This is a genomic window from Luteimonas qiangzhengi, assembly GCF_039548515.1.
Taxonomy (GTDB): Bacteria; Pseudomonadota; Gammaproteobacteria; order Xanthomonadales; family Xanthomonadaceae; genus Luteimonas.
Genome location: NZ_JBCLVE010000002.1, coordinates 1 through 56570, shown reverse-complemented (window position 1 = coordinate 56570; position 56570 = coordinate 1). Strand labels below are relative to the sequence as shown.

Below are 56570 nucleotides of genomic sequence, written 5' to 3'. Positions count from 1 at the left end.
CACCGGTGAAGCTTTCCAGCACCACCTGCTGGCGCAGCATGAGGATCAGCACCGGCGGCACGCACAGCACCAGTGCGGCGATTGCCAGCACCAGACGATGGCGCCGCATCACCCCGGCCATGCCGGAGCCGCCGGACCGCACGGCATGCCCTGACTTTTCCGCTCGACGCGCGATCCGCCCGCCGCCAGCGGCGGCCTTGCCGGCGAGCGTCCGCCAGGCAGCAGCAGCGATGGAGACCAGCCGCTCCCGTGCTTCCGGAAACACCAGCAGCCAGATGGCCGTGCACGCGGCAACGAACCCCAGCACGATCCAGAACACGATCATCCGCCCCACCCCGATCCGACCGCCGGCGTTGACGCGCACCGGGCCACGGCTAGAATGCGCGAAAGGACTTTCTCCGGCGCATGCCGGTCAAGAGCGGGATTGCACTTGAATATCGAAGGATCGAACCGTCCAAGCCTGGTCGCAGGAAGCGGCGCCAGCACATCGAACCAGGGATCCGCCAGCCGGATCCTTGCCGACATGGAAAATCGAAGCCCGGGCACCGGCGACGCCACCCCCCGGAGCGGCGCGCACCGTCTGCGATGGCTGCTGTTTGCTGCTGTCCTTGTCATCGTTCTCGTCCTTGTTGCCGCCATGCGCCTGTCCGGCACTGCCCGCGTGGATTCCTGGCCCGACCACGGGGCGGGAACTGTCGGTCAAGCGACCCCTGCTGCGCAAGCGCCGGTTGCCGGGGCGGCCGCCGATATTGCCCGGGAACCTGCCCGGATCGTGGATGAGTCCGCTGAAGGCACCGACCCGGGCCTGCGCCGCAATCCGTTGAGCCGCCTGCAGACGGCGGCCTCCGATGGCGCCTCCGCAGAACCACACGATGCGTCCGCACCAGCCGGGGCTTCCGTCGATGCCGCTGCCGTTGCTTCCCGCACCAGCGCTGCCGCCGGCCGGCCCACCGCCGCTGCCCGCTCCTCTGCCCGCCCTTCACCCGCTGCGGACACCGGGTCCGGCAACGACCTGCTCTCGACCCTGCTTGGAATCATCAGGCAGGACGACTCCGCGGCTGCCGCGACAAGTCCGATGGATGCATTGATCACCCAGGTGCTGGCCGAAAACGAACGCACCTACAGCGAGACCAGCGCAGCGCTGGCGTCACTGGGCCAGCCGCAGGCCGAACAATCCGGACAGTCCGGAACCAGAGCTGCCCGCCCAAGTCGCGCCCAGCGTGCGCTGCAGTCCTGCCCGGCGGCCAACACCGTGCAGGGAATCAACTGCCGCGACCGGGTGTGCGCCCGCTGGGCCGGCCGCGACCCCGCCTGCCCGGCGCGCTGACCCGCTACTGATCCAGATGACGTTCCAGCGCCTGCTCCAGGCGCGCGAAGGCCGGGCCGAGCTGTCGCCGGGCCGCGTCCGGCAACCCCCTCAGTGCTGCACCGGCTTCCAGCTGCCCAGGCAACAGGTCATCCAGCCAAGCGAAAGCAACCCGGTTGCTCATCCTCGGCTCTTCCAGCATCACAACCCGGTCGCCGAAGCATTCCTCCAGCAATTCCGCATGACGCTGCGCATCGGTACTGAACAGGTTCACCGACATCACCCCGCCGGGTGCCAACGCGGCCCGACAGTCCTCATAGAACGCCAGCGTGGATAGCGCCTGCGGAATCCCCTGCTCGTCATATCCATCCACCAGCAGCACGTCATAGCGGCCGCGACGGGTGCGCAGGAACTCGGCGCCATCGCCCAGATGCACCTGCAGGCGCGGATCATCGTCGGGAATCGAAAACTTCCGGCGCAGGGCAATCACCGCCGGGTTGTTCTCCACCACCTCGATCCGGGACTGCGGCAGGTGGCGATGACAGAATTTTGCCTGGGAGCCCCCACCCAGCCCCACCATCCCGATGCAGGCCGGCTCCGGCTGCAGCAACAGGGCCGCCATCATGGTCCGGGTGTAGTCGATCAGCAGCGCATCAGGATCGGCGCTGAGCATCCGGCTCTGGGTCTGGGAACGGCTGAACTTCAGCGAGGTATAGCGGCCGTGCTTACGCACGAACGGACGCGGCAGGTCGCCGGGTTTGCGGCCACCAAACAGGAGCGCCAGGCGCGCGGCCAGGCCAACGCCGGCCTTCTTCCCGTCCTCTGAATCCATTGTAGATATGCACCACGCCGCTGACAGCAGAACAGCGTAACGCACCCGTCCGCGCTAAGCTGCCTGATGACCCGAACCACAGTGGAACCCACATGCGTCTTCAGCTTTGCACCTGGCCGGAAGTCGAGGCCCGCCTGGCCCGCTCGACCGGCATCATCGTCCCGATCGGCTCCACCGAGCAGCACGGCCCCAACGGCCTGATCGGCACCGATGCGATCTGTCCGGAAGTGGTGGCCGAGGCCGCAGCCGAACGCATCGATGCGCTGGTGGCACCGACCATTTCCATCGGCATGGCCCAGCATCACCTGGCCTTCCCCGGCACGATTTCCCTGCGCCCGGACACGCTGATCGCGGTGGTGCGCGACGTGGTGCAGTCACTGGCCCGGCATGGTTTTCGCGAGATCTACTTTCTCAACGGTCACGGCGGCAACGTCGCCACGGTGCAGGCGGCGTTCGCCCAGTTCCATGCCGAAGCCAGCTTCGCAGGCATTGACGGCCCTGCGCCACGGCTGAAGATCGCCAACTGGTTTGCCGGCCGGCGCGTGGCTGCGCTGTCGGAGGAGCTGTACGGCGAGGCCGAAGGCAGCCATGCCACCCCGTCGGAAATCTCACTGACCTGGCACGCCTACCCCGATCGCGCCCGCCCCATGCAGATGGAGCCCAAGCTCGCGCCCAAGGGGGCATTTGGCGACGCCTTCGATTATCGCCGCCGGTTCCCGGATGGGCGCATTGGTTCGGACCCGTCGCTGTCCAGCGTGGAAGCCGGCACCCGTCTGTTCGAAGCCAGCGTCGACGACACGATCGAGGATTACGGCGCTTTCGCCGCCGGCCACTGAGCCACATCCGTGACATCCCCCCGTCCGTGCCATTGGGGGGATGTCACCCCGGCAACGACATTGCTAAGGTGCAGGCCGTCGTCGCGGTCCCGCGGCAACCAGTCCAACTTGGGGAATCGCGTCGATGGAGCAACTGCAAACCGCGCTCGACCAGATCAGTTCGTTTATCTGGGGGCCGTTCCTCCTCATTCCGCTGCTGCTGCTGACCGGTCTGTACCTGACCATCCGCCTGCGCGGCCTGCAGTTCCGCGTGCTGGGTCACGCCCTGTGGCTGGCGCTGGTACGACGCAAGGAATCCGCGGCCTGCGCCGGTGACGTTTCCCATTACCAGGCGCTGGCCACCGCCATGGCGGCCACCATCGGCGTGGGCAATATCGCCGGCGTGGCCACCGCCATTGGAATCGGTGGTCCGGGCGCGCTGTTCTGGATGTGGATGACCGGACTGGTTGGCATGGCCACCAAATACGCCGAGGGCCTGCTGGGCGTGAAGTACCGGCAGCTGGACGCCAAGGGCGAACAGAGCGGCGGCCCGATGTACTACCTGACCAACGGCATCGGCGGCTTCTGGGGCAAGGCCCTGGGCATCTCGTTCGCGGTGTTCGGCGCCATCGCCGCGTTCGGCATCGGCAACATGGTCCAGGCCAACACCGCAGCCGCCCAGCTGCAGACCACCTGGGATATCCCGCCGGCCTGGAGCGGCCTGGCCATGGCGATCTGCGCCGCTGCTGTGATCCTGGGCGGCATCAAGAGCATCGCCCGGTTCGCGGCCGGCGTGGTGCCGCTGATGTGCGTGCTGTTCATCGGCGCCAACCTGCTGGTGCTGGTGATGTTCGCCGACCAGCTGCCCGCCGCCATCGCGCTGGTCTTCAGCGATGCGTTCAGCGGCAGCGCGGCAGCGGGCGGCTTCGCCGGATCTGCAGTGATCCTGGCGATCCAAATGGGCGTGGCGCGCGGCATCTTTTCCAATGAATCGGGCCTGGGCACCGGCGCCATCGCCGCGGCCTCGGCCATCACTGATCAACCGGTGCGACAGGCCATGGTGTCCATGACCCAGACCTTCATCGACACCCTGATCATGGTCACCCTGACCGCGCTGGCAATCATCGTCACCGGCGCCTGGACCCAGGAGGGTCTGGAGGGCGCGCCGATGACCGCCTGGGCGCTGGAGCAGGCCATGGGCGGCGGCTGGGGCAACGTCACCATTGCGCTCGGAGTGCTGGTGTTTTCCTTCACCACCATCCTGGGCTGGTGCTACTACGGCGAACGCTGCATCGAGCGCCTGGTCGGCCGCCGCGGGGTGATCCCCTACCGGCTGATGTTCTCGGTGGTGGTGTATTTCGGCGCGGTGCTGTCGCTGGAGCTGGTGTGGACCTTCTCCGATATCGCCAACGGCCTGATGGCCCTGCCCAACCTCGTCGGGCTGCTGCTGCTGTCCGGTGTGGTGGCGAACGAGACCCGCAAGTACTTCGCCAATCCGGATTGGCGCAACGCGGACTGATGTTGGCGTACATGCAGGTCGGCCCTACGCGGCCGACGCGAGGGGTCCGTGGTCTGCGGTGAACGTCGGGTGGCGTGATTCGCGGGGCGTCGGGGGCGTAGCCCCGACCTACCTCAGCTGGCTGTCTTTGCTGCCGCGGCGGTTGTAGCCGCCGTCCTGGGCTTCGCGTGTGTCTTCCTGCTCCTGGCAGGCCACGCACAGGCGCACGCCGGGCACCGCCTGACGGCGCGCTTCCGGGATCGAAGCATCGCAGTCTTCACAGTGGGTCAGCCCCGGACCCTGCCGAAGCCGGGCGCGGGCGCGATCGATGCCATCCTTCACCGTGGCGTCGATCTGATCCTGGACGGCACCATCGCCTGCCCAACCGGTTGCCATTGCGCTACCTCCACAAAAATTGCCACCGCAGCACAGTGCCACGGTCTGACTGAATATCGGGTCGATGGGGCCGGCGGACAAGTGCCCGCAATCGGGATGGGTTAGGCTTGCAGCCGGCCCGCGCTGATGCCCGCGCGACTCCTGCCCATAGCGCTGTCGGACACCATCATGCTGAGACTGTTTGTTACCTGCACCCTGCTTGCCCTTGCCACTGCTCCGGCCATGGCCAGCAGCTTTGCCGGCACCACCGCGGGTTCCGCCGCCGGCGGCGCTTCCGCGTCGAGCGGAGCGACCTCGGGCTCCACGTCAGGCAATGACAAGGTCGTGCTGCAGGCGCGTGAAGATGCAGCCGGGTTCGTGGCCAGCGAAGGCCGCATTCGCGGTGTGTACCTGGAGGCCGCCCTGCGCCACCTGCGTGAGCGCAGCGACGACCCGCAGGTGCTGCAGGCCAGCGACATGGCCCTGGCAAAGGCCATCCTGGCTCTGTGAGCCTGCCGTTGTGAACCAGCGGCGCCGCTGGCGCCCGCTGCGCTGGCTTGCCGCCTGCCTGCTTGCCTGCGCGGCCGGCGCTGCATCGGCCAGCCCTGCTCCATTCGAGCTGGACACTTCCAGCCTCGGCGCCGAAGAAATCCAGGCCACCCGCCGCCTGCTCGATGACGCCTGGTCGCGGCTGCCTGCCGTCTGGACCCACTCGCTGGATCCGTCCATCCGGGTGCAGTGGCGCAGCGATCTGCCCAGCCACGTGCACGGGCGCGTCCGCGGCCAATCCATGCGCCTGCAGCGCACGCTGCTTGACGACTGGATGCGCGATGACGATCCCGCCGCGCTTTCGGCCGTCATCCATGAATTGGCACACCTGCATGACCGCTCCGCCGCAGGCGGCCTGTCACGCGACTCCCGTCTGCTGGACCTGGCCGGCTGGCAGGTGCGCCCGTTCCGGCTGCTGCCCCGGCTGGGCCGGAATGACTTCGGCGACCGCAGCCCCGATTCCTACGAACTGGAGAGCCCGGCCGAGTTCATCGCGGTGAACCTGGAACATTTCGTGCTCGACCCCAGCTACGCCTGCCGAAGGCCGGCGCTGGCCGATCATTTCGCCCACCACTTTGAAGTCACGCTTGATACGGCGCACTGTGCACCCGGCCTGCCTTTCCTCGCGCCCGACGAAGCCGGCGCCGCCCAGTCCCTGCTGCAGCTGGATCCGGACCGCGTATACCAGGTCGACACCCTGGTGGCCGAGGGCAACGAGCGTCTGATGAGCCGCTGGGGGCACAGCATGCTGCGGCTGGTGGTGTGCGCACCCGACCGCCCGCCGGGGCCTGATTGCCGGCTGGACCTGGACCAGCACCTGGTGCTGTCGTTCCGCGCCTTCGTCGGCGACGTGCAGATTTCCAACTGGCGCGGGCTCACCGGCTCGTATCCATCGCGGCTGTTCGTGCTGCCGCTTGACCAGGTGGTGGAGGAGTACGCCCGGACCGAACTGCGCGGCCTGATCTCCTTGCCGCTGAAGCTCGAACAGTCGGAGGTCTCCTCGCTGTTGCAACGCGCCGCACAGCTGCACTGGAGCTATGACGGCCGCTACCGTTTCATCGGCAACAACTGTGCTGTCGAAACCTTCAAGCTGCTCCATGACGGCGTGCCGCGGCTGGCCACGGCAGGGCTGGCCAGCATTACCCCGACCGGTCTGCAACGACGGCTGGAGCGGGCCGGCACGATCGATGTTTCCCTGCTGGAAAATACCGATGAAGCGGTCCGTCTGGGCTACTACTTCCCGCCGCTGAGTGCGCACTACGCAGAGTTGTTCGACACCGCGCGCGACGCGCTTGGCCTGCCCTACCAGCACCTTGACCAGTGGCTGGACCTTGCTCCAGACCGGCGCGCAGGCTGGTTCAGCCAGGCCAGCCTGCGCGCCGGCGCGGCCCTGCTGCTGCTGGAACAGGCCGCCCTGCGCCGCGAAGAGCTGATGGCCCGCGATGAGCTCAAGCGCCGCTTCCTCAATCCATCCAGCGCCGATGGGACAGAAGCAATGCAAGCGCGCGAGGCACTGGATCAACTGTTGCAGCTGGAAGACTTCCTGACCCGCCCGGCGTCACTGCTGCCCGATTCCGGCTACGGACTGCCGCAGCTGGCGGAACGGACTGCACTGGAGCGCGCGGCACAAGCGCACACGGAGCAACTGGGCAGTCATGGCCTGGCGCTGCGGGACCAGGCCCGGCGCTGGCTGCCGCCACAGCGGCGCGCCACGCTGGAAGACATCGAAGCCAATCTCAACCAGCTCGGCGAGCATCTGCGCAGCCTGCACCGGGAGCAGGACGGCCTGCGCCTGTAACGGCGCATCGCCGCCCTGCGCGCCGTCCTGTGTAAGATTCCCACCTCAATCGACAACCCGAGTGCCTGCCATGCTGGAACTGGATGACCTGCTGGCCCCGATCTCCAAAGATCACCCCGCAGGCGAAGACCTTTCGTTCTCCGCCGAATTCGACGCGATCCAGGAAGCCCGTCGCGCCGACGATCCCACCCTCGACCAGGGGGAGTGGGTCACCGATATCAAGTACGCCGACTGGCCGACCGTCGACCGGATCTGCGACGAGCTGCTGCGCACCCGCACCAAGGATCTGCGCGTGGCGGCCTGGCACACCGAGGCCAGCGCCCAGCTGCGCGGCTTCTCCGGGCTGGCTGCGGGCCTGCGCGCGGTGGCCGGTCTGTGCGAACACTACTGGGACCAGGTGCATCCGCAGGACCACGACGCCGGCCACGAAGAGCGCATCGGCAATCTCGGCTGGCTGCTGGCCAATGCCGGGCAGTGGGTGCGCACGCTGCCGATCACCCAGGCACCGCAGGGCAGCTTCGGCCTGGGTGATTTCGAGGCCGCACACGCCCGTGGCGGCAGCGGAGACAACGCCGAGGGCCAGCCTGGCCTGGACGTGCTGGAAGCCGCCCGACGCGGGACTTCGCACGGCTTCTACACCCAGCTGCTGGCCGATCTGCCTGATTGCAGAGCGGCGCTGGAACAGCTGCGCGACGCCGTGGATACACGCCTGGGCGCCGACGGCCCCAGCTTTTCCGCGCTGTTCGATCAGCTCGAGCACCTGCAGCACACCGTGGCCCGCTCGGCCCGCGAAGCAGGATTGCTGGTTGACGGTACCCAGGCCGCTGACGACTCATCGGCAACCGCCAGCGCAGGCGAAAACGGCGCCCCTGCTCCCGGAAATGGCGGCCCCATCGCCTCGCGCCGGCAGGCGCTTGCCCAACTGCGCGAAGTGGCCGAATTCTTCCGCCGCACCGAGCCGCACAGCCCGGTCGCCTACCTCGCCGACAAGGCCGCCAGCTGGGGAGAAATGCCCCTGCACGTATGGCTCAAGCGCGTGATCAAGGACGACAGCGCCCTGGCCCAGGTGGAGGAATTGCTGGACGTGGCCGAAAACCAGGAGTCGTTTGGCGGCTGAGGACACCGGGCTAATGGCAGCCGCAGCTGGCACCACCGCTGCGGCGATGCAACATCGCCCTCCTGCGGGGCGACGTAGAATGCCGCCATGAGCACTCCCAACCTGCCGGACATCCCTTTCCCGGGCCGCGACAAGCTGGTCGCCGCGGTGGACGAAGCCGTTACCGGTGACGATGTGCACACCATTACCGCGGCGCTGCGCGGTGCCATGTGCGCGCTGATCCGCGACCCCGCCGTACAGCTGCCCGACTGTGTGCACCAGCCCATCCAGGGCCACTACGCCCGCCGCGAGCTGTACCGCAGCCCGGAGCATGGCTACAGCATCGTCGCGATGACCTGGGGGCCCGGACAGGGCACGCCGATCCACGATCATTGCGGCCTGTGGTGCGTGGAAGGCGTCTGGGACGGCGAGCTGGAAATCACCCAGCACGAACTGCTGGAAAATCAGGGCGAGCGCTGCCGTTTCCGCCCCGCCGGCGGCCTGCGGGCGGGCCCCGGCAGCGCCGGCAGCCTGATTCCGCCACACGAATACCACACCATCCGCAACGCCAGCGACGATCGCGTGGCCATTTCACTGCACATCTACAAAGGTCCGATGGACCGCTGCAACACCTACCAGCCCGAAGAGGGCGAATGGTACCGCCGCGCCGATGCGGCGCTCAGCCTGGACAGCGTCGCCTGATCCGCTGCGGGTCCGTTATAATCCACGACCGCGCCGGAATGGCGGAATCGGTAGACGCAACGGATTCAAAATCCGTCGCCCTTAAAAGCGTGAGGGTTCGAGTCCCTCTTCCGGCACCAAAGCGACATATCAACAAGTCTCACAACGTCGCTAAGTGATTGATTGGCAAGGGTTGGCAGGGCATACCCTCCCCCTATGCCTCTCACCACGTTTCCCGGCGTCTCGTTGCATCCCGTCTTTCTAGGGCGTAACTTTGGCAGTAACCCACTGGCTTCCATAGGTGTTACTGCCATGCCCCTGACAGCTACTGCCATCCGCAACAGCCGCGCCGGACCCAAGCCGCAACGCCTGCCCGACGGCGGCGGCCTGTACCTGTTGATCCCGGCTGCCAAGGGTGCCCCTGCTCCTGCCCCTGCTGCCGTCTCACGCTGGTGGCGCTTGGACTACCGCCGCCCGGTGACCGGCACGCGGAACACCCTGTCACTGGGCACCTACCCCGACGTATCGCTAGCCGATGCCCGCCGCAAGCGCGAGGAAGCCCGCAAGTTGCTTGCGGAAGGCGTAGACCCCGGCGCAGCCCGAAAGACCGGCAAGGCCGAAGCGGTAACCGCAGCGGCTAACACGTTCGGAGCCGTCGCCGCCGAATGGGCGGAAATGCAACGCAAGAAATACGCGCCGCGTACCTACATCAAATCGCAATGGCTACTGCAACAGGCGGCAGATTTGGACGCTACGCCGATCCGCGAAATTACGCCGCCGCTTGTGCTGGCGGTACTTCGCAAGATCGAAGCGAAGGGCCACCACGAAACAGCGCACCGCGTTAAAACGAAAGTTGGGCAGGTGATCCGCTACGCCATCGCTACGGGCCGTGCCGACCGCGACCCGACCGCAGACCTTCGTGGTGCCCTTGCTCCGGTGGTCACGACCTCTCACGCCGCCGTGACCGACCCGGCAGACGTTGCGGACCTGTTGCGGGGCATAGACGGCTATGTCGGTCAGCCGACCACGCAGGCGGCGCTAAAGCTGGCGCCCTTGCTGTTCCTGCGGCCCGGCGAGTTGCGCGGCATGGAATGGGGCGAACTGGATCTGGACAGCGACGCGCCAACGCTGCGCATCCGGGGCGAACGCATGAAGATGAAGGAAGGGCACGTGGTCCCCCTGTCGCGGCAGGCGGTCGCGATCCTACGCGAACTGCACGCCGTAACCGGCTCCGGAACCTACGTGTTCCCCAGTCTGCAAAGCCGGCAATCTTATATGAGTGAGAACACGATCAATACCGCGTTACGCCGCATGGGATATGACAATAAGACCATGACCGGCCACGGCTTCCGCGCAATGGCTAGCACGCGCCTAAATGAAATGGGTTACGCGGTCGACGTAATCGAACGCCAGCTAGCCCACGCCGAACGCAACAAGGTGCGCGCCGCGTATAACCGGGCGCAATACATGGTCGAACGCCGGAAGATGATGCAGGAATGGGCGGACTACTTGGACGCATTGAAGGCCGGAGTTAAGGCCGCAGCATAACCGCAGCCGCCAGCGTCATAAGCCAATAAGCGCCGCATTTATTTGCGGCGCTTTTATTTTGTCTGCGAAATTGTCGGCTTAATTTATAGCACTTGCGCAACCGTATTGTTACATCGTATTGGTATATCGGACGGTCAATATGCGGCCCACGCTAAGTGCTTGTTTACGCTGGCTTTTATCATTGTTTCAAAAACGAAGAGCATTGTTCTGTTGCGTAATTGGGGATTATCTCAATACTGGCTCCGAACCTATTAACTCGTTTGGAGATAACATGAACGCCCCGCAAGGAACCGCCCGAGATAACCCGCCGCTGGTGGGCCGGGTCCGCATCGCGCAGATTGTCCCCGTCGTGGGTCTGTCGCGTCCGACCATTTACCGCATGATTGCAGCGGGCGAGTTTCCAGCGCCGCAGCGAATCAGCGCACGCGCCAGCCTGTATGACGCCGCCGAAGTCTGCGACTGGTTGCGCGATCCGCTGGCATGGGCAGCCCGCAATAAAGCCGAGCCTGCCGCCCCGACCGCTGCCGCCGAGCCTGCCGCCGCGACCGGCTGGGGGCAGCCATGAACGCCGCCGCTGCCGCTGCCATGCTTCGCGCCGGTGCGGATGCGCCTTGCTGCCCCAAGGCCCGCGCCGGAATTTTCGCGCTTGGCGTGATGATTTGCCTGCACCCCGAAGCCGGGAACATGCCGCCCGATCCGACGGCCCGTTACGATCTAATCGGCCAGCTTACCGACGACGCTAACGTGTGGCGCGTGGCATGGCGTTCCGATTATCCATGCGCCTTTATTCGTCCGCCGATCTATTCCGGCGACAACGCCCCAACCTTCGGCATGAAGTGTGTCAACTTCGAGCAATGGGACGCGATTAAGGACGTTTTAAACGCTGGCTTGAAGGTAGACGGCCACGTAGTGCCCGCCGAAGTGAAGCCCGCCATCCGCGACGCATACGAAGCATGGCGCAAGGCGCAACGGGGGCCGCAATGATTGATAAAGACGTTACCGCCGCCCTTGCCGCCAACCTGTCGGAAGAAGTAATAACCGGAGTGGCAAAGCTGCTTTATGAGATGGCCGCCGCGATCCCTGAAAAGCTGCTGCCGCCGAACCGTGCCCACGTGTTCGCGCAGCTGGTGGCCAATGCGGACAGCTGGCGGATTGTTTCGCATCCCGGCCATCGCTGGCCGGTTGTTCGCTCGCCGTATACGGCGGACAAAACGCCGTTTGTCGCATCGGTTGATCTTTCGACGCTCACGCCGGAAGGCGGCGACGCAATGCGCTATGCCGTCCCGCCCCATATCGTCGCCAAGCTGGTGGAACTGGGGCACGGCTACCGCCTATGGCACGCGCAGGCGGCAGGTGAAGCATGATCGCCCCGGACGCTGCGCCCTTTGCGTGGGCAAGTGCCGGGGAAGCCGGAAGGTTCCTAGCTGCCCTTGCCCCTGCTGCCGATGGCTTCCATTTCCGCACGTTTAGCGAACCGACCAAAGGCAACGGCGCAAAGTACGCCGCCCCGCTGTCGGAAGCGTTCGACAAGCTGGAACATGCCAACGCCAACGGGCATGGCGTCTTTGTGGTGGTGAATGAAGGTGGGCAGGATGCGGCGTCAATTACGCACGTCCGGGCCGTGTTCGCAGACTTGGACAATGCGCCGCTTGATGCAGTCATGGGTTGCACCCTGCCGCCCTCTATCGTCGTGCAATCGTCGCCCAATCGCTTCCATGCTTATTGGCTGCTGTCCGACGCGCTGCCGCTAGACGAATTCAAGCCGGTTCAAAAGGCCATCGCGGCGCGCTTCGGCGGTGATCCTGTCGTTTGCGACTTGCCCCGCGTGATGCGGCTTCCCGGCTTCCACAATCGGAAGGGCGAGCCGTACCCGGTGGCGATGCGTGACGACCTTAGCAGCGGGCAGCGATACAGCGCCGATGCCATCCGCCGCGAGTTTCCGCCGAACGTTCATCACCTGCCCCTGTCGGCAGGAACGGCAACGGCAGGAACGCCGCCAGCGGTCGCAGGGGCGGCACCTGTCACCGGCACCCATGCCACCTTGCCCGCGACGTTCGACGCCGCCAGCAACGCCGCAGGCTTGGATGTGGCAGCGGTGCGCGATGCCTTGCGCCACCTAGACGCTGCCAACAGCGAGATTTGGCGCATGGTCGCCTGTTCGCTGCGCGGTTACCCGGAAGGATGGGAGCTGCTTGATGCATGGTCACAGACCTCCCCGGCGCACTACATCGAGCGCCGCAACAAAGCGGCATGGTCCAAGCTGACACCGTATGACGGTGGCGCGGCTGTCCTGTTCGCTCGCGCGCAGGCTGGCGGCTGGGTCAATACCGGAAGCGCCCCGGCCTCTACCCTCCCTGCCGCCCGCCCGCTGCTGACCTTCCGACACATTGGCGAACTGCTGACCGCGCCGCCGCCCGAATACTTGATTGACGGCTGGCTAGTGGTCGACACGCTCGCCGGCATGATTGGCCGCAGCGGAAGCGGCAAGTCGTTTTGCGCCCTAACGATGGCGCTTTGCATCGCATCGGATCGGGAATTTTTCGGATGCGAAGTCAAAGCCGGTCCCGCGTTCTACTTGGCGGGCGAAGGCGTGGCCGGACTCACGCGACGGGCGAAGGCGTGGGCCAAGGTGAACGATGCGGCGCTTGAAGCCGTGCCGTTGTTCATTGCGGACCGCCTGCCACCGCTTACCGAAAACGTCGGGGCAATCGTCGCCGCGATCGGTTCAATGCTGGCAGAGCACGGCCCGCCCCGCTTGATCGTGGTCGACACCTTGGCCCGCGCCTTCAATGGCGAGGATGAAAACAGCGCCGCCGCAATGTCGCATTTTGTCGCGGCGCTGGATCGTATGCGCGCCGAACTGCAAGGCGTAACCGTATTAGTCATCCACCATACCGGCCACGACGGCGCAAGGGCGCGGGGTTCATCCGCTTATTACGCCGCGCTAGACGTGGAAATAATGATCGAACGCGATAAAAACGACCGCGTGAGCATGAATAACACAAAGTCGAAAGACGCCGCACCGCCGCCGCCGATGTTGTTTGAGCTAGAGCCGGTCGAGATAGACGACGGGCCGGCTCCCGCCGCCTTGCGCTTGCCGGATGACCCGGCGGCAGCCGTGCAGGAACAGTTAATCAATCAAATCATTCTAGAGCCTGCCGCAGTTGGCGGCGGCTACAAGCTAAGCGAACGCGAAGCCGAAGCGACGCTAAAGGCAATGGGAATTGAGATCAGCCGCGCAAAGATTGGACGCCGTAGGAGGCAATATGAAAATGAAACCGGATAGATACACAGACGAATTATCACGCGCCGAACTAGTCGAGGAAGTCGAAAGGTTGCGGCGTCATAACCGACATTTATTTTTCGAGACAAAGACCGCTAAACATAACGCGCAAGTCTTGGCCGAAGTTGTCCGGGGTATGCGCGACAAAGATAACAGCCCGCGCAATCGCGGCTTGCTCGACAAGCTGGCCGAAAAACTTACCGTCACAAGGAATCACGACCATGACTGAAAAGACCGTAGACCATGAAGCCCTTACCGCCGAAGTCGAAAGGTTGCGGCGTCATTCCGAAACGCTGCTAGAGGAAAAGCGCGCCGAACGCAAAGCGAAAGACGACGCGCTAGCGAAGCTGTCGACAGTAGAGGCGGAGCGCGACAAGCTGGCCGGCGACTTGAAGGCGATCAGGCTGGACGGCCCGGTTGAACGGCTGATCGAACAGACCGCTACCGACCCGGTTATTTTCCGTGCCCTGTTCGACCGCGCCGGCTACCGCTTTGAATTGGGCGACGACGAAAGGCCGCGCATTGTGGACAGCGAAGGCGAGCCGCTGGCCGCTACAGGACCGGACGGCAAGGCGCAGCCCGTCGCCTTCGAGCCAGCCGCGCTGGCGTGCTTCCTGCTCCCGCCCTCCCTGCCGGCTGCCGAATGGTCCGACGATCAGCGCCGCTTTGCTTCGGTGCTGGCGGGCAGCAAGGCGACCGGCAGCGGGGCGACCGCGCACATGGGCAGCGCGTCAACCGTCAAACAACCGGAAGCGTCGCAGGCACCGCCGCAGCGGTTCGGCCTTAAATGATTCTGTGATAATCTTCCGATGCGACCCGGTAGCGCGTAGTAACTCGCTGTCCGGGTCCGCGTCTTTCCCCGCGTAGTCACGCGGCGGCATTAACGCCACGTCCCGGCGCTTGCCGAATCAATCCTTTCTATTGATTCGGAGCAATACCCCATGACTACTACTCGCCTTTCCGACGTTATCGTACCGTCGGCATTCACCCCGTACATCGTTGAAAACACTTTCGAGCGTTCCGCGCTGGTGCAATCCGGCGTTGCGACTCGCAATGCGGTAATTGATACGCAGCTTCGCGCCGGCTCCGACGCGTTCGCCGTGCCTTTCTGGCGTGACCTTGGCAACGAAGAAGCCGACCTGTCGAACGACGACCCGGACGACCACAGCACGCCGCGCAAGCTGTCTGCCGGTTCGCAGCGCGTCCGCAAGTCCTATCTGCACGCGTCGTGGTCGAGCATGAATCTCGCCAGCGAACTGGCCGGCGCCGATGCCATCGGACGGATTCAAGACCGCGTTACAGCCTACTGGGATCGCCAGTTGCAGCGGCGCATTGTCGCGAGCCTGCAAGGCGTCATGGCGGACAACATCGCCAATGATTCCGGCGACATGGTGCATGACATTTCCGACGAAACCGGCGACGCCGCCAATTTCAGCGCGGAAGCCGTCATTGATGCCGCTGGAACGATGGGCGACAACATGGAAGCTGTTACCGGCATCGCCATGCACAGCGACAAGTACCGCGCAGCCCTTAAAGCCGATTTGATCGACTTTATGCAGCCGTCGCAGGGTGGCCGCATCGCCTTGTATCGCGGCCTTGCGGTGATCGTTGATGATGCCCTCTTTGCCGATGGTGGCGTCTATACGTCCATCCTGTTTGGCAATGGTGCGCTGGGCTACGGCATGGCCGAACCGACCGTGGCGGATGGCACGGAAATCGAATCGGTCCCGTCCGCAGGTAACGGCGGTGGCATGTCGGTACTCCACAGCCGCCAGAACATCGCGGTTCACCCTGCCGGCTTTAGCTGGGTCGAAGGAACGCTGGTGGAAATGTCGCCGTCGCTTGCCGACCTTCGCGGCGCGTCCCATTGGGACCGCGTGGCAGCCGAGCGCAAGGCCGTACCGCTGGCCTTCCTGCTGTCCAAGTGACGCCAACGCCGGGGCGGTGCAACGCCGCCCCGGTTTCAATGGGTGATGACATGACGAAAGCAAAAAGGGCAGTCGGCGGCGTCAAGAAAGAGCCGCCGAAGGACGCGGCTACCAAAATTCAGGAATGGTCCGCGATTGGCTACAGCAAACGGGCCATCGCTACGCGGTTGGGTTGCGCGTTTGAGACGCTACAACGTTGGATGGAAGAGGACAGCGAATTACAGGAAGCCTTCCAAGCCGGACGCGAGAAAGAGCATCACGCGCTATTCAATGCGCTGTTTACGCAGGCCACGACGAAAGCCAATACGACCGCCGCCATTTTTCTATTGAAGGCGCGGCACGGCTACCGGGAAGGCGATCAATCCGACCAAGCGAACAAGGTACAGATTAACTTCCAGCTTCCCGGCGCTTTGCCGATGGCGCAATTCAAAGGCGCATTGGAGGCGACCGTCGGCAGGAAGGGCAAGGGCGCGAAAGACAAGGGAACCGACGCGGACGGCTGGCCGGTGAAACAGGTGGGCCACGACAATGACTAGCGAAACGATCGCGCTAAGCGAATTTCAAAATCAGGTAATGGCGCTGCCGGAAGAACTTGACGTATTTCTAGGCGGTGGCCGTGGTGGCGGCAAGTCCTACCTGCTGGCGCTGTTGGCGCTACGGCATATCGAGCAATATGGCAAACATGCTCGCATCCTTTATATCCGCAAGACCTATAAAGGGCTATCGGATTTTGAGCTAATCACGCGTGAGATATTCGGCAAGATATACGCCACCGCAGCCCGGTATAACGCAGCGGAACACGTCTGGCGGATGCCCAACGGCGGTTATATGGAGTTGGGCCAGCTTGAAAGCCATTCGGATTACGCGAAGTATCAAGGCCGCAGCTTTACCCTACTGCTGGTGGATGAAGCTGGTCAGTTTGCATCGCCGGACCTGTTGGATATTTTGCGGTCCAACCTTCGCGGACCGGCGAATGTGCCCATTCGTATGGTGATGGCCGCGAATCCCGGTGGCGTAGGTCACCATTGGCTAGCGCGTCGCTACGTTTTCGCGTCCGGGCCTTGGCTGCCGTTTGATGAAGAGAAGTCGAAACGCCAATGGGTCTATGCGCCTTCGACCTTCGACGGCAATAGCTTTATCGACCGCGACCAATACCGTAGTCAATTGGAGTCGGCATGTCCCGGCGATCCCGAACTGTTGCGCGCATGGATCAGCGGCGATTGGGCCGTAAACCGTGGCGCGTACTTTGCCCACGTGCTCGATGAAGATCGAAACGCGGTAGACCCTTGGCCGGAATTGCCGCCCGGTTGGGATTGTTACCTTGCCCATGACTTCGGATCATCCGCGCCATCGGCGACATACGTGTTCGCGGTCAGTCCCGGCGACACAGGACCGGATGGCCGCTGGTATCCGCGTGACAGCCTTGTTGTGGTGGACGAACTCGCCACGACGCGCGGTGACAGCTTGGATCAAGGCAACGGCTGGACCGTGCCGGTACTGGCCGAGGGCATCCGGTCGCTGGCGGCGCGTTGGAGCGTGGAGCCGTCCGGCGTGGCCGATGATGCGATCTTTGCCCGAACCGGCCACGGCGCCGGCAGCATCGCGGACGAATTCAAGCTGGCCGGCGTCCACTTCGAGCCTGCGCGCAAGGCGGACAGGCTAAGCGGCTGGAACCGTATGAGGCGGCTACTACAGGACGCTGGCAAGCCAGATCGCCCCGGCCTCTACGTGTCGCGGTCCTGCGACTACTTTTGGGCGACGGTGCCGTATCTCACCCACGACGCAAAGCGAATCGAGGACTTGGATAGCAGCGGCCCGGACCACGGGGCCGACGCCATCCGTTACGGCTGTCTGCGCAAGGCGTGGGCGACGGAAGTAGCCGTCAGCTGGGCGTCCTGACTACCGCCCTTCCTGCCGCGCCACAGTCGCCGCGCCTGCCCCTTGCCGCCTAGCTGGTGGCCGGGGCACACATAGACGGCAGGAAGGGCGGGCAGGGCTGCAAGGCGCTAGGCGTCGCCCTTAGACGGCCATCCCTGCCAAGCGTCGCCGGCTGCCGCTGCCAAGTAGATTTGCAGCAACTCAAAGCCGTGCGCGTCGTCTAGCGGAACCGATGCAGGTTTCCCCTGCGACCCGTCCCCCGGCGTTGTGCCGTAGCGCGGTAAGGATGATCGTTCCGATTGCCGACGCTGGAAGTTATCGGCGATGCGTTGGCCTACGGCTTCGCGTTCTTCGCTACTGCAATCCGCTAAGTGTTGCGCCAATGCCAGCGCCGCTTTCGTGATCGCTTCCACGCGTTCGGTTGTCATGGTGAATCCTTGCGGTATGGGTTGCGGCTTGACTATGGGCCATTGGGTTATGGGTGGCTAATGCGGTGGTGAAGTGGTGGGGAAGTGGTGGGAGTATCCCGTTTCCCTACCCTCTCTAACGTTAAAAAAGCGTTGGCTCACGTGAGCCAAAAAATGGCCCCTTTGGCTCACCCCTGTGAGCCACTTTGGCTCACGCTGGCTCACTGGTGGCTCACGCTGGCTCACGCCAAAACGGCGCTATATCAACGTTTTTCGGCAAAGTGGCTCACGCTGGCTCACTGGTGGCTCACGACCGGCCCTTACTGGCTCACACATTCCCCCCCCTATAGGGGGGGAAGTGAGCCAAGGTGAGCCAGCGAGCCAGCGCCAGCGGCAAGGGCAAATCAAAATCAAAACGCCAAACCGGACCGCAGCGGCGATGCCCGCCCTACTCGCTAGGCCGTCGCTGTCGCCCCTTGCTGCCCTGCTGTCCCTGCCGACCCATCGACACCGCCGCGCCTTGCGATGGCCTAGGACAGCCGCAGGGGCGGCGCTAGGGCTAGCCGGCTACGGTGGCCGCTGGTGCTGACGGTGGCCGCTGCGCCGCGCTACTGGCCGGCGTTGGCGCTGCTGCCGCCCTGTTGCGGCTGGTGCCGCGCTGGCGCTCGCTGGTGCCGCTGTTGTCGTCTGCCGGTGCCGTGGCCTGCCATGCGTAGCGGCTGCGCCTAGGACCGCCGTAGCGGTTGCCTGTAGCCGTACCGCAGCCGCAGGGGCAGACGTGCCCCGGCAGCCTTGCGCGGCTTGCGTAGCGGCTCGCACGCTTCGCGCTGGCGCTTTGCTTGCGTGACGCTTGGCCCGCTGCGCCGATGTCGCTGCCGCGTTCGCTGGCCTGTAGCGGCTCGCCACCGTTCGCGCTAATGTGGCGCTGTCGCCGTCCGTTTGCCGCCGGAATCGAACCCGGCCAACGCCGTTTAGCTCGCGGTAAGTTTGGCGGTAACTCACCCAAACCGAAACGAAATAACCCTTATGTATCAATGGGTTACGGCTCGCTTGTGGTGCCCTCTTCCGGCACCAAACGCGGCCTTGCCATGCCCGCCTCCGGGCACGTAGGTCGGGGCTACGCCCCCGACGCCTCGGTGACCTTGGCGGGCAGTGCAAAGCACTCCACGAACCGGCGCGCCAACCGCCGATCGCCCCCGAGCCGCAGCGTGCCCTCTCCTTCCGCCTGCTTGAACGGCAGTTTGCCGTAGACCAGGGTGACGAAGGTGCTGGTGTCGGTGTCGAGCGTCACATCGGCCTCCTCCGTCTCACCGCGCTCGATCTCCAGCCCATCCGGCGTCAGCCGACCGACGAACGCATTACCGGGGAAGCGGAACGCCACGGCCATCGACAGTGGCTTGCGATCAAGCCGCAGCATGGTCCGCAGCGAAAGCATCGCTGAGACCGCCGACAGCGGACGCATCGGGTCGTGCAGCGGCGAGCGCACCGCCCAGCGGCCCAACGTCTGGAAGATCGGTTCGGCCTCCAGGCCCCATTCGGTCAGCTCATAGACCTGCACGCTGGCCGGTGGCGGCAGCTTGCGCCTGCGCACGATTCCCGACCGCTCCAGTCCTTCCAGCCGCTGGGTCAGCACGTTGGCGCTGATCCCGGTGAGGTCGGCCTTCAGTTCGGAGAAGCGGCGCGGCCCGAGCATCAGCTCACGCATGACCAGCAGCGACCAGCGCTCACCCACGAACTCCAGCGCCAGCGCGGTCCCACAGGCGTCGTCGTACCAGCGTTTGGGCACGGGGCCCTCATCTTTACTAATTTTTTCTAACTTCATAGTTGTTTTTTATAACTCATAGGCGCAGGATCTTCAACGAGCCCTGTCGTGACTACACAGCAATCAGAGGAGCAATCCCGATGACCTATGTTCAAGGATTCCTGGCCGCCGTCCCGACGGTCAACAAGCAGGCCTATCTCGAACACGCCCGCCAGGCGCTGCCGCTGTTCAAGGAGTACGGCGCCGCCCGCATGGTCGAAGCCTGGGGCGACGACGTGCCCAAGGGCAAGCGCAACGACCTCCAGGGCGCGGTGCAGGCGACCGCGGAGGAAGCCGTGGTGTTCGGCTGGATGGAATACCCGGACAAGGCCACGCGCGATGCAGCGTTCGAGAAAATGATGGCCGATCCGAGCATGCAGGAAATGCCGGAGATGCCTTTCGACGGCAAGCGCATGATCTTCGGCGGCTTCGATCCGCTGGTTGATGCCGGCAGCGCCCGCGGCGGCTATATCGACGGCTACCTGCTGCCGGTCCCGGCCGGCAATCGCGAGGCGTACCGCGAGATGGCAAGCAAGGCGGCCGACGTGATCCTCGAATACGGCGCCCTGCGCGTAGTCGAAGCCTGGGGCGACGACGTGCCCGAGGGCAAGGTCACCGACTTCCGCCGCGCGGTGTTGGCCGAAGAAGGCGAAGGGGTCGTGTTCTCCTGGATCGAGTGGCCATCAAAACAGGCGCGAAACGAGGCCTGGCCGAAGCTGATGAAAGATACGCGCATGCCGGGCAGCGAGATGCCCTTCGACGGCAAGCGCATGGTGTACGGCGGCTTCGAAACCATCCTGGACGACTGAGGAGACAAGCCATGGGCAAGATGATCACCTGCATCGCCTTCAAGCATGGTCAGGCCCGGAAGGCGGCGGAGTTCTACGCCGCGACCTTCCCTGACAGCCGGGTCGGCAAATCCATGCACGCTGCCACCGACTATCCCGGTGGCGAACGTGGTAACGAATTGACGGTTGAATTCACGGTCCTGGGACGGAAATTCCTGGGCCTGCAGGGTGGCCCCGAGTCCGCGCCCACCGATTCGGTCAGCTTCATGGTGCTGACCGAAAACCAGGCCGAGACCGACCGCTACTGGAACGCAATCGTCGATGGCGGCGGCAGCGAGAGCGCGTGCGGCTGGTGCAAGGACCGCTGGGGCTTTTCCTGGCAGATCACCCCGCGGGCGCTGCTGGAGGCGATGACCGACCCGGACCGCGAAGCGGCCGGACGTGCGATGCAGGCGATGATGACGATGAAGAAAATCGACATCGCCGCGATCGAGGCCGCGCGCAAAGGCGACTGATAGAGTCCGGGCCATGTGCCTCATTGCCCTGGCCTGGAAGGTCCACCCGCGCTACCCGCTGGCGCTGATCGCCAACCGCGACGAGCTGCACGCGCGGCCGACGGCGCCTGCCGGATTTGATCCCGATGCGCCGCACGTGTACGGCGGTCGCGATCTGGTGGCCGGCGGCGGCTGGCTGCAGGCGTCCACGCGCGGGCGCCTGGCGGCGGTCACCAACGTGCGTAACGGCCTTTCGCCGGAAGCTGCGCCGCGCTCGCGCGGGTCGCTGGTACGCGACTTCGTGCGGGGCAGTGGAAGCGCACTGGCGTCGGTGCGGGTCCTGCAGAACGAAGCCGAACAGTTCGGCCCGTTCAACCTGCTGCTGTGGGACGGCCGCGACCTCGCCTTCGCCAGCAACCAGCCGCGGGCCCAGCACGCACCGGTGACACCGGGCATCCATGCCATGTCCAACGGCGCCTTCGACGCGCCCTGGCCCAAGAGCACCTTGGCTACGCGCGCACTCGAATCATGGATCCAATCGCTGCCCGATAGCGGAGCCGCCGCCAGCGCCGCTCCGGATATCGATCCACTGTTCGCCGCCCTGGCCGACAGAGCCATCGCGCCCGACAACACCCTGCCTGACACCGGCGTGGGCATCGATCTGGAGCGCAGACTGTCCCCGCCGTTCGTCCTGGATCATGAGTACGGCACCCGCTGCAGCACGGTGGTGCTGGTGGGCGATGACGGCATTCTGTTCGCCGAACGCCGCTTCGATCCGAGCGGCGTGCCTGCGGGTGGATCTTCGACATGGCAACCTTTCCAGGAGCGCCCTCAATGAGCATCATCACCCGCGGCCGCCCGCTCGCCGCCGCCATTCTGGCCGCCGCGCTCCTGGGAGGTTGCAGCAACGACGCCCCGGAGCTGCCGGCCAAGCTCGCCTGCCAGGTCGGGGCCTGGACCTTCGACAGCGGCGAAACGATGGTGTTGGCGCCGGCCAACGGCAACCTCCGCTACCGCTTCCTCGACGGACGCATCGGGCTGTTCCGGGCGGAAGACGACCAGGGACGATACGCGGCGCTGGAGGGCTGGCGACAGGACGGGCCGACGGTGGCCTCGGCCACCTTCGGGCCCTGCCCGGCCGACCGGATGGAGTTCGAACTCCGGGACGGCCCTGTCGGCACCGCCACGCGGCTGGATCTTCCAACGCAGGACACGACGTTCACCAGCGGCGATCTGACCCTGCGCGGACGCCTGGTGATGCCGGCGCATGCGGACGGCCCGGTGCCGCTGGCCGTGCTCGTGCACGGCTCGGAGGACTATTCGGGCGTGGACGTCTATCCCACGCAGTACCTGCTGCCGGCCCAGGGCGTGGCGGTGTTCGTCTACGACAAGCGCGGCACCGGCGGCTCGCAGGGTGAATACACGCAGGATTTCCACGTGCTGGCGGACGACGCCGTCGCCGCGCTGGAGACCGCCCGGCGCATGCGCCCGGGAGGATTCTCGCGCACCGGCTTCCTCGGCAGCAGTCAGGGTGGCTGGATCGCCCCGCTGGCGGCATCACGCGCGGACGTCGACTACGTGGTTGCCCAGTACGGCCTGGCCGAGACCGCGTTGGCAGAAGATCGCGAGCAGGTCATGGACGACCTGCGCGCAGCCGGTCACGACGACGAAGTGCTGGCCAGGGCGCGCGGGATCACGGACGCAACCGCGCTGCTGATCACATCCGGCTTCACCCGCGGCTTCGAAGAGCTGGATGATGTGCGCCGCAGGTACGGCGACGAGCCGTGGTTTGCCGACGTGCGCGGAGACTTCACCGGTCGGATCCTGGACATGCCGGCCTGGCTGCCGCAGTGGGTGGCGCGCGCGATATTCGCGCGCCTGGATGTGCAGACAAGCTGGGAATACGAGCCGATGCCGGTGCTTGAAGCGCTCGCAATGCCACAGCTTTGGATCATCGCCGGCGAGGACCTGGAGGCGCCCAACGCCGAGACGCTGCGGCGCATCCGCCTGCTACAATCCCGCGGGGTTCCGGTGGACCTGGCGGTGTTCCCGGACACCGATCACGGCATCTATGAATTCGCCGAAGGCGAGGACGGGCGCATCATGCTGCGCCACCCGGATGGCTACCTGCGCCTGCTGGCGGAGTGGATCACACACCCCCGCCTGGAGGGGGAATACGGCAGCGCACAGCTGGAGCCCACCCCACAAAGCAGAAGGCCCAGTCTCCCGGGTATGACCCCGGATGGCTGAGCCTTCCTTGTCGAAGCTGTTGCCGTCCGGCTTTCGCCTTCCCGCTTTTTCTTCGACGGTTGCAGGTTACTGCAGGCTTCGTTAGCACCACGTCAAATCGCTTCACCGTTCATCGGCAACCTATCGCTCACCCCCATGGCCACCAGCCGCGACCGGTCAGCGCGTAGCGATCCGCGGCACGCTCGAAGCGGTTGCGTACGCTGATCCCGCCGCATAACAGGTACAGCGGCAGGAACAGCGGTCCCAGCACCATGTACTGGTGGACGTGGGCGCGTTCATGGTCGCCCAGTCGCATCGGCGCTTCCTGGCAATGTCCCGCGCGGCGCGCATAGCTCATGCAGCGCACGTCCAGCGACGGGCCGGTGTGGATGATCACGTTGCCGAAGGTGATTGCCCCGCCCGGCCCCCAGGGCCAGCGGTTGAAGACCACGGCTAGCTCGTCGCGGTCCAGGTGCGCGCGCGCGCCAAACGGAAGCCCCGCTGTACCAAGCACCAGCCCGAGCAGCGTGTTGGGCAACGTCCACGCCATGCCCAGTGCACGCAGCGCCAACAGGCCGAGCCGGCCCATGCCGCCGCTCAGTCGCCCTCGGGCATCAGCAGCCACAGGATCAGATACACAAGAATCCCGGGGAAGGCGGCTGACAGCACCGAGCCGACGACGTACACGACCCGCAGCATGGTGGAGTTCCAGCCGAAACGGCGGGCGATACCGCCGATGACCCCGACGAGTACGCGGTCATCCGTGGCGCGGGACAGAGTGGGTTTGGCCATGGTGGCGGTTCTCTTGCTTACGACCTTTCGGCCAGCCATTGATGGATTGCGCTGGGCACTTCCTTCTGCGCCCGGCCGGACACGTAGATGCCGATATGCCCGCCTCGGAATGACAGCTCTGAGTAATCGCTGCTGCCGACCACGTCTTTCAGCGCGCGCGACGCATCGGGCGGCACCAGGTGGTCATGCTCGGCATAGATATTGAGCACGGGCATCTCCACCAGACCAAGGTGCACCTCATCATCACCGATGGTGATGCCGCCGTTGATGAATCCGTTGCCCTGGTAGAACTGCTTGATGAACTGGCGGAAGGCCTCGCCGGCCTGGTCGGGTGAATCGAAGATCCATTTTTCCATGCGCAGGAAGTCCTCAAGCGCCTTGCTGTCGTCGAGGATATCCACCAGCCCAACGTACTTCTGCACGAACAGGCGCCAGGGTTTCAGGGTGAGGTAGGTGAAGTTCATCAGGTCCGCCGGCACGTTGCCGAGGGTGTCGACGAACAGGTCCACGTCCAGGTCCCGGGTCCAGTTGGACAGCATGTTGTCCGGGGTGTGGAAGTCGACCGGGGTGACCATGGTGATCAGGTTCTGCACCTTCTCCGGATTCAGGGCCGCGTAGCACAGCGAAAACGCCCCGCCCTGGCAGATGCCCAGCAGGTTGATCGCGTCCAGCCCGAAGGTTTGACGCAGGTGGTCAACCGCGCCGCCGATGAAGCGCTGGATGTAATCCTCCAGGGTCAGGAACCGGTCCGACCGGTCCGGATAACCCCAGTCGATGATGTACACATCCTCGCCCCGCGACAGCAGGCCCTGGACGATGGACCGGTCGGCCTGCAGGTCAACCATGTACGGCCGGTTGACCAGCGCGTAGCTCATCAGCAGAGGCACCTTGGCGGTCGGAGCCTTGTCACCGATGAAGCGGTACAGCACGACCTTGCCGTCGCGCCAGACTTCCTGCTTCGGGGTTGCGCCGTAGTCGAAATCACCCACTTCGCGCAGGCTCTGCAGCCCGGCGCCGAGCTTGCGCTGCATGCGCGCGGCATCTTCCACGATCCGATCCATGCCGATGTTGAGCGGTCCGGTCATCTCAACCCTCCGTCCGTTTGGTGGTGGCCTTGCGCGCCGGGCGTGCCTTCTTCGCAGCCATCTTCTTCGCAGCCTTCTTCGTTACCTTTTTCGCTGTCTTCTTTGCCGGCGCTGCACGCTTGGCGGCGGTTGTCTTCTTTGCGACCTTCGCCGCAGGCCTGTCTGCCTGCCCAGCCTCAACCAGGTCACGCAGGCGACGCACCGCGCGCTCCAGCTCGACAATCTTGCGATGGGCGCCGTCCAGCTCGCTGCGGGTCGGCAGATCGAACTGGCGGCTGGCCTGCTCGATCTGTTCCTGGATGCCCGCGCGCAGGCGCATCTGGGCATTGGCCAGGTCGGCATAGGCCTTGCGGAACTCCGTCGACAGCGCGATTTCCGCGTAGGCCTCTTCGGCAGCATCGATCCACAGATCGAACAGCGCGCGCGGCGAATCAATCTGCCGGCCCGGCTCCTCATGCTCAACCAGCATGCTTTCGAAAACATCGAATGCGGACCGGGAGGCCTTGCGCATCAGCGCGTTGTAGACGCTGTCCGCCTGCTGGTATTCGATATGTGCCTGGGCCAGCTGCTGCAGCCGCTCCTGATGCTCACGGGTGACACCGAACGCAGGCAGGCCCAACCAGGCCTTGCCCTCCCGCAGGGTGGCGTCCAGATAGGGCGCCGCGCTTTCCATCCACTGGTCGATGCCCTTCAGTCCCTCGCCGCGCATGCTGCCCAGCATCTGCGCGAACATGTCCTCACCGCCGCTGCGCAGCGACTCGCGCCAGGCCGATGCAACGTCGCGCGCGGCATGGTCGCGTCCGGAAAACTGCGCTGCAATGTCCTGCATCTGGGCGAACCAGGTCCGCGCCTGGCTGTTGAAACGCCCGACCGCGTCGTCGGCGCCGGTACTGTTTCCCCGGGCCTGGCGGCTCCACCAGTCGATCGCATCCTGCCAGCCCTGCATGCCTGCGGCCTGTCCCGGCGCAGCGCCACCGTGCATCGCGCCCGACCCCGGCACTGCACTGCGCATCGTCTCGGCCCACGCACCCCAGTACTGCTGTGCAAGCTGCTCGAAATCCGCCGGGCTCCACGGCCCCTGCTGCCACCTCTTGTCCGTCATCACGCTCTCCCGGGATATCTGGCGATCATAGCAACGGCCCATGCAAGGCATGTGCAGCCTGACCGGGACAAGTGAACCGGATTACGGAATGGAGAGCTGTTCCAGTGTTGGCACCGCCGCGCCCGCACGGTCCGCAGACCTGATCTCGGCATCCGCTGGAAGCGCAGCGCCGCCATCAAGGTGGGCCGTTACCTGATCCAGCGCTGCATGCACATAGGGAATCAGCGGCACATAGCGCGCGGTGTAATCGGGCAGCACCAGGAAGCCGTCGAAATGCTGCGCCCCATGCACCCGCCACAGCGAGACCTGGCGACCTGCGATACGCGCCCAGGCGGCGTACGGATCACTGGTGAAGGCAATCGGAATCAGGCCATCTTCGACACCGTGGACCAGCACCACCGGCAGCCCGGCGCGTGGCAGGCCGGCACGCGTGGCGGCCACGCCCTCGCCGATCCGGCGCGCCGCTTCGCTCCCGTCCGTGGCCAATGCCCGCAAGCATTGCACTCCGGCCAGGGTCGGATCCGGCATTGCTGCCTGCGGGTCGATGATGCCCACGCCGTTGCCGGGCGGGATGCCGCTGGCGTCGCTCCACCATGCGGCACGTTCGGTGGCCGTGGTCGGACGCGGACTGAAATCAGCATTCTGTGCGGCAAACCCGAAGCCGCAGGGATGCTCGCCGGCACGATAGCGGCCATAGGCCGAAGCGTAGGTCACCGCCACCGCACGCCACAGATCGAAATCGACCGACAGCGCTCCGGCCCGCAGCGCCTGATCGCTCCAGCCCGCATCACGCAGCTGCTGCCAGGCGGAAGCCGCCTGCCGTGCTGTGTCGGCGCCTTCCACCAGACCGGCTTCGGCCAGCGATGCGCAGCGCGCGGCGCGCAGCGGCGCGGAAGCCGGCGACAGTGGCGACATCGGCAGGTCGTCGCGACCGGCCAGGGCGCAGGGCATCAACAGGGCCGCCTCGGTGGTGTAGTCGTACAGGCTGCGCGAGCTTTCACCCTGCGAATAAATACTGGGCTCTCCGGCCACCACCGCATCCAGCCAGTCGCCTTCCAATTCCGCGGCGCGCAGCACAGCACCACCGCCGTTGGAAATGCCGACGGCGATGATGCGGGTGTTGTCGAAGGTAAACGGGCCCTGCCCGGGAAGGGCTTCTTCCAGGGCGTGCAGGCCGAATTCAGCGGCCTGGCGCACATGCCGGCCCCAGTCCGCTTCCGGGTTGTCCTGCGAGTGAGCGTGGGCAAAGGCCACGCCCGATGCATCGGCCGCGGCATCTGGAACGAACACCGCCGTGTCACGAACCGCCCCGGCCTGGCCGGCGGCGTCCACACCCACGCCGGCATCCAGGTCGAAATAATCGCTGCCCGCACCCTTGTCGGTGTAGGCCACCGCGCAGCCGCGCGGCAGGCCCCAGCCGCCAGCGACGGCGATCGATCCATAGATGCCGCGCGAACCGGAGGACGCCGTCACCACCAGGCAGCGGCGGCCGGCATCGAACGCGTCTGGAAGCTGCAGCATCACGCGGTGTGGATGGTTCGCTCCCGGCAGCTGCGCCAGCGCGTGGAATTCGCGCCCGGGCACCGGATCCAGGCTGCCGAATTCATCGCCCACCCCGCCCGGGCGCAGGTCGGCAATGCCGCGCCAGCTCGTCCACAGCGCGCGCCGACGCAGCTCATCGGCCGTCGGCTGCTCCGGATCTGCGAAGGCCGGGGCGACCGGCGTACGCAGCCCGGCCACGCCCAGACCGGCGCTGAGCAGGTCGTCGCCATCTCGGTGAACGCTGTTGCGCAGGTCGGTAAAGGTCATGGTCTGCTGGGCTGCCGGTCCACTGCTGGACGCACAGGCTGCCAGCAGCATGGTGAGCGCGAGGGTTGGAATACGGACGGATTTTGCCTTCATGCAGCGACGATATCAGCCGCTGCCTGCACCGGCATCGTACCTTCGTACAGCCAGCGCCCCCCTTCGCGCACCCTACAATCAGATCATGCCCACCCTTCTGATCGCCGACGACCACCCCCTGTTCCGCGCCGCACTGCGCGGTGCGGCGCTGGAAGCCGTGCCGGACACGGTGGCCTGCGAAGCGGATTCATTCGACGGCGTGATCCAGCAGCTGGAAACGCATGCGGAGATCGACCTGGTGCTGCTCGACCTGCATATGCCGGGCAACCATGGCCTGGCAGGGCTCGCCGCCATCCGTGCGCAATTTCCGGCAGTGGCTGTGGTGCTGGTCTCGGCCAACGAGGACCCGCAGGTGATCCGCCGTGCGCTGGATCACGGCGCTGCCGGCTACATCCCCAAGAGCGCGGGGCTGGACGAAATGCGCGAAGCCATCCGCACCGTGCTGGCCTGCGAGCAGTGGTTGCCGCCTTCGCTGCGCAGTGCGGTGGAGCGCGCCGATTCACTGCCCGGCGACGCCGACCTGGCCGGCCGCCTGGCAAGTCTGACGTCACAGCAGTTCCGTGTACTGACACTGGTGGCCGAGGGCCTGCTCAACAAGCAGATCGCCGATCGCCTGGACGTGCAGGAACGCACGGTGAAAGCGCATCTGTCGGCTATCTTCGAAAAGCTGGGCGTGCGCAACCGCACCCATGCCAGTGTGGTGCTGCGCGAGCTGGAGATCGGCGATCCTGCGCGCCGGCTGAATTCCTAACTACACGACAAATATCAGATCATCTGCACTCTATCTCAGCGCCCCACCTATACGACGCAACTCAATTGCAGGTCGGATCGTCCAAGTCCAATGACCCGCCAGTACCGGTCTCATGACACGTAAATCTGACTCCTCGAGTAAGGCAGATGGAACTAATTCCCGTCGGCTTACCGTCCCGATACATCTTGCCGTTGTTGCATGTCAACTCAATGGCACCGTCGTGATCATCTATTGGGGTATCAAATATCAGATGCGTGGCTGGCAGGAAAAGGGGTCCAGAAGAATGAATTACTCTGGACCCCGGGAAATAAATCCCCTCCGCAATGCCTATCACTCCTTCAGCCCCGGCCTCCAGTATGGCGTCCTCGAAAGACACCACCGGCTCCATATCCTCAAAGTAAAGCACTGACGCTTTCTCTGCGGCGATTCTTGCGCCTCCGTCAGCGGCAACGGCCTCTTTATTACCGACTACCAAGCGTTCGCCGATCGCTGTCGACTGCGCCAACACACTTCCTGTGACGACGACACCTGCGAGACAAACCAACCCAAGAAGACGTTTCATCCCTAACCTCTCCTGTAAGTATTTTCTCGACCGTAGCCCAGTCATCTACGCACCTCAACTCCGGCCCGCCTTTAGCGGGTTCTCCTCTCGAGCAATCCTGACGATCAAGCGAAATTTGTTCACTCTCAGATCCGCGAGTAGCTCCACGACTGCATGCGCCCGTCGCGGTACGGCATCACCCCGTGGAAAGCCCGCGGATCGTCATCGAACACCAGCGGCAGGAACTCGCGGTCGCCCTCCCACAGCGGCAGTTCCATGATCCGGTCCACCGGCACCCACTCCAGCGTGCCTTCGGGGTTGGATTCGTACGGCGTGCCGCTGTAGCGGTCGATCACGAAGACGAAGCCCAGCCAGTCCTCGCCATTCTTGCCGAAGCCGGGCCAGCTGATGGTGCCGCGCAGACGCAGCGCATCGCATTCGATGCCGGCCTCTTCGAGGATCTCGCGGCGCATGCCGGCAACCACGTCTTCGTCGGCTTCGATCTTGCCGCCCAGGCCGTTGTATTTGCCCAGGTGCTGGTCATCCTTGCGCGCGTTGCGGTGGATCAGGAGTGCTTTGCTGCCATCGGGCGAGAGTACATAGCCAAGGGTCGCGACAATCGGTGTGTAAGGCATCCGGCCATTGTATCCACCCCTCCTGTAGGAGCGCGCCACGCGCGCGAAGCCGCGTGAATCACAGTTGGGCCGCGAGCATGCGGTCGAGGACGGATTTCAGCGCCAGCGGACGCACCGGTTTGGACAGCAGCGCCAAGCCGACGTCGAATGTTTCCCTGCGCACTTCCGCAGTCCCATCCGCGCTCAGGATCAGCGTGGGCCGCGCGCCGAACCGCTCGGTCAGTCGTGCGTGCAGCGCCACCCCGGTATCGCCATCGTCCAGGTGGTAATCGAACAGCCACATCGCACAGGGGCGGATTTCGAGCACCGCGGCCGCTTGCATGCCATCGGCCACGACTTCCACCTCACAGCCCCATCCCCGCAGCACACCCGTCAGTGCTTCCAGCGCCATCGGATCGTTGTCCACCGCCAGGATCCTGGTGCCGGCCAGCCGTGCACGTGCCGGCACCGGCGCAGCCACCCGCGGACCGGGCGCGCGCGGCAGCAGCAGGCTGAAGGTGGTGCCCCGGCCGACGGTGCTGTTGACCCGCAGCGGCGCATCCAGCAGGTCCGCGATGCGCTCGGCGATCGCCAGGCCGAGGCCAAGCCCCTGCCCGGCCGCCCCTTCTCCACGGCGGAACTCCTCAAAGATCGAGGCCAGCTGCGCCGCCTCGATCCCCGGCCCGGTGTCGTGCACTTCGATGCGCAGCCGGTCGCCCTGCGGCCGCACCCCCAGCAGCACGCGCCCTTCCCGGGTATAGCGCACCGCGTTGGCCAGGAAATTCTGCAGCACCCGCCGCAGCAGCTGCGGATCACTGCTGGTCCAGGCCCGGCTCGGGCGATAGCGGAACACCAACCCGCGTGCCGCTGCCAGCGCGCCGAATTCCGACGCCAGTGGATCCAGCACCTCCGCCAGCGGGAAGCGGCGCGGCTGCGCCACCAGTCCGCCGGCCTCCAGCCGCGACATGTCGAACAGGCCGGTCAGCAGGTCACTGGTCGAATCCAGCGCGCCGCGGATCTGCCCCAGCTGCTCCTGCTGCGGACCACCCGGCAGCTGCCGGCTCAGCGAATCGGTGAACAGCTGCGCCGCGTGCAGCGGCTGCATCAGATCGTGCCCCACTGCGGTCAGGAACCGGCTCTTGGCATCGTTGGCACGCTCCGCCTCGCGCCGCGCCTGGTCCAGGCTGGCAGTGCGATCGGCCACCCGCTGCTCCAGCGTTTCATTGGCCTGCCGCAGGCCCTCCTCGCTGCGCCGGAACGCGGTCACATCGGTGAAGGTAGCCACGAACCCGCCGCCCGGCATCGGGTTGCCTCGGATCTCGATAATCGCGTCATCCGGAAACCGGCGCTCGGCCACATACGGCGTGCCCACGCGCATGTGGGCCAGGCGCTTGTCCACTTCCAGCTGCACATTGCCGCCACCGGCGAGCCCGGCGCGCACGTTGTAGCCGACCAGATCAGCCACCGGCACGCCAACCCGCAGCAGCTCGGCGGGATAGTCGAACAGTTCGGCATAGCGCGAATTCCACGCCACCAGCCGCAGGTCGTAATCCACCACGCTGATGCCCTGGCTCATGTTTTCCAGCGCGGCTTCCAGCACCCGCTGGTTGAAGCGCAGGTCCTGCGACGCCTCGCCAACGATGGTCGCCACCGTATCCAGATCCGGTCCGGCTTCGCGCCGGGCAGCATCCAGCAGCAGCCGGGCCGAGGCGCTGCCAAGGACAGCGGACAGCTCACGCTCCAGCCGGGCCTCGATGGCTGCCGGTACCGGTCCGCTGGTGGGCGCATGCGCCAGCACCTGGTCCACCAGCGCCGGCGGGAGGAAGCGCCGCCCGGCCCGACGCAGCGTTTGCCAGTCGGCCGTGCCGGAGCGGCGATCCCCGTCGCGGTGCTCGGCCAGTCCCACCAGCACCGTCACCAGCGTGCCAATAAACAGCGTCGCTCCGACCGCACGACCGAGCCGGCTCCAACCGGTGAGCCCGAACAGCCCGTCCGGCGACAGCCACGCCAATCCCAACGGTCCCTGCATCAGCCAGGTGGAATCGGTGCCCGCCAGCGCCGGCACCAGCATCACCCACGCCCAGATCGCAAATGCGGCCAGCACGCCGGCGATGGCCGCCCGCGGCGGCGTCTGCGGCCGCCAGACGGCGAAGCCCAATGCCGGCGCCAGCGTGGCCAGCGCGGAGAACGACACCGCGCCGATATCGGCCAGCATTTCGCTCTCGCCCACCACCCGGCCGTAGGCCCAGGCCAGCAGCATGATGGCCAGGATCCCGGCGCGCCGCAGCAGCAGCAGGCCGCCGCGGTGGTCGCGCTCCCCGCTCCCGGTCCGCGACCAGGCGCCGCGCAGCAGCCCCGGCGCAAACCAGTGGTTGCCGATCATGAGACTCAAGGTGAGCGTGCTCACGATCACCATGCCGGTCGCCGCGCTCAGCCCGCCGAGGAATGCAAACAGCGCGATCCCGTTCGCACCCTGCGACAGCGGCACCGCCAGCGCATACATATCCGAGGGCACGCTGTCGCCCAGCAGCGCCATGCCCGCCTTCGCCAGCGGCAGGCCCGGGATCGCGATCAGCAGCAGGTACAGCGGGAACTGCCAGCGCGCCGTGCGCACGTGGGCCTCGTCGCGACACTCCACCACCGCCACGTGGAACTGATGCGGCAGGATGAACATGGCCAATCCGCCCAGCAGCATCAGCGGCACCAGTCCGCCAGTGGACGGCCCCCCGACGGTCGAAACCAACGGCGCGGGCGGCACTTCCGGCAGCGGCCCCAAGGCCAGCCACACGAATGCGCCCAAGGCCAGCATCGCCCCCAGCTTGAACAGCGACTCGAACGCCAGCGCCAGCACCAGCCCGCGGTTATGTCCGGCCGCGCTGACCCGCCGGGTGCCGAACAGCATGGTGAACAGTGCCATCGCCAGAGCCACGTACAGGGCGCTGTCACGCCACGGCGGCACCTGGGCCACGTCCACTACCATGGCTCCGGTCAGGATGCCGAAACTCATCGTCACCGCCTTCAGCTGCAGGGCGATGTACGGGATCAGCCCCAGCGCCGCCACCAGGGTGACGGTGGCAGCCAGCCACGCATCCTTGCCCAGCCGGGTGGCGATCAGGTCGGCCAGCGAAGTGGAGTTGCTCTCCCGCGCCAGTCGCACCAGGCGCATCATGAATGCGAAAGTCAGGGTGTAGAACAGGATCGCGCCAAGGAACGTCGGCGGCAGCGGCCAGCCGTGCCGGGTGGCCTGGGTGATCGTGCCGTAGAACGTCCACGAGGTGCAGTGCACCGCCAGCGACAGCACATACACGTGTCGCCAGTGCCGGGCAAAGGCCTGTGGATGGCGCTCGCCAAACAGCGCCGCGGCAAACAGCACCCCCAACCACAGCAGTGCCGCCAGCCCGACCGCCCCCACGCTCAGCATGTGCGTCCCACCCGTGTGTATTGCCCCGTGTGCACTGCGCCGGTGTGTCCTGCTATTTCCCCATGCCGCCCATGCCGGCGCCGCCGTCGAGCATAGCGCAGCCATCACGCGGGCCGGGTACCCTGAACTTCCCCGCAGCAGCCTTGGGCCAACGCCCCGGAGAGGCGTCATGACAAGACACACAGACCCCGGCCCCTACGCCTTGGACGAACGCCTGGCCGCGGACTCCCACCCCGTCCACACCCTGCCGCTGTGCGAGCTGCGGCTGATGGACGATGCGAATTATCCGTGGCTGGTGCTGGTGCCGCGCGTCGCCGGCGCGCGCGAACTGATCGATCTGGATCCGGCCCAGCGTCTGGAACTGTCGGACGAAATTGACCTGGCCCAGCACCTGCTAAAGGAAGGCTTCCGCCCGCACAAGCTCAACGTCGCGGCACTGGGCAACCTGGTGCCACAGCTGCACGTGCACGTCATTGCCCGGTTCGAAGATGACCCGGCCTGGCCGGCCCCGGTGTGGGGCCGCGTCACGGCCCACCCCTATTCGCCCGAAGCGCTGGTGGAACGGATCAGGTTGCTGCAGGCAGGCCTGCTGGGCTGATCCATGCGGGGCTGAGCCCCGCGGTCAGGTGCGCGGCAGGGTCACCCCGGTTTGCCCCTGGTACTTGCCGCCGCGATCCCTGTAGGAGGTTTCGCAGACTTCATCGGACTGGAAGAACAGCATCTGGGCCACACCCTCGTTGGCGTAGATGCGCGCCGGCAGCGGCGTGGTGTTGCTGAACTCCAGGGTCACGTGGCCCTCCCACTCCGGCTCAAGCGGGGTCACGTTGACGATGATCCCGCAGCGCGCGTAAGTGCTCTTGCCCAGGCACACCACCAGCACATCGCGCGGGATGCGGAAAAACTCCACCGTACGCGCCAGCGCAAACGAATTGGGCGGAATGATGCACACGTCATCCACCACGTCGACGAAGCTCTTCGGATCGAAGTTTTTCGGGTCGACAATGGTGGAATTGATGTTGGTGAACACCTTGAACTCGCGCGAGCAGCGCACGTCGTAGCCGTAGCTGGAGGTGCCGTAGCTGACGATCCGCTCGCCATCGGCCGCGTGCTTCACCTGCCCGGGTTCGAACGGCTCGATCATGCCGCCCGGAACCTCGGACATGCGCCGGATCCAGCGGTCGCTCTTGATGCTCATGCAGTACTGTTCCTCAGCAGGCGGCAGTGAGCCGCGCATTGTAGCCGTGCTTACAGCAGCGACGCCGAAATCGAGACCTTTGCCCGCGGACGCTTGTCCAGCTCCTCGACCAGCCGCTGGGCCACATCCCGATAGGCCTGTGCGGCAGACGAATCCGGCTGCGCCGCCACCAGCGGCGTGCCCACATCGCCCTGCTCGCGGATCCGTGCTTCCAACGGCAGCGATCCAAGCAGCGGGACGCCGTACTGTTCAGCCATTTTCACCGCGCCTCCCTGGCCGAACAGGTGCTCCACGTGGCCGCAGTTGCTGCACACGTGCTGGGCCATGTTTTCCACCAGTCCCAGGGTGGCAATATCCACCTTCTCGAACATCTTCAGCGCCTTGCGCGCATCCAGGGTGGCGACTTCCTGCGGCGTGGTCACGATCACCGCACCAGCCACCGGAATCTTCTGCGCCAGGGTCAGCTGGATGTCGCCGGTGCCCGGCGGCAGATCCACGATCAGGTAATCCAGCCCTTCCTCCCCGCCCCAGCGGGTATCAGCCAGCAGCTGGCTGAGCGCCGAAGTGGCCATCGGCCCGCGCCAGATCATTGGCGTGTCGGACTCCACCAGCAGGCCGATCGACATCGCTTCCAGCCCGTGCGCGCGCAGCGGGATGATCGACTTGTTGTCCGGGCTTTCCGGCCGGCCCGAAATCCCCAGCATGGTCGGAATGCTCGGCCCGTAGATGTCCGCATCCAGCACGCCCACCCGGGCACCCGTGGCGGCCAGGGCCAGGGCCAGGTTGACCGAAGTGGTGGATTTGCCGACCCCGCCCTTGCCGGAGCCGACCGCGATGATGTTGCGCACGTTGGGCAGGGGGGTCAGTTCACCTTGAACGGCACGGGCATGGATACGCAAGGCGGGGGTCTCCTGAATGATTAAAGGCGTTCACCAATTCTACCCGTCTCACCCACTCCCACCCGCACCGCAGGCATTGCATCCCGGAATCAGCTGTGGCATATGTTACGACGCTGTTAATTCATATCAGCTTCATTTATTAGGCACCAACACACTCGTAGGGGATCCCACCGAATGACCACCCAGCTCCGGAAATCACTGCGGCTCAGCCCGCTAAGCGTGGCTCTGGCCAGCACGCTCTTTGCTGTCAGCGGCTTTGCCACAGCCCAGGACGCCCAGGAAGAAGCCACTGCCCAGGAAACCCAGTCGCAGTCGACTACGGCACAGACGCTTGACACGGTCACGGTGGTCGGCTCCCGCATCGGACGCGCGGAGATCGAGGGCCCGGCCCCGGTGACCGTGATCACCCGTGCAGACATCGACCGCGAAGGCTTCCAGACCGTCGGCGACATGCTGCAGTCGCTGACTCAGCAGAGCACCGCCAACTTCACCGGCGACCTGGCCGTGGCTGGCTTCACGCCGAACGCCCAGGTGGTCAACCTGCGCGGCCTGGGCCCCGGGTACACGCTGACCCTGGTCAATGGCCGCCGGCCGCCAGACTATCCGCAGCCGTACAACCGCGATAACAACGTGACCAACGTCCGGGCAATTCCGAGCGCGATCGTAGAGCGCATCGAAGTCCTGACTGGCGGCGCCTCGGCAATCTATGGCTCCGACGCCATTGCCGGCGTGGTCAATATCGTCACCCGTCAGAACTACGATGGTAACCAGATCCGCGTCACCGCCGGCACGACTGCGGACGGCGGCGGCGACAGCATGGCCTTCGAATACACCGGCGGCACCACTGGCGACCGCTGGAATCTGATCTACGCGGTGCAGTACAACGCCAACGAGCCGGTCTTCGCCAGCCAGCGAAGCTACCTCGCCGACACTCGCAACAACCCCTATGGGATTGATGTGAACCCAGGACTGTCCCTGGTGGCGCTGAGCCTGGGCGGCGTCACCGCCCCAGGAAACCATAACGGACTCTATGACGCCGACGCGTGCGACGCCTTCGGCTACACCACCGTCACCACGCCGACCCGTGGCCTGTATTGCGGCAGTTACACCAGCTCCGCATCGCAATCGATTTCCAACAAGCAGGAAACCTGGGCCGGCTACCTGTCCGGCACCTTCGACCTCACCAACTCCACGCAGCTGTTCGGCACCCTGAGCCTCTACGATTCGGAAGCCCAGTCTTCCAGCGGAACCGAGTTCTGGGGCACCTCGGGGGATCGCTTCACCTCCACCGCTTCTGGTTCAGCCACCGGGTATTACTTCGATTCAGTACATGGTGATTTTTTCCAGCTGCAGCGCGTATTCATGCCGTTCGAGCTGGGCGGCAATGAGGCCGCAACCACCGTATATGACGAGCGCATGTACGACATCACCTTCGGTGCCACTGGCGTGTTCGGCAGTCGCTTCGACTGGGAAGCCAGCGCCAACTATGGCAAGTACGAATACGAGACCGACCGACCGCGCCTGCTCGCCAAGGCGGTTCACGACTACTTCCTGGGTGACCTGCAGGGTTACTACTCCAACGGCGCGCCGATTTACGCGCTGAACATGGACCGGTGGAACACGCCCATCACCCCTGATATCTACCGCTCATTCTCTACCCGGGCGTCGAATATCGCGGAAACCAGTGCGGCCACGGTCAACTTCAACGTCTCTGGTGACCTGTTCGAGCTTCCTGCGGGTGCAGTCGGCTTTGCCGGTGTGATCGAGGGCACGCGCCAGACCATGGAGCTGGAAAGCGACTGGCGGACCGACCAGATCCGGGAAATCGACGAACACACCATTTACAACCTGACCAGCTCGGGCATCACCGACGGCACCCGCGAGCGCTACGCATTGGGCGTGGAGTTCCGCGTGCCGATCCTGGACAGTCTGACCGCCAACCTGGCCGGCCGCTGGGACAAGTACGACGACATCACCGCAGTCGATGATGCCTACACCACCAACTTCGGTCTGGAATGGCGTCCCTTCACCAGCCTGCTGCTGCGCGGCACCTATGCCACCAGCTTCCGGGCGCCTGACATGCAGCTGGTGTATGCGCAGGGCGCAGCCTCGTATTCGGGGTTGTTCGACGAATACGCCTGCCGCTCGGGCGACTATCTCGGCCAGGATGGTCCCGGGCGGACGGTTACTGCCTGTCAGGAACAGCCGGGCGACCCAACCTCTTACACGGGCCAGACCCTTATTGCAGGCAACCCCTTGCTGAAGGAAGAGGAAGGCGAAAGCTGGGGCTTTGGCCTGGTCTGGGACATCATCGACAACATGTCTCTCTCGGTCGATTACTACAGAATCCGTCTGGACGATAAGGCCGCCGCCCTCACCGCAGGCTATATCCTGCAGAACGAAGCCAACTGCCGGCTGGGCGTCAACCGCGACGGCGACCCGTTCGAGTACGGCATGGACTCGGACTTCTGTCAGAACATGACTTCCCTGGTCACCCGCACCGACGCTCCCGAGGGAACCCCGCTTGACGGCCGTATCCAGTCTCTCAATGCGGCCTACATCAATAGGGCACATCAGGACGTCAGCGGCATTGACGCAAACTTCCGGTATAACTTCGATACCGACCGCTGGGGCAGGTTCCTGGTGGATCTGGGTTACACCATCCGTTTGACTGACAAGTCCCAGCAGTTTGCGGACGATCCTATCGTCGATTACCGCGATCAGTGGGACTACGATCCGCGCTCACGCGTCCGTGGTTCGCTGGGTTGGAACATCAACGACTGGACGGCCACTTTGTTCGGTACGCGACTGGGTGCCAACCAGAACTGGGCGGAAACAGATCGTCTGCGGCCGTATATCACGTACAACCTGCAGGTCGGTCGCCAGATGGGTCCGAACACCAAGGTGGAGGCCACCATCGTCAACCTGACGGACAACCAGTTCCGTTACGACGAGACCTACACCAGCTACCCGTACTTCTACAGCTATCAGGGCGCGGACCCGCTGGGCCGTCGCTTCTTCCTGTCGCTTACGCATCGCTTCTGATCCACGGTGCATTGAAGACAAAGCCCGGCGCATGCCGGGCTTTGTCCGTTTACCGGCTGTATATTTCGATCAGTTGCTCTTAACCGTTGCCCTCAAGTGAGACCTTCATGTCCAAACTGAAGCACGCTTTGTGCGCGATTGCCCTGCTGCTGCCTGGCGCAGCGCTTGCCCTTCCCCCGGTGGAAGACTTCGTCAAACGGCCCTCCTACGGCACCGCCCGGATTTCGCCCAACGGCGAATATCTGGCGATCACCGTCGACCGCGGCGAACAGGACGTACTTACCGTGCTGCGTACCGCCGACCTGCAGCCGGTCAAGATCAACATCCTTCCCGACAACAAGAGCATCGGCCAGTTCCGCTGGGTATCCGACAACCGCCTGATGTTCAACGCGGTCAAGAAAATGGGCGGCTACGCGCAGCCGTTCCTGCTGGGTGAGTGGTACGCGGTCAACGCCGACGGCAGCCAGGCCACGCCGGTCATTTTCCGCGGCACTCGCGGTGCAACCCAGCGCTCGCAGGCGGTCGGTCTCGAGAGCTTTTCGCTTCTCGATCCGCTGCTGGACGATCCGCGCAACGTGATCATGCAATCGCGCTTTCCGCGCTCGGCCGAAGGCTCGTCTACGCAGGTCGTGCGCGTTGATACCGTCAGCGGCCGTCGCCAGGTGCTGGCCACCGCACCCAAGGCCAACTGTTCGGTATCGCTGGACGCAGCCAAGGAACCGCGCTTTGCGGTGTGCTCGTCTTCGCGCAACGAAGCCGGCGAGCACGAAGAACGCACCGAGCTGTACAAGCGTGATGGCATGCGCTGGGACCTGATCAACGCCTCCCAGTCCGACGGCAAGCACCTGTGGGTGGAGCACACCACGCCGGACGGCACGATTTACGCAATGCAGAGCGATGACAACCCGGGCGCCATCGGCATTCTAGATACCGTCACCGGCAATTTCACCTCGCTGCACCAGGACAACGCCGCCGATATCTCGCACCTCCTGTGGACCACCGACGAATCCACGCTGATTGCCGTGACCACTTCTGCCGGCGCGCCCAAGGTGACCCTGCTGGACGAGGAGCATCCCGAATCGCTGCTGTACCAGTCGCTGGCGGCAGCCTTCCCAGGCAACTACGTGAACTTCGACAGCCACACCGCTGACGGCAAGCAGATCATCGTCTCGGTGCGCAGCGACACCAATCCGGGCGAGCTGTACCTTTACGACCGCGATACCGCCGAAGCCCGGTTCCTGATGCGCAGCCGCGACTGGGTTGATCCGGAAACGTCCGCGACCATCCGTCCCTTCCACGTGCGCTCGCGCGACGGCCTGGACCTGTACGGCTACCTGACAATCCCCAATGGATCGGACGCAACCAACCTGCCGCTGATCGTCAACCCGCACGGCGGGCCGATTGGACCGCGCGACCAGTGGGGTTACAACGGGGAAGCCCAGCTGTTCGCCAGCCGCGGCTATGCGGTGCTGCAGGTGAACTTCCGCGGCTCCGGTGGCTACGGTCAGGGCTTCATGGACGCCGGGCACATGCAGTGGGCGGAAGGGATCCAGAACGACATCATCGATGCCACCCGCTGGGCCATCGAGCAGGGCCACGCGGATCCGGAGCGGATCTGCATCTACGGTGGCAGCTTCGGCGGCTACTCCGCGCTGATGGCGCCGATCCGCGAGCCGGGCCTGTTCCAGTGCACCTTCGGCTACGTGGGCGTCTATGACGTGGACATGATGTTCAACCGCGGCGACATTCCGCGCAGCCAGATGGGTCAGCGCTACCTGCGCCGTACCCATGGCACCGACTCGAACGTGTGGGCCCAGAACTCGCCTGCTCGCCGGGCTGGTGAAGTGAACATTCCCGTGTACCTGGCGGCGGGCGCCCGCGACGAGCGCACGCCCCCCGAGCAGACCGAACTGATGAACCGGGCCCTGATCGCCGCTGGCAATCCTCCCGAAGGGATGATCATCCAGTCCGGGGAAATGCACGGCTTCTATGATGTGGACAACCGGGTCAATCTGTACACCGAGATGCTCGACTTCTTCGAACGCCATATTGGTGGGCACTGAGCCCGCTCCAGGAGACTCCAATGATGCAACCGATCCGAATGCTGCTTGTGGCCGCCCTTTGCCTTCCGCTGGCGGCGCTGGCTTCCGGTCCCGAAGGCCGCTGGAAGACCATCGATGACGAAACCGGGCAGACCAAGTCGATCGTGGAGATCAGCCGCACTTCCGACGGCACCCTGTCGGGCACGGTGATCGAAATCCTGCAGTCCGACAAAGGCCCCAACCCGGTGTGCGATGAATGCTCCGGCGCGCGCAAGGACCAGCCCATCCAGGGCATGACCATCCTGTGGGGCATGACTGAAAAGGGCGATGAGTGGGCCGGCGGCACCATCCTGGATCCGGCCAAGGGCCGCACCTACCGCTCCAAGATGCAGATGCACGGCGATGACGAGCTGGGCGTCTCCGGCTGCGTTGCGTTCATCTGCCGCGAGCAGGTGTGGCAGCGCGAATAGGCTGCACTACGGGGCCCGCATGCGATAATCCCCTGCCCTTCAAATACTGCCTGCCATGTCCCGCACTGCGATCGTCACTACTGCCCTGCCCTACGCCAACGGCCCGCTGCACCTGGGTCATCTGGTCGGCTATATCCAGGCCGATATCTGGGTGCGGGCGCAGCGAATGGCCGGCAGTACGGTGCACTTCGTCTGTGCCGATGACACCCACGGCACGCCGATCATGCTGGCGGCGGAGAAGGCGGGCATGACGCCGGAGGAGTTCATTGCCGGCATCCAGTCCGGACACGAGCGCGACTTCGCCGATTTCGGCGTCGCCTTCGATCATTACGACTCCACCCACTCGCCGCGCCACCGGGCCCTGACCGAGGCGATCTACGCCCGCTTGGAGGCCAACGGCCACATCAGCCGGCGCTCGGTGGAGCAGTTCTACGATCCGGCCAAGGGCATGTTCCTGCCCGACCGCTACGTCAAAGGCACCTGCCCGCGCTGCGACACGCCCGAGCAGTACGGCGACAACTGCGAGCAATGCGGCGCCACCTATGCGTCCACCGAGCTGAAGAATCCCTACTCGGTGCTGTCGGGCGCCGCGCCGGAGCTGCGCGAGTCCGAGCACTTCTTCTTCGAGCTGGGCCACTTCGACGGGTTCCTGCGCGAATGGCTCGCTGGTGACGTCGCCGTTCCGGGGGTCAAGGCCAAGCTGCAGGAATGGTTGGACGGCGAAGGCGGGCTGCGCGCCTGGGATATCTCCCGCGATGCGCCGTACTTCGGCTTCGAGATTCCCGGGCATCCCGGCAAGTTCTTCTACGTGTGGCTGGATGCCCCGATCGGCTACCTGTCCAGCCTGCAGGCGTTGAGCGAGCGCGAAGGTCTGGATTTCGAAAGCTTCCTGGTACCGGACAGCCAGGCCGAGCTGCACCATTTTATCGGCAAGGACATCGTGAATTTCCACGGTCTGTTCTGGCCGGCGGTGCTGCACGGGGCCGGCAAGCGCGCGCCCAATCGCCTGCACGTCAACGGCTACCTGACCGTGGACGGCGCCAAGATGTCCAAGTCGCGCGGCACCTTCGTGATGGCTCGCACCTATCTGGACAGCGGCCTGCACCCGGAGGCGCTGCGCTACTACTTCGCGGCCCGATCTTCTGGCGGCGTGGACGATCTGGACCTCAATTTTTCCGACTTCGTCAGCCGGGTCAATTCCGACCTGGTGGGCAAGTTCGCCAACCTCGCCAGCCGCTGCGCGGGCTTCATCAGCAAGCGCTTCGAGGGACGCCTGGCGGCCGAGCTGCCCGAGCCGGAGATGTACGCACGCTTCGTTGAAGCGCTGGGCCCGATCCGCGAGGCCTACGCGCGCAACGAAGTCGCCACCGTCCTGCGCCGCACCATGGCACTTGCCGACGAGGCCAACCGCTATATCGATGACCACAAGCCGTGGGTGATCGCCAAGCAGGAAGGCGCCGATGCCGAGCTGCAGGCCGTGTGCACCCAGGGATTGAACCTGTTCCGCGTGCTGGCCGGCGCCCTGCGCCCGGTGCTGCCCACTGTGGCTGCCCAGGCCGAAGGCTTCCTCAACGCGCCGATCGCGTCCTGGTCCGATCTGGACGCATCACTGCTGGACCATGAAGTGTCCACCTACGTTCCCCTGTTCACCCGCCTTGACCCCAAGCACATCCAAGCCATGATCGACGCCAGCAAAGATACGCTCGCCCCCGCGGCCGACGCCGGTAGCACCACACCCCCGAAAAAGAAGGCCGACGGCCAGGCCAAGGTAAAAGCGGACGACGACTTCATCAGCATCGATGACTTCGCCAAGCTGGATCTGCGCATCGGCAAGGTGCTGGCGTGCGAGCTGGTGGAAGGCTCGGACAAGCTGCTGCGCTTTGAACTGGACGCCGGTGAGCTGGGCAAGCGCCAGATCATTTCGGGAATCCGGGCCAGCTACGGCGCGCCGGAAAATCTGGTGGGGCGCAGCGTGGTGTTCGTCGCCAACCTGGCGCCGCGCAAGATGCGCTTTGGGGTCAGCGAAGGAATGATCCTCTCCGCCGGCTTCGACGCTGGCGAGCTGGCCCTGCTGTCCGCCGACGAGAGCGCGCAGCCGGGCATGCCGGTGCGGTGAACCCGCCGGGCCTGGTCGAGCGCATCGACCGGATCCTGCCGCAGACCCAGTGCCGCCAATGCGGCTTCGATGGCTGCCGCCCCTATGCCGAAGCGCTGGTCCGGGCCGAAGCGGATATTGACCGCTGCCCTCCAGGCGGTGACGCCGGCGCCCGCGCCTTGGCCAACCTGCTCGGTGTGGCGCCCAAGCCCTACGATCGCAGCCGCGGCAGCCACAAGCCGCCACAGTTGGCGCTGGTGATCGAGGCCGATTGCATCGGCTGCACCAAGTGCATCCTCGCCTGCCCGGTGGACGCGATCATCGGCGCCAGCAAGCACATGCATGCGGTGATCGAGGCGCTGTGCACCGGCTGCGAGCTGTGCGTGCCGGCCTGCCCCGTGGACTGCATCGTGATGGTCCCGCCCGCAGCCCCCTAGGAGCTGCAGGCGGACCGCTGGATCATTCGGAACAGGCGGTGCAGATGCGCTCAATCTGGTAGCCGTTGGCTGCCAGCTTTTCCACCACGCCGTCTTCGCCCAGCAGGTGCAGCGCGCCCACCACGACCAGTGTGTTGCCGGTGCCATCGGCACCCAGCATGGCTTCGATCTGCGGCAGCCAGGCGTCGTTGCGTTCAACGTTGATGCGCTGGTAAAGGGCCGGAAATTCCTCCGCCATTTCCACCGCCATGCCGTCCCAGATGGCCTTTTCATCACCACTGCGCCAGGCGTCGTGGAGCTTGGCGATTTCCGCCTGGCCCTCTTCCCCGGTGCCCTCCAGCGACGACTGCAGGAACTGCAGCTGCTCCTGGTCCGACATGCCGGTAAAGAAAGCGATCTGCTGGTCGGCGGTTTCAAGGCCCGAGGTGCGCTTGCCCGCTTCGGCGGCGCGCTTGGCCATGTGGTTGTCCAGCCCGAGTTCGGGATCCAGCCCGAACTTTCCCATCTCGGTCACGGTGACCATCAGCGAGACGAACCACGGCTGGAACATCTGCAGCACTTCCGGGGCAAGCTGCATCTGCTGCAACTGCGCGGCGTTTTCCGTGGTCCAGGCATCCAGCGCAGCCACGGTTTCCTCGGGCAGCGCGCTGTTCAGGGGAGTGCCGTCGGTGCGCATCGCGGCCTGGCCCATCTTCATGCCCAGCTCCGGCGACTGCAGCTGCTCCGGCGGAATCTCGAACACCACCTCTTCCGAATCGCCGAACGCGGCGTCCACGTCGGCCGACAGCGGGTAATCATCCGGCTTGAGCAGGTGGAACGAGCCCAGCAGGTACACCGCACGCTCACCATTGCTTGCCTTCCACAGCAGCGGCACCGGCGCTTCGTGCTCGACCGCCGGTGCGGTGACAGCGGCCTGCGGCTGGTCTGCCAGTGCAGCGGCACAGAACAGGCCGGCCGAGGCCAGCAGCAGCGTTGAAAGGGTCTTGCGTCCAACCAGGCGTGACTTCAACTTCATCTGAATCTCCATGTCGTAAACCGCTTCGTGATTGATCAGCCCGCCGGAGCCACGTAGGCCTTTTCACCGGCAGTAATGGCCAGGTCCAGGCGATTTTCCAGCGGCGGCAGCGGGCAGGTGGAGTAGTTGGTAAACGCGCAGGGTGGATTGTAGGCACGGTTGAAGTCCAGCATGACCCGGCCATCGGCATCCGCTGCGTCAGCATCCAGATAGCGACCGGCACCGTAGCTGCCCTGCCCCGAAGTCCGGTCGGCCAGGATCAACAGCAGTCCATCAGCACCGTCATCGAGTGCCTGCAGGCGGAACACCTGCCCATCGCGCTCGAATTCAACCACCCCTGGATTACCCATTGTTTCGGTACCGCCAATGAGTGATGCCACTTCGAGCATCTGTCCTGGCGGATGAGCGGAAAACTGTCCTTCGATCAACCATGAAGCGTCAACCGGCCAATAGTCGATGCCGGCAAAACGCAGCCGCGAATCCGCCTCCAGATGCCGCACCCGCAGCGCCCGGCGTCCTGCGCGCTCGATCACGTTCATCTGTCCCTGTCCGGCATCGAAATCGATCAGGGTCGGGGTGCTGCTGCGATCGGAATGCAGTTCCGTCCGCCCGGTCAGCGGCTCCCCGTCCACTGTCAGGCCCACGCCGCGCTCCGGGGTCAGATACAGCCGCCCCTCCCGCTGCTGCAGCATCCCCAACCGGGGCGGCCCCTTCGCCAGGCGCATACCGCTTTCGCGACTGCTGCCAATGTAATGGGCGTTGAGTTCAATCCAGTGCAGACCCACCAGCGTGGTCCAGCCGTCAGGCGCGAGCAGCCGGTCGCGCCGCTCGGCCCGCCAGGCTTCCTGTTCGCTGACAAAGGCCGCATCAGCTGCGGCCGTAGCAGCGGCGACTTCGGTATTTTCGCTGCGATCACCGCTGCAACCAGCCACCGCCAACGCCGTGCCCAGCAGCAACGCTGCGGACAATCTGCTTATCAACTTGCGCATCCCCTTCTGCATCCTCTTCTGCATCCCCTTGTGCATCAGTCCCCCTTTGCAGCGCGACTGGCCGTCAGCGTCCGCGCATGAACCAGCGATCGATCTCGGCCAGGCTGAAGCGCGCCCAGGTCGGACGCCCATGGTTGCACTGCCCGGAGCGTTCGGTCTCTTCCATCTGTCGCAGCAGTGCGTTCATCTCGGGAATGGTCAGGCGCCGGTTGGCGCGCACGGACCCGTGGCAGGCCATGGTGGACAACAACTCGTCACGGGCACTGGCCACCCGGCGACTGTCGCCATGCTCACGCAGGTCTGCCAGCACATCACGCAGCAGCGCCTCGGTATCGCCTTCGGCCAGCAGCGCCGGCACGCCGCGCAGCAACAGTGACTGTGGTCCGCTGCGCGACACCTCGAAACCCAGCGTCTCAAGAATCGCGGCATGGCCTTCGGCCACATCCGCCTCGCGCTCGGCCACTGCCAGGGTCTGTGGCACCAGCAGCGGCTGCATGCGCAGGCCTTCGCTGTCATGGGCGCGCTTGAGCTTCTCGTAACCGATGCGCTCATGCGCGGCGTGCATATCGACCACGATCAGGCCGTCCGCACACTGGCTGAGGATATAGATGCCGTGCAGCTGGGCGATCGCGTAGCCCAGCGGCGGCGCCGTCGTGTCATCGGCTGCAGGCAGCGGCCCAGGACGGGCAGCATCCACGCCCTGCGGCTGCGACGCGACAGACCAGGACTCAGGTGCCGCGGCAGACGATGCATCGCCGTACAGGGCGGCATAGCCGGCGCGCGCCTCATCGGTGCGCAGCGACAGGCCTGACTGCGCGGCCATCCATTGCTCCGACCGCGCCGGGGCCGCCCCACCGAAGGCACCGGCTCCAGCCGTTTCCGCAGCTGCGGCCTGCTGGCCGGCACGGGTCCCGGCCAATACCTCGTGCAGGCTGCGTCGGACGAAGTCGTAGATCAGGCGGGAGTCGCGGAAGCGCACCTCGTGCTTGGCGGGATGCACGTTCACGTCCACCCGCGCCGGATCCATTTCCAGAAACAGCACGTAGGCAGGCTGGCGGCCGTGATAGAGCACGTCGGAGTAGGCCTGCCGGACCGCGTGCGCCACGCTGCGGTCGCGCACGCTGCGGCCGTTCACATACAGATACTGCTGGTCGGCGCTTGCCCGCGAATAAGCCGGCTGCGCGATCCACCCATGCAGTCGCAGGCCGGCGCCTTCCTGCTCCACCCGGAGCGCGTGGCGGGCAAATTCCGCGCCCAGCGTTTCATGCAGGCGCTCGTCGGAAAACAGTTCGGCGCTGCCCTTGTAGCGGCGCGAGGGCTTGCCGTTGTGACTGACCCGCAGTTCCACATCCGGCCGGGCCAGCGCAAGCGAGCGCAGCCACTCTTCGATATGCCCGGTCTCGGTCCGCTCGGCGCGCAGGAACCGGCGCCGCGCGGGCACGTTGTAGAACAGCTCGCGCACCTCGATGGTGGTGCCGTGCGGGTGCTGCCGCGGTTCCACCTCGCCTACCGTGCCGCCTTCCACCGCCAGCGCACTGCCATGCTCGTCCTCGGCCTGGCGCGAGATGATCAGGAAGCGGCTGACCGAAGCAATCGAGGGCAGCGCCTCGCCCCGGAATCCCAGCGTGGCCACCGACTCCAGGTCATCGAGCGAAGCGATCTTGCTGGTGGCGTGGCGCGAAACCGCCAAGGGCAGATCCGCAGCCGGAATGCCACCGCCGTTGTCACGGATCCGGATCAGGCGTACGCCGCCTTCCTCCAGCTCGATATCCACGCGGGTGGCGCCGGCATCCAGCGCGTTTTCAACCAGTTCCTTGACCACGGACGCAGGCCGTTCCACGACCTCGCCTGCGGCGATCTGGTTGATGAGGACGTCGGGAAGTTGCTGGATGCTCACTGCGGGCGGCACGGGGCCGTCATTGCTACCGGCCAGCGATGATACCGGGCTGCGGCGACCGCTGTACGCGACGCTGCCAGCGGCGTGCTCCGCCGGTCAGGGACTGCCGCCGGAAACAGCTGCTGCGGACTGACCGGCCGCTTCCGCCCTGGCACGCGCGGCGAACAGGGTGCCCGGGGGCGGCTGGTCGGAGAAATAGGTGTTCACCCCATCCAGCACGGCCCGCGCCACGGTGCGCTGGAACTGCGGATCGATCAGCCGCTTTTCCTCTTCCGGATTGGACAGGAAGGCGGTTTCCACCAGCATCGACGGCATGTCCGAGGTGCGCAGCACCGCGAAGTTGGCCCGTTCGATGTTCGGCTTGTGGTTGTTGCCGATGCGCTTGAGGCCGGCGAGGATGTGGTTGCCGGCATCCTCGGAGGCCTTCATCTGCCCGCTCTGGGTCAGGTCCAGCAGCACGGAGGCCAGGGTGTCATCGGTTTCCTCAAGGCGGACGCCACCGATCAGGTCGGCTGCGTTTTCCTTGTCCGCCAGCCAGCGTGCGCGCTGCGAGGACGCGCCGCGCAGCGACAGCACGTACACCGATGAACCCTGGGCATTGCGATTGTGGGCGGCGTCGGCGTGGACCGAAATGAACATGTCCGCCCCGGCCTCGCGCGCGAGTCGGGCGCGGTGATTGAGGGGAATGAACACATCGGTGTCGCGGGTCAGGTAGGACTTCAGCCCGGGGGTGGCATCCACCTGGCGCGCAAGCTCGCGCGCAATGGCCAGGGTGACATCCTTTTCCCGGGTCCCGGTAGGACCGACAGCGCCGGGATCCTGGCCGCCGTGGCCGGCATCGATCGCGATCACCAGCGGACGCATCACGGCCGCGGGCTGCACCGGCACAGGTGCCGGCTGGACGACGGCAGGCGGCGGGGTGTCGATCACGGCTGGTGCCGGGGTTGCGGTCGCGATTGCGGGTGGTGCTGAAGTCGGCACGGCCGACACCTGGGAAACAAGCCGATCAGTCGCAGCCCGTGACGCCGCGGAAGGATTGACAGGCGGCTGTGCGGCCTCTTCCGGCTGGGATACCTGGGCAATGATTTTTCCGATCGGATCAGCTCCGGCAGGGCCGTCACCGGGCCATTCCACCACCAGCTTGGCGCCATCGGCGGAAGGCTCCATGCGCGGTCCGATCGCTGCCACGCTGGTCGCCAGGTCAAACACGATCCGGGTCACGCCCGGCTCAGGCTGACCGTTACGCACCGCCTTGACCAGCCCGGTAGCAGGGGGAAGGCGAAAACTACTCGCCAGGCGCGCCCCCGGAAGATCAATCACCAGCCGGTCCGGGTTGGACAGCCTGATCACCTTGAAATCGGTTTCCGCCGCCAGCGCCAGCTCCGCACGCGTCCCGGTAGGGCCGTTATCGAGGCGTAACTGATTGATTTCCGTTGCACTGGCAACGTTCCACACCAGCCCGGCCAGCAGTGCCAGGCCGAGCAGCAGTTTCTGGAGTCTGATTCCACGAATGCCCATGGGGCCAAGTCAATCATTCCGGCCGCATCATTGCAAGCACTTTCTCCTTGTAAATCGGGCACCTGCCGACCCTTCCTACGGTTACGGTTCAGGAAAGTCCGCCAACTCCCGCTCATCGGCGAGGACCGCCAGCCAGCGCTCCCCCAGCGGACTGCCTGCACCGATCGTGCACCGGCGGCCGGAACCATGGATCGCCAGTGCGATCTCCAGGTCGGCCGGGGGCAACCCGCCCGCGCCGCGTTCCGGCCATTCGACCAGCCACAGCCGGGCCGGTTCATCGTCCAGGCCAAGGAATTCAAGCTCGCCACCCGACCCGATCCGGTAAAGATCCAGGTGCAGCGCCTCCGCATCACCCAGCGGGTAGCGCTCCACCAGCGTGTAGGTGGGGCTGCGGATGGTTCCGGTGACGCCCAGGCTGCGCAACCAGGCCCGGGCCAGGCTGGACTTGCCTGCCCCCAGGTCACCCGCCAGGTACACCACGCCCGGCGCTGGCTGGCTGCGGGCCAGCAGGCGCGCCAGGCGCGTGGTTGCCATCTCGTCCGGCAACAGCAGCTGCAGTGACGTAGCGCTCATGCGTTCACCAACCGGCGCAGCGGGGCGAAAAGATCCGAGGCAAGCATTCCACGCTCTCCTTCCTGTGCGGCGATATCGCCAGCCACGGCGTGCAGCAGCGCGCCCGTGCAGGCTGCTTCGAACGCCGGCTGGCCCTGCGCACGCAGCGCGGCAATGATGCCGGTCAGCACATCGCCGGTGCCGCCGGTCGCCAGGCCCGGATTGCCCGCGGCCACCACCCGCGGTGTTTCATCCAGCGCCGCTACCACGGTGCGCGCCCCCTTGAGCACCACGACGCAGCCGAACTGTTGGCACAGGCCGCGTGCCGCCGCCAGGCGATTGGCCTGCACCTGGGCGGTGGTGGTGCCGAGCAGGCGTGCGGCCTCGCCCGGATGCGGCGTCAGTACCGTGTCGGGCGCAAGCTCCGGCCGATTCCGCCTGGTCAACAGGTTCAATGCATCTGCGTCGAGCACCAGCGGCTTGCCGCCGCCGAGCGCCAATGCGAACTGCGCCGAGCCCCATGCCCCCTGCCCCATCCCGGGACCGATGGCGACCACGTCGGCGCGTTCCATCAGCTCGTGCAGCGCGCCCGCGCCTTCCACCGCCCGGGCCATCACTTCCGGCCGCCGGGCCAGCATGGCGGCCACGTGCGCGGCGCGCGTGGCAACGGCCACCAGGCCCGCGCCGCAGCGCAGTGCAGCTTCGGCGGTCAGCAGAACGGCTCCGCCGGTGCCCTCGTCTCCGCCGACGCACAGCAGATAACCGGCATCACCCTTGTGCGCACCGCGGCGGCGCGGCGGGAAGCAGCCGGCCAGATCTTCCGCGCGCAGGCACACGGCGGCTGCCTGGATCTCTGCCAACAGCTGTTCGGGAAGATCCAGGGTGGCCACAGACAGTTCGCCAGCCCAATCGAGCGCTGCACCGGTGTGCAGGCCCACGTGGGCACCGATGAACTGCACTGTCGCCTGCGCCCTGATCGCTGCGCCGGGCATCGCGCCGGTATCGGTATCCACGCCGCTGGGCGCATCCAGGGCCAGCACCGGGACGCCACTGGCATTGATGGCCTCGACCAGCCGCACCGCATCCGCTTCCAGCGGACGGGACAGGCCGATGCCGAACAGGGCATCCACCCAGATCTCCGCCGCAGGCAGTCGGCCCTCGAATTCCTCGACCCCGCCGCCCGCGGCGACGTATTCACGGCATGCGCGCTCGGCCAGCTCGCCCTGCGGCGCATGCCCGGGCAGCCTCAACACCGTCACCCGCCGCCCCGACTCCAGGCCATGACGCGCCAGCACATAGCCGTCGCCGCCGTTGTTGCCGCGGCCGCACAGCACCACGATCTGCTGCGCCTGCGGCCAGCGTCGCAGCAGCTCGCGCCAGGCGGCCTGTCCCGCCCGGGACATCAGCGCAAAGCCGTCGCCGCCCAGATGGGCGACAGCCGCCGCCTCCAGCGTGCGTGTCGCCTCGCGTGCGTACAGATGGCCTGACCGGGTTGGCGAGCTCGCACTCATGGCCCGGATTCTATACTTGGCCACCATGTCCAGCCCCGACACCATCGCCGGTTCCTGCGATCCGGCCGCAATTGCCGCGCGGATCCGGACTCTCGTGAGCGCGGCCGGGTTCCAGCGCTGCGGCATCAGCGGCATTGAGCTCGGTGAAGACGAAGCCCACCTGCACAGCTGGCTGGCCGAAGGCCTTTACGGGGACATGGAGTGGATGGCCCGTCACGGCAGCAAACGTTCGCGCCCCGGGGAGCTGGTGCCCGGCACGCTGCGGGTGGTGTCGGTCGGACTGGATTACGGCCCCGACAGCCACGACGACGCCTGGGCCACGCTGGCCGACGGTGAGCGCGCGTACGTGGCCCGCTACGCACTGGGCCGGGATTATCACAAGCTGATGCGCAGCCGCCTGCAGAAGCTGGCGGCGCAGATTGCCGATGAGATCGGGCCGTTCGGCTTCCGCGTCTTCGTCGATTCCGCCCCGGTGCTGGAACGGGCCCTGGCGCGCAACGCCGGCCTTGGCTGGATCGGCAAGCACACCTGCCTGATCGACCGCGATGGCGGCTCGTGGTTTTTCCTCGGCGAGATCTACCTCGACCTGCCGCTGCCGGTCGATACGCCCGCTACCACGCACTGCGGCAGCTGCACCCGCTGCATCGATATCTGCCCGACGCAGGCCATCGTGGCTCCAAACCGGCTGGACGCACGGCGCTGCATCTCCTATCTGACGATCGAGCACGAAGGGCCGATCCCGGAACAGCTGCGCCCCGCCATCGGAAACCGCATTTTCGGCTGTGACGACTGCCAGCTGGTCTGCCCCTGGAACAAGTTCGCCCGCCGCACCGACGAGCCCGACTTCCGCGCCCGCAACAATCTGGATACCGCCAGTCTGACCGAACTGTTTGCCTGGGAAGAGGACGAGTTCCTGCGTCGCACAGAAGGCTCGGCGATCCGCCGCAGTGGCCATCGCCGCTGGCTGCGCAACATCGCCGTGGCACTGGGCAACGCCCCCACCACGCCGGAAGTCCTGGCCGCCCTGCATTCGCGTGCCGACAGCGACGACCCGCTGGTGCGTGAGCACGTCGCCTGGGCCCTCGCCCGCCACCAGGGCCAAGAGTAGGAGCGCGCCATGCGCGCGAAGCCGCGTGACATCAATCCACGCGGCGGGGCTTCGGCCGCGATGTCGTGGCCGATACCGCATGGCATAACCGATTTCACGCGGCTTCGCGCGCATGGCGCGCTCCTACATAAGGGAGCTGTTCTCCCTACAATTGGGGCGCTGCCCGGGGAACCTGCGACCGACAATGACCAAGCGAATCAAGCGGATCTTTGGCTGGGGCCTGTTCAGCCTCGGCACGCTGGTGCTCAGCGGCGTCCTGCTGGCCGATCATCTGACTCCGCCAGCCACCGGCGCACCCAGCCATGCGCTGGCGGTGCAGCCCGACCAGACCCTGCTGGACCAGGAGCTGGCTCCGCTGCTGGCCCGCCGCCCTGGGGAGAGTGGCGTGATCATGCTGGTCGATGGCCGCGACGCGTTCGCAGCACGGGCCATCGCCACCCGCCGCGCCGGGCGCAGCATCGACCTGATGTACTACATCTGGCAGGACGATCTGGCCGGGCACCTGCTGCTGAGCGAGCTGCGGCAGGCCGCTGAACGCGGGGTCAGGGTGCGGATGCTGCTCGATGACATCAACGTCAAGGGCAAGGACGGTGCCCTGCTGGCAATGGTGGGACACCCGAACATCGAAGTGCGGGTGTACAACCCGTTCCGCAACCGCGATGGCATCGGCCGGCTGCTGGAGATGGTGCAGCGCAGCTGGAGCATCAACCACCGCATGCACAACAAGGCCTGGATCGCCGATGGCCGGGTGGCCGTGGTGGGGGGACGCAACGTGGGCGTGGAGTATTTCGACGCCGCCGAGGACACCAATTTCCGCGATCTGGACGTGGCCCTGTTCGGTCCGGCGGTTGAAGAGGCCAGCGCCATCTTCGACACCTTCTGGAACAGCGACCAGGTGGTGCCGATCTCGGCCCTGAACCGCAAGTCGCGGCGCACCCTGGAAGCCGTGATGGATCAGATCCGCGAGGAAACCCGCAGCCCGCAGGCGCAGCGGTTCCTGGAAAAGGTGGACACCTCGGACAACGTGCGCCGCTACATCACCCAGAACCTCACCCCGTACTGGACCGATCGCATCCGGGTGCTGTCCGACCCTCCCGACAAGCGTCCCAGCGAAGACCGCTCGCAGTGGCTGATCCACGCCATCCTCGATGACCTGGCGTCCGCCCGCCACAAGGCGCTGCTGATTTCGCCCTATTTCGTCCCCGGCAACGAGGGCGTGGTGGCCCTTGCCGACGCCGCGCGGCGCCATGACGCCCATGTCGGCGTAATCACCAACTCGCTGGTGGCCAACGACGTGCTGGCCGTGCACAGCGGCTACAGCAAGTACCGCGAGCTGCTGCTCAAGGCCGGTATCCACCTGTACGAAACCAAGGCCGATGTGGCCACCGATTCCAGCCTGTTCGGCAGCAGCGGCGCCAGCCTGCATACCAAGGCGTACCTGGTGGACGACCGACGCGGGTTCGTGGGGTCGTTCAACATGGATCCGCGCTCGATCAATCTGAATACCGAAATGGGCGTGCTGTTCGACGACTCCGAGCTGGCTGGTGCGCTGCGCGAGGAGTACCTCACTCTCTCCAGCCCGGAGTTGAGCTACTGGCTGTACCTGGATGAAAAACACAGGCTCCGCTGGCTTGATGGTGCGACCGAGCCACCCACCGTCCATACCACCGAACCGGGCGCCTCACTGCTGCAGCGCAGCATCGTTCGCGTGCTGGGCTGGCTGCCGATCGAATCGCAGCTGTAGCCCGGGACGCGTAGAATACCGGCCCTATCGGCGCCCCTGCGGTGCCGCGCGCCACGTTCAGATTCCACCCACCACACACGCCGGTCCGCGCATCCGCGGGCCGTCACGGAGCCAGCAATGATCTTCGAACAACTCGACACTTCCGGCCACGAGCAGATCGTGTACTGCCACAACAAGGACGCGGGCCTGAAGGCCATCATCGCGATCCACAACACGGTGCTGGGCCCGGCGCTGGGCGGGACCCGCATGTGGCCGTACAAGAGCGAGGCCGAGGCGCTGAATGACGTGCTGCGCCTGTCGCGCGGCATGACTTACAAGAACGCGGTTGCCGGCCTGAACATCGGCGGCGGCAAGGCCGTGATCATCGGCGATCCGGCCAAGGACAAGTCCGAAGCACTGTTCCGCGCCTTCGGCCAGGCCGTGGAATCGCTGGGCGGCCGCTACATCACCGCCGAAGACGTCGGCATCGACGTCAACGACATGGAATTCGTGTTCCGTGAAACCCAGTACGTGACCGGCGTGCACCAGGTTCACGGCGGCTCGGGCGATCCGTCCCCGTTCACTGCCTACGGCACCCTGCAGGGTCTGCTGGCCACCCTCAACCGCAAGTTCGGCAACGAGGAAGTGGGCAACTACAGCTACGCGGTGCAGGGCCTGGGCCACGTGGGCATGGAATTCGTGAAGCTGCTCAAGGAGCGCGGCGCGAAGATCTTCGTCACCGACATCAACCAGCGCCTGCTTGACCAGGCGGTGTCCGAGTACGGCGCCGAAGCCGTGGCCCCGGACGAGATCTACGACGTGGACGCCGACGTGTACTCGCCGTGCGCGCTGGGCGCGACCGTCAACGAGGAAACCCTGCCCCGCCTGAAGGCCAAGATCATCTGCGGCTCGGCCAACAACCAGCTGGCCAACAACGAGATCGGCGATGAAGTGGGCAAGCGCGGCATCCTCTATGCGCCCGACTACGCGGTCAACGCCGGCGGCGTGATGAACGTGTCGCTGGAGATCGAGGGCTACAACCGCGAACGCGCCATGCGCATGATGCGCACGATCTACCACAACCTGACCCGCATCTATGAAATCGCCGAGCGCGACAGCATCCCGACCTACAAGGCGGCCGATCGCATGGCGGAAGAGCGGATCGAGCTGATCGGCAAGCTGAAGCTGCCGCTGGGCCGTCCGGCACCGCGCTTCCAGGGTCGCGTCAAGGGAAGCTGATCCCAGGTTACTTCCAAACCCCCACCGCTTTGCGGCGCCCCCTTTACCAAAGGGGGCTTGGGGTTCCCAGCTTCACCGAGAGATTTGAGGTCGTATATGCGAGCGTTTCCGCTGGGCGAAGAGATTGATGCACTACGCGATGCGGTGAGGCGCTTCGCAGAAGCGGAGATCGCCCCTCGCGCGGAAGAGATTGACCGCGACAACGCGTTCCCACAGGATCTGTGGCTGAAGCTTGGCGAGATGGGCCTGCTGGGCATGACCGTGCCGGGCGAGTTCGGCGGCAGCGAGATGGGTTACCTCGCCCATCTGGTCGCGATGGAGGAAATCTCCCGCGCGTCCGGCTCGATCGGGCTCAGCTACGGCGCCCATTCCAATCTCTGCGTTTCCAACCTCTACGCCAACGGCACCGACGCCCAGCGGCAGAAGTACCTGCCCAAGCTGTGCAGCGGCGAATGGAAGGGCGCGCTGGCAATGAGCGAGCCGGGTGCCGGCTCCGATGTGGTCGGCTCGATGGCCTGCCGCGCGGAGCTCCGTGATGGCGAATGGATCGCCAACGGCAACAAGATGTGGATCACCAACGGCCCCGAGGCCGACGTGCTGATCGTCTACATGCGCACCGCCGGCAAGGAGGCGGGCAGTCGCAGCATGACCGCTTTCCTGGTGGAAAAAGGCATGCCCGGTTTCTCCACCGCGCAGAAGCTCGACAAGTTCGGCATGCGCGGCTCCAACACCTGCGAGCTGGTGTTCGAGGACTGCCGGATCCCGCAGGAAAACGTGCTGGGCGAGGTCAACCTCGGCGTCAAGGTGCTCATGCGCGGGCTCAATACCGAGCGCCTTGTGCTCACCGGCGGGCCGCTGGGGCTGATGCAGGCGGCGATGGATATCGCCCTGCCCTACGTGCGTGATCGCCGCCAGTTCGACGTTGCCATCGGCAGCTTCGGGATCATGCAGGCCAAGATCGCCGATATGTACACGGCGCTGCAGTCCAGCCGCGCCTTCGCCTACCAGGTGGCGCGCGACTTCGACGCCGGCCACAGCTCACGGGTCGATGCGGCCAGCTGCCTGCTGCACGCCTCCGAAGCCGCCGTGCAGGTGGCGCTGGAAGCCATCCAGTCGCTGGGCGGCAACGGTTACATCAACGAATACCCCACCGGCCGGATCCTGCGCGACGCCAAGCTCTACGCCATCGGCGCCGGCACCAACGAGATCCGGCGGATGCTCATCGGTCGGGAATTGTTCGAAGACCGGTAAGGCGTCGGGGGGGGGGGGGGGGGGGGAGAGGGCGTGCCGAAATGGGTGGGAGCTACTAACCCACTCGACA

54 protein-coding genes, 1 tRNA gene and 1 pseudogene (1 of these 56 running past the window's edge) are annotated in these 56570 nt (G+C 65.6%); 35 read left to right on the top strand and 21 right to left on the bottom strand.

Annotation, left to right across the window (positions count from 1 at the left end):
• On the bottom strand, positions 1-364 hold the 5' portion of the coding sequence (locus WCE59_RS00485) for a M15 family metallopeptidase (RefSeq protein WP_343256750.1). 536 nt of this gene lie to the left of the window's left edge; only the first 364 of its 900 coding nucleotides appear in the window; its start codon is at positions 362-364; the stop codon falls past the left edge of the window.
• 159 nt (positions 365-523) lie between these two features.
• Here WCE59_RS00485 and WCE59_RS00480 point away from each other — a divergent pair, with 159 nt between their 5' ends.
• Positions 524-1327, top strand: coding sequence for a hypothetical protein (locus tag WCE59_RS00480; protein WP_343256749.1), 804 nt, complete (start codon positions 524-526; stop codon positions 1325-1327).
• Between the two features lie 4 nt (positions 1328-1331).
• Here the strand turns inward: WCE59_RS00480 and WCE59_RS00475 are convergent, their stop codons facing one another.
• Positions 1332-2138 carry a fused MFS/spermidine synthase gene (locus tag WCE59_RS00475; protein ID WP_343256748.1) on the bottom strand — a complete coding sequence of 269 codons (807 nt, stop codon included), beginning with the start codon at positions 2136-2138 and terminating at the stop codon, positions 1332-1334.
• Between the two features lie 92 nt (positions 2139-2230).
• Between WCE59_RS00475 and WCE59_RS00470 the strand changes: the two genes are divergently transcribed.
• On the top strand, positions 2231-2974 hold the full coding sequence (locus WCE59_RS00470) for a creatininase family protein (protein ID WP_343256747.1): 744 nt from the start codon (positions 2231-2233) through the stop codon (positions 2972-2974).
• Between the two features lie 124 nt (positions 2975-3098).
• A complete protein-coding gene (locus tag WCE59_RS00465; protein WP_343256746.1) occupies positions 3099-4472 on the top strand; it encodes an alanine/glycine:cation symporter family protein in 1374 nt (457 codons plus the stop codon).
• A 108-nt stretch (positions 4473-4580) separates the two neighbouring features.
• Here WCE59_RS00465 and WCE59_RS00460 read toward each other — a convergent pair whose 3' ends face one another.
• Positions 4581-4847, bottom strand: a complete 267-nt coding sequence (locus WCE59_RS00460) for a DksA/TraR family C4-type zinc finger protein (RefSeq protein ID WP_343256745.1) — start codon at positions 4845-4847, stop codon at positions 4581-4583.
• A gap of 168 nt (positions 4848-5015) precedes the next feature.
• On the opposite strand from WCE59_RS00460, the gene WCE59_RS00455 reads away from it, so the two are divergent.
• From WCE59_RS00455 to WCE59_RS00385, 15 genes are all read left to right on the top strand, one after another.
• Entirely contained in the window at positions 5016-5336 is a 321-nt protein-coding gene (locus WCE59_RS00455; protein WP_343256744.1) for a DUF2388 domain-containing protein, read from the top strand.
• 10 nt (positions 5337-5346) lie between these two features.
• Positions 5347-7173, top strand: coding sequence for a DUF7844 domain-containing protein (locus WCE59_RS00450; protein ID WP_343256743.1), 1827 nt, complete (start codon positions 5347-5349; stop codon positions 7171-7173).
• A gap of 70 nt (positions 7174-7243) precedes the next feature.
• The gene (tssA, locus tag WCE59_RS00445; RefSeq protein WP_343256742.1) at positions 7244-8290 is read left to right on the top strand and encodes a type VI secretion system protein TssA; all 1047 of its coding nucleotides are present in this window, start codon (positions 7244-7246) and stop codon (positions 8288-8290) included.
• 87 nt (positions 8291-8377) lie between these two features.
• Positions 8378-8971, top strand: coding sequence for a cysteine dioxygenase family protein (locus WCE59_RS00440; protein ID WP_343256741.1), 594 nt, complete (start codon positions 8378-8380; stop codon positions 8969-8971).
• Positions 8972-9003: 32 nt separating this feature from the next.
• Positions 9004-9090, top strand: a tRNA-Leu gene (locus WCE59_RS00435).
• 172 nt (positions 9091-9262) lie between these two features.
• The gene (locus WCE59_RS00430; RefSeq protein ID WP_343256740.1) at positions 9263-10498 is read left to right on the top strand and encodes a tyrosine-type recombinase/integrase; all 1236 of its coding nucleotides are present in this window, start codon (positions 9263-9265) and stop codon (positions 10496-10498) included.
• A gap of 271 nt (positions 10499-10769) precedes the next feature.
• Positions 10770-11063 carry a helix-turn-helix transcriptional regulator gene (locus WCE59_RS00425; RefSeq protein WP_343256739.1) on the top strand — a complete coding sequence of 98 codons (294 nt, stop codon included), beginning with the start codon at positions 10770-10772 and terminating at the stop codon, positions 11061-11063.
• Complete coding sequence (locus WCE59_RS00420) at positions 11060-11482, top strand: hypothetical protein (RefSeq protein ID WP_343256738.1); 423 nt, start codon at positions 11060-11062, stop codon at positions 11480-11482. Before WCE59_RS00425 ends, WCE59_RS00420 begins: the two co-directional genes overlap by 4 nt.
• Positions 11479-11862 (top strand): hypothetical protein, encoded by a 384-nt coding sequence (locus tag WCE59_RS00415; RefSeq protein ID WP_343256737.1) that lies wholly within the window; start codon positions 11479-11481, stop codon positions 11860-11862. The genes WCE59_RS00420 and WCE59_RS00415 overlap by 4 nt, the downstream gene beginning before the upstream one ends.
• Entirely contained in the window at positions 11859-13784 is a 1926-nt protein-coding gene (locus WCE59_RS00410) for an AAA family ATPase (RefSeq protein WP_343256736.1), read from the top strand. Before WCE59_RS00415 ends, WCE59_RS00410 begins: the two co-directional genes overlap by 4 nt.
• Positions 13765-14010, top strand: a complete 246-nt coding sequence (locus WCE59_RS00405) for a hypothetical protein (protein ID WP_343256735.1) — start codon at positions 13765-13767, stop codon at positions 14008-14010. Before WCE59_RS00410 ends, WCE59_RS00405 begins: the two co-directional genes overlap by 20 nt.
• Positions 14003-14572 carry a hypothetical protein gene (locus WCE59_RS00400; protein WP_343256734.1) on the top strand — a complete coding sequence of 190 codons (570 nt, stop codon included), beginning with the start codon at positions 14003-14005 and terminating at the stop codon, positions 14570-14572. The genes WCE59_RS00405 and WCE59_RS00400 overlap by 8 nt, the downstream gene beginning before the upstream one ends.
• Before the next feature lie 150 nt (positions 14573-14722).
• The gene (locus WCE59_RS00395; protein WP_343256733.1) at positions 14723-15709 is read left to right on the top strand and encodes a major capsid protein; all 987 of its coding nucleotides are present in this window, start codon (positions 14723-14725) and stop codon (positions 15707-15709) included.
• Between the two features lie 50 nt (positions 15710-15759).
• Positions 15760-16245, top strand: coding sequence for a hypothetical protein (locus tag WCE59_RS00390; protein WP_343256732.1), 486 nt, complete (start codon positions 15760-15762; stop codon positions 16243-16245).
• Positions 16238-17608 carry a phage terminase large subunit gene (locus WCE59_RS00385; protein WP_343256731.1) on the top strand — a complete coding sequence of 457 codons (1371 nt, stop codon included), beginning with the start codon at positions 16238-16240 and terminating at the stop codon, positions 17606-17608. Before WCE59_RS00390 ends, WCE59_RS00385 begins: the two co-directional genes overlap by 8 nt.
• Before the next feature lie 107 nt (positions 17609-17715).
• On the opposite strand, the gene WCE59_RS00380 is transcribed toward WCE59_RS00385, so the two are convergent.
• Positions 17716-18015 (bottom strand): hypothetical protein, encoded by a 300-nt coding sequence (locus tag WCE59_RS00380; protein ID WP_343256730.1) that lies wholly within the window; start codon positions 18013-18015, stop codon positions 17716-17718.
• Positions 18016-18566: 551 nt separating this feature from the next.
• On the opposite strand from WCE59_RS00380, the gene WCE59_RS00375 reads away from it, so the two are divergent.
• The gene (locus WCE59_RS00375) at positions 18567-18710 is read left to right on the top strand and encodes a hypothetical protein (protein ID WP_343256729.1); all 144 of its coding nucleotides are present in this window, start codon (positions 18567-18569) and stop codon (positions 18708-18710) included.
• 401 nt (positions 18711-19111) lie between these two features.
• Here the strand turns inward: WCE59_RS00375 and WCE59_RS00370 are convergent, their stop codons facing one another.
• On the bottom strand, positions 19112-19780 hold the full coding sequence (locus WCE59_RS00370; RefSeq protein ID WP_343256728.1) for a winged helix-turn-helix transcriptional regulator: 669 nt from the start codon (positions 19778-19780) through the stop codon (positions 19112-19114).
• Positions 19781-19896: 116 nt separating this feature from the next.
• Here WCE59_RS00370 and WCE59_RS00365 point away from each other — a divergent pair.
• From WCE59_RS00365 to WCE59_RS00345, 5 genes and pseudogenes are all read left to right on the top strand, one after another.
• Positions 19897-20247: pseudogene (locus WCE59_RS00365) on the top strand (DUF1428 domain-containing protein); the annotation flags it as partial.
• Complete coding sequence (locus WCE59_RS00360; protein ID WP_343257082.1) at positions 20233-20604, top strand: DUF1428 domain-containing protein; 372 nt, start codon at positions 20233-20235, stop codon at positions 20602-20604. The pseudogene WCE59_RS00365 and the gene WCE59_RS00360, both read left to right, overlap by 15 nt.
• Before the next feature lie 11 nt (positions 20605-20615).
• The gene (locus tag WCE59_RS00355; protein ID WP_343256727.1) at positions 20616-21098 is read left to right on the top strand and encodes a VOC family protein; all 483 of its coding nucleotides are present in this window, start codon (positions 20616-20618) and stop codon (positions 21096-21098) included.
• 13 nt (positions 21099-21111) lie between these two features.
• Entirely contained in the window at positions 21112-21915 is an 804-nt protein-coding gene (locus WCE59_RS00350; RefSeq protein ID WP_343256726.1) for an NRDE family protein, read from the top strand.
• The gene (locus WCE59_RS00345) at positions 21912-23327 is read left to right on the top strand and encodes an alpha/beta hydrolase family protein (protein WP_343256725.1); all 1416 of its coding nucleotides are present in this window, start codon (positions 21912-21914) and stop codon (positions 23325-23327) included. The genes WCE59_RS00350 and WCE59_RS00345 overlap by 4 nt, the downstream gene beginning before the upstream one ends.
• 127 nt (positions 23328-23454) lie before the next feature.
• Here the strand turns inward: WCE59_RS00345 and WCE59_RS00340 are convergent, their stop codons facing one another.
• From WCE59_RS00340 to WCE59_RS00320, 5 genes are all read right to left on the bottom strand, one after another.
• Positions 23455-23895 carry a hypothetical protein gene (locus WCE59_RS00340; protein ID WP_343256724.1) on the bottom strand — a complete coding sequence of 147 codons (441 nt, stop codon included), beginning with the start codon at positions 23893-23895 and terminating at the stop codon, positions 23455-23457.
• 8 nt (positions 23896-23903) lie between these two features.
• Positions 23904-24098 carry a PspC domain-containing protein gene (locus tag WCE59_RS00335; RefSeq protein ID WP_343256723.1) on the bottom strand — a complete coding sequence of 65 codons (195 nt, stop codon included), beginning with the start codon at positions 24096-24098 and terminating at the stop codon, positions 23904-23906.
• Positions 24099-24115: 17 nt separating this feature from the next.
• Complete coding sequence (locus WCE59_RS00330) at positions 24116-25183, bottom strand: class III poly(R)-hydroxyalkanoic acid synthase subunit PhaC (RefSeq protein ID WP_343256722.1); 1068 nt, start codon at positions 25181-25183, stop codon at positions 24116-24118.
• A 1-nt stretch (position 25184) separates the two neighbouring features.
• Positions 25185-26285 (bottom strand): class III poly(R)-hydroxyalkanoic acid synthase subunit PhaE, encoded by a 1101-nt coding sequence (phaE, locus tag WCE59_RS00325; RefSeq protein ID WP_343256721.1) that lies wholly within the window; start codon positions 26283-26285, stop codon positions 25185-25187.
• 81 nt (positions 26286-26366) lie between these two features.
• Positions 26367-28187 (bottom strand): 3-hydroxybutyrate oligomer hydrolase family protein, encoded by a 1821-nt coding sequence (locus WCE59_RS00320; protein WP_343256720.1) that lies wholly within the window; start codon positions 28185-28187, stop codon positions 26367-26369.
• A gap of 85 nt (positions 28188-28272) precedes the next feature.
• Here WCE59_RS00320 and WCE59_RS00315 point away from each other — a divergent pair, with 85 nt between their 5' ends.
• A complete protein-coding gene (locus WCE59_RS00315; protein WP_343256719.1) occupies positions 28273-28938 on the top strand; it encodes a response regulator transcription factor in 666 nt (221 codons plus the stop codon).
• A 61-nt stretch (positions 28939-28999) separates the two neighbouring features.
• Here the strand turns inward: WCE59_RS00315 and WCE59_RS00310 are convergent, their stop codons facing one another.
• The 3 genes from WCE59_RS00310 to WCE59_RS00300 all read right to left on the bottom strand — a co-directional run bounded on the left by WCE59_RS00310 (position 29000) and on the right by WCE59_RS00300 (position 33514).
• Entirely contained in the window at positions 29000-29500 is a 501-nt protein-coding gene (locus WCE59_RS00310; protein WP_343256718.1) for a hypothetical protein, read from the bottom strand.
• Positions 29501-29625: 125 nt separating this feature from the next.
• A complete protein-coding gene (locus WCE59_RS00305) occupies positions 29626-30114 on the bottom strand; it encodes an NUDIX hydrolase (RefSeq protein WP_343256717.1) in 489 nt (162 codons plus the stop codon).
• A gap of 58 nt (positions 30115-30172) precedes the next feature.
• Positions 30173-33514 carry a hybrid sensor histidine kinase/response regulator gene (locus WCE59_RS00300; RefSeq protein ID WP_343256716.1) on the bottom strand — a complete coding sequence of 1114 codons (3342 nt, stop codon included), beginning with the start codon at positions 33512-33514 and terminating at the stop codon, positions 30173-30175.
• Positions 33515-33683: 169 nt separating this feature from the next.
• On the opposite strand from WCE59_RS00300, the gene WCE59_RS00295 reads away from it, so the two are divergent.
• Complete coding sequence (locus WCE59_RS00295; RefSeq protein WP_343256715.1) at positions 33684-34112, top strand: HIT family protein; 429 nt, start codon at positions 33684-33686, stop codon at positions 34110-34112.
• Positions 34113-34136: 24 nt separating this feature from the next.
• On the opposite strand, the gene dcd is transcribed toward WCE59_RS00295, so the two are convergent.
• Together dcd and apbC are read right to left on the bottom strand one after the other, a co-directional pair.
• Positions 34137-34709, bottom strand: a complete 573-nt coding sequence (gene dcd / locus WCE59_RS00290) for a dCTP deaminase (RefSeq protein WP_343256714.1) — start codon at positions 34707-34709, stop codon at positions 34137-34139.
• 50 nt (positions 34710-34759) lie between these two features.
• A complete protein-coding gene (apbC, locus tag WCE59_RS00285; RefSeq protein WP_343256713.1) occupies positions 34760-35608 on the bottom strand; it encodes an iron-sulfur cluster carrier protein ApbC in 849 nt (282 codons plus the stop codon).
• Positions 35609-35782: 174 nt separating this feature from the next.
• On the opposite strand from apbC, the gene WCE59_RS00280 reads away from it, so the two are divergent.
• The 5 genes from WCE59_RS00280 to rnfB all read left to right on the top strand — a co-directional run bounded on the left by WCE59_RS00280 (position 35783) and on the right by rnfB (position 43697).
• Complete coding sequence (locus WCE59_RS00280; protein WP_343256712.1) at positions 35783-38653, top strand: TonB-dependent receptor domain-containing protein; 2871 nt, start codon at positions 35783-35785, stop codon at positions 38651-38653.
• Between the two features lie 107 nt (positions 38654-38760).
• The gene (locus WCE59_RS00275; RefSeq protein ID WP_343256711.1) at positions 38761-40716 is read left to right on the top strand and encodes an alpha/beta hydrolase family protein; all 1956 of its coding nucleotides are present in this window, start codon (positions 38761-38763) and stop codon (positions 40714-40716) included.
• A 23-nt stretch (positions 40717-40739) separates the two neighbouring features.
• Positions 40740-41165, top strand: coding sequence for a DUF2147 domain-containing protein (locus WCE59_RS00270; protein ID WP_449284079.1), 426 nt, complete (start codon positions 40740-40742; stop codon positions 41163-41165).
• Between the two features lie 55 nt (positions 41166-41220).
• Positions 41221-43281 carry a methionine--tRNA ligase gene (gene metG / locus WCE59_RS00265; RefSeq protein ID WP_343256709.1) on the top strand — a complete coding sequence of 687 codons (2061 nt, stop codon included), beginning with the start codon at positions 41221-41223 and terminating at the stop codon, positions 43279-43281.
• On the top strand, positions 43278-43697 hold the full coding sequence (gene rnfB / locus WCE59_RS00260) for an Rnf electron transport complex subunit RnfB (RefSeq protein ID WP_343256708.1): 420 nt from the start codon (positions 43278-43280) through the stop codon (positions 43695-43697). Before metG ends, rnfB begins: the two co-directional genes overlap by 4 nt.
• Before the next feature lie 22 nt (positions 43698-43719).
• Here rnfB and WCE59_RS00255 read toward each other — a convergent pair whose 3' ends face one another.
• The 6 genes from WCE59_RS00255 to WCE59_RS00230 form a co-directional block, all read right to left on the bottom strand.
• On the bottom strand, positions 43720-44712 hold the full coding sequence (locus WCE59_RS00255; protein WP_343256707.1) for a TraB/GumN family protein: 993 nt from the start codon (positions 44710-44712) through the stop codon (positions 43720-43722).
• Between the two features lie 35 nt (positions 44713-44747).
• Positions 44748-45701, bottom strand: coding sequence for a DUF1684 domain-containing protein (locus tag WCE59_RS00250; protein WP_343256706.1), 954 nt, complete (start codon positions 45699-45701; stop codon positions 44748-44750).
• Between the two features lie 64 nt (positions 45702-45765).
• Positions 45766-47598 carry a DNA mismatch repair endonuclease MutL gene (gene mutL, locus WCE59_RS00245; RefSeq protein WP_343256705.1) on the bottom strand — a complete coding sequence of 611 codons (1833 nt, stop codon included), beginning with the start codon at positions 47596-47598 and terminating at the stop codon, positions 45766-45768.
• Between the two features lie 96 nt (positions 47599-47694).
• Positions 47695-49116, bottom strand: a complete 1422-nt coding sequence (locus WCE59_RS00240) for an N-acetylmuramoyl-L-alanine amidase (protein ID WP_343256704.1) — start codon at positions 49114-49116, stop codon at positions 47695-47697.
• 81 nt (positions 49117-49197) lie between these two features.
• Positions 49198-49689: a tRNA (adenosine(37)-N6)-threonylcarbamoyltransferase complex ATPase subunit type 1 TsaE gene (tsaE, locus tag WCE59_RS00235; protein WP_343256703.1), complete on the bottom strand. Its 492-nt coding sequence runs from the start codon at positions 49687-49689 to the stop codon at positions 49198-49200.
• Positions 49686-51179 carry an NAD(P)H-hydrate dehydratase gene (locus WCE59_RS00230; protein ID WP_343256702.1) on the bottom strand — a complete coding sequence of 498 codons (1494 nt, stop codon included), beginning with the start codon at positions 51177-51179 and terminating at the stop codon, positions 49686-49688. Before WCE59_RS00230 ends, tsaE begins: the two co-directional genes overlap by 4 nt.
• 25 nt (positions 51180-51204) lie before the next feature.
• Between WCE59_RS00230 and queG the strand changes: the two genes are divergently transcribed.
• From queG to WCE59_RS00210, 4 genes are all read left to right on the top strand, one after another.
• On the top strand, positions 51205-52287 hold the full coding sequence (gene queG, locus WCE59_RS00225) for a tRNA epoxyqueuosine(34) reductase QueG (protein WP_343256701.1): 1083 nt from the start codon (positions 51205-51207) through the stop codon (positions 52285-52287).
• A 184-nt stretch (positions 52288-52471) separates the two neighbouring features.
• Positions 52472-54031: a phospholipase D family protein gene (locus WCE59_RS00220; protein WP_343256700.1), complete on the top strand. Its 1560-nt coding sequence runs from the start codon at positions 52472-52474 to the stop codon at positions 54029-54031.
• A 117-nt stretch (positions 54032-54148) separates the two neighbouring features.
• On the top strand, positions 54149-55249 hold the full coding sequence (locus WCE59_RS00215) for a Glu/Leu/Phe/Val dehydrogenase dimerization domain-containing protein (RefSeq protein ID WP_343256699.1): 1101 nt from the start codon (positions 54149-54151) through the stop codon (positions 55247-55249).
• Positions 55250-55345: 96 nt separating this feature from the next.
• Positions 55346-56500: an isovaleryl-CoA dehydrogenase gene (locus WCE59_RS00210; protein ID WP_343256698.1), complete on the top strand. Its 1155-nt coding sequence runs from the start codon at positions 55346-55348 to the stop codon at positions 56498-56500.
• Positions 56501-56570 lie beyond the last annotated feature (70 nt).

Excerpts from the sequence above, each read along its gene's own strand:
- WCE59_RS00480 (WP_343256749.1), top strand. The coding sequence starts at position 524 with ATGGAAAATCGAAGCCCGGGCACCGGCGACGCCACCCCCCGGAGCGGC.
- WCE59_RS00475 (WP_343256748.1), bottom strand. The coding sequence starts at position 2,138 with ATGGATTCAGAGGACGGGAAGAAGGCCGGCGTTGGCCTGGCCGCGCGC.
- WCE59_RS00470 (WP_343256747.1), top strand. The coding sequence starts at position 2,231 with ATGCGTCTTCAGCTTTGCACCTGGCCGGAAGTCGAGGCCCGCCTGGCC.
- WCE59_RS00465 (WP_343256746.1), top strand. The coding sequence starts at position 3,099 with ATGGAGCAACTGCAAACCGCGCTCGACCAGATCAGTTCGTTTATCTGG.
- WCE59_RS00460 (WP_343256745.1), bottom strand. The coding sequence starts at position 4,847 with ATGGCAACCGGTTGGGCAGGCGATGGTGCCGTCCAGGATCAGATCGAC.
- WCE59_RS00455 (WP_343256744.1), top strand. The coding sequence starts at position 5,016 with ATGCTGAGACTGTTTGTTACCTGCACCCTGCTTGCCCTTGCCACTGCT.
- tssA (WP_343256742.1), top strand. The coding sequence starts at position 7,244 with ATGCTGGAACTGGATGACCTGCTGGCCCCGATCTCCAAAGATCACCCC.
- WCE59_RS00440 (WP_343256741.1), top strand. The coding sequence starts at position 8,378 with ATGAGCACTCCCAACCTGCCGGACATCCCTTTCCCGGGCCGCGACAAG.
- WCE59_RS00430 (WP_343256740.1), top strand. The coding sequence starts at position 9,263 with ATGCCCCTGACAGCTACTGCCATCCGCAACAGCCGCGCCGGACCCAAG.
- WCE59_RS00425 (WP_343256739.1), top strand. The coding sequence starts at position 10,770 with ATGAACGCCCCGCAAGGAACCGCCCGAGATAACCCGCCGCTGGTGGGC.
- WCE59_RS00420 (WP_343256738.1), top strand. The coding sequence starts at position 11,060 with ATGAACGCCGCCGCTGCCGCTGCCATGCTTCGCGCCGGTGCGGATGCG.
- WCE59_RS00415 (WP_343256737.1), top strand. The coding sequence starts at position 11,479 with ATGATTGATAAAGACGTTACCGCCGCCCTTGCCGCCAACCTGTCGGAA.
- WCE59_RS00410 (WP_343256736.1), top strand. The coding sequence starts at position 11,859 with ATGATCGCCCCGGACGCTGCGCCCTTTGCGTGGGCAAGTGCCGGGGAA.
- WCE59_RS00405 (WP_343256735.1), top strand. The coding sequence starts at position 13,765 with ATGAAAATGAAACCGGATAGATACACAGACGAATTATCACGCGCCGAA.
- WCE59_RS00400 (WP_343256734.1), top strand. The coding sequence starts at position 14,003 with ATGACTGAAAAGACCGTAGACCATGAAGCCCTTACCGCCGAAGTCGAA.
- WCE59_RS00395 (WP_343256733.1), top strand. The coding sequence starts at position 14,723 with ATGACTACTACTCGCCTTTCCGACGTTATCGTACCGTCGGCATTCACC.
- WCE59_RS00390 (WP_343256732.1), top strand. The coding sequence starts at position 15,760 with ATGACGAAAGCAAAAAGGGCAGTCGGCGGCGTCAAGAAAGAGCCGCCG.
- WCE59_RS00385 (WP_343256731.1), top strand. The coding sequence starts at position 16,238 with ATGACTAGCGAAACGATCGCGCTAAGCGAATTTCAAAATCAGGTAATG.
- WCE59_RS00380 (WP_343256730.1), bottom strand. The coding sequence starts at position 18,015 with ATGACAACCGAACGCGTGGAAGCGATCACGAAAGCGGCGCTGGCATTG.
- WCE59_RS00355 (WP_343256727.1), top strand. The coding sequence starts at position 20,616 with ATGGGCAAGATGATCACCTGCATCGCCTTCAAGCATGGTCAGGCCCGG.
- WCE59_RS00350 (WP_343256726.1), top strand. The coding sequence starts at position 21,112 with ATGTGCCTCATTGCCCTGGCCTGGAAGGTCCACCCGCGCTACCCGCTG.
- WCE59_RS00345 (WP_343256725.1), top strand. The coding sequence starts at position 21,912 with ATGAGCATCATCACCCGCGGCCGCCCGCTCGCCGCCGCCATTCTGGCC.
- WCE59_RS00340 (WP_343256724.1), bottom strand. The coding sequence starts at position 23,895 with ATGGGCCGGCTCGGCCTGTTGGCGCTGCGTGCACTGGGCATGGCGTGG.
- WCE59_RS00335 (WP_343256723.1), bottom strand. The coding sequence starts at position 24,098 with ATGGCCAAACCCACTCTGTCCCGCGCCACGGATGACCGCGTACTCGTC.
- WCE59_RS00330 (WP_343256722.1), bottom strand. The coding sequence starts at position 25,183 with ATGACCGGACCGCTCAACATCGGCATGGATCGGATCGTGGAAGATGCC.
- phaE (WP_343256721.1), bottom strand. The coding sequence starts at position 26,285 with ATGACGGACAAGAGGTGGCAGCAGGGGCCGTGGAGCCCGGCGGATTTC.
- WCE59_RS00320 (WP_343256720.1), bottom strand. The coding sequence starts at position 28,187 with ATGAAGGCAAAATCCGTCCGTATTCCAACCCTCGCGCTCACCATGCTG.
- WCE59_RS00315 (WP_343256719.1), top strand. The coding sequence starts at position 28,273 with ATGCCCACCCTTCTGATCGCCGACGACCACCCCCTGTTCCGCGCCGCA.
- WCE59_RS00310 (WP_343256718.1), bottom strand. The coding sequence starts at position 29,500 with ATGAAACGTCTTCTTGGGTTGGTTTGTCTCGCAGGTGTCGTCGTCACA.
- WCE59_RS00305 (WP_343256717.1), bottom strand. The coding sequence starts at position 30,114 with ATGCCTTACACACCGATTGTCGCGACCCTTGGCTATGTACTCTCGCCC.
- WCE59_RS00300 (WP_343256716.1), bottom strand. The coding sequence starts at position 33,514 with ATGCTGAGCGTGGGGGCGGTCGGGCTGGCGGCACTGCTGTGGTTGGGG.
- WCE59_RS00295 (WP_343256715.1), top strand. The coding sequence starts at position 33,684 with ATGACAAGACACACAGACCCCGGCCCCTACGCCTTGGACGAACGCCTG.
- dcd (WP_343256714.1), bottom strand. The coding sequence starts at position 34,709 with ATGAGCATCAAGAGCGACCGCTGGATCCGGCGCATGTCCGAGGTTCCG.
- WCE59_RS00280 (WP_343256712.1), top strand. The coding sequence starts at position 35,783 with ATGACCACCCAGCTCCGGAAATCACTGCGGCTCAGCCCGCTAAGCGTG.
- WCE59_RS00275 (WP_343256711.1), top strand. The coding sequence starts at position 38,761 with ATGTCCAAACTGAAGCACGCTTTGTGCGCGATTGCCCTGCTGCTGCCT.
- WCE59_RS00270 (WP_449284079.1), top strand. The coding sequence starts at position 40,740 with ATGCAACCGATCCGAATGCTGCTTGTGGCCGCCCTTTGCCTTCCGCTG.
- metG (WP_343256709.1), top strand. The coding sequence starts at position 41,221 with ATGTCCCGCACTGCGATCGTCACTACTGCCCTGCCCTACGCCAACGGC.
- WCE59_RS00255 (WP_343256707.1), bottom strand. The coding sequence starts at position 44,712 with ATGAAGTTGAAGTCACGCCTGGTTGGACGCAAGACCCTTTCAACGCTG.
- WCE59_RS00250 (WP_343256706.1), bottom strand. The coding sequence starts at position 45,701 with ATGCGCAAGTTGATAAGCAGATTGTCCGCAGCGTTGCTGCTGGGCACG.
- WCE59_RS00240 (WP_343256704.1), bottom strand. The coding sequence starts at position 49,116 with ATGGGCATTCGTGGAATCAGACTCCAGAAACTGCTGCTCGGCCTGGCA.
- tsaE (WP_343256703.1), bottom strand. The coding sequence starts at position 49,689 with ATGAGCGCTACGTCACTGCAGCTGCTGTTGCCGGACGAGATGGCAACC.
- WCE59_RS00230 (WP_343256702.1), bottom strand. The coding sequence starts at position 51,179 with ATGAGTGCGAGCTCGCCAACCCGGTCAGGCCATCTGTACGCACGCGAG.
- queG (WP_343256701.1), top strand. The coding sequence starts at position 51,205 with ATGTCCAGCCCCGACACCATCGCCGGTTCCTGCGATCCGGCCGCAATT.
- WCE59_RS00220 (WP_343256700.1), top strand. The coding sequence starts at position 52,472 with ATGACCAAGCGAATCAAGCGGATCTTTGGCTGGGGCCTGTTCAGCCTC.
- WCE59_RS00215 (WP_343256699.1), top strand. The coding sequence starts at position 54,149 with ATGATCTTCGAACAACTCGACACTTCCGGCCACGAGCAGATCGTGTAC.
- WCE59_RS00210 (WP_343256698.1), top strand. The coding sequence starts at position 55,346 with ATGCGAGCGTTTCCGCTGGGCGAAGAGATTGATGCACTACGCGATGCG.